Source organism: Mycolicibacter acidiphilus, from assembly GCF_018455725.1.
GTDB classification, from domain to species: Bacteria; Actinomycetota; Actinomycetes; order Mycobacteriales; family Mycobacteriaceae; genus Mycobacterium; species Mycobacterium acidiphilum.
In genome coordinates this window covers 56,409-112,178 of sequence record NZ_JAHCLR010000007.1, presented here as the reverse complement: position 1 = coordinate 112,178, position 55,770 = coordinate 56,409, and the positions used below count along the sequence as shown (strand labels likewise).

The 55,770-nt window shown below is 70.9% G+C and carries 59 protein-coding genes (2 of these 59 running past the window's edge); 34 read left to right on the top strand and 25 right to left on the bottom strand.

Features of this window, described 5'->3' with window-relative positions; genetic code table 11:
- The 4 genes in view from dacB to hpt are tightly spaced (at most 35 nt apart) and all read left to right on the top strand, a layout consistent with a single transcriptional unit that may run on beyond the window.
- Positions 1–535: the 3' end of a D-alanyl-D-alanine carboxypeptidase/D-alanyl-D-alanine endopeptidase gene (gene dacB / locus KIH27_RS06315; RefSeq protein WP_214092085.1), read on the top strand. 845 nt of this gene lie to the left of the window's left edge; only the last 535 of its 1,380 coding nucleotides appear in the window; the start codon falls outside the window, past its left edge; it ends in the stop codon at positions 533–535.
- Complete coding sequence (locus KIH27_RS06310; protein ID WP_214092084.1) at positions 535–1,602, top strand: Rv3626c family coenzyme F420 biosynthesis-associated protein; 1,068 nt, start codon at positions 535–537, stop codon at positions 1,600–1,602. The genes dacB and KIH27_RS06310 overlap by 1 nt, the downstream gene beginning before the upstream one ends.
- Positions 1,581–2,540: a tRNA lysidine(34) synthetase TilS gene (tilS, locus tag KIH27_RS06305; RefSeq protein ID WP_214092083.1), complete on the top strand. Its 960-nt coding sequence runs from the start codon at positions 1,581–1,583 to the stop codon at positions 2,538–2,540. The genes KIH27_RS06310 and tilS overlap by 22 nt, the downstream gene beginning before the upstream one ends.
- A 35-nt stretch (positions 2,541–2,575) precedes the next feature.
- Positions 2,576–3,178: a hypoxanthine phosphoribosyltransferase gene (gene hpt / locus KIH27_RS06300; RefSeq protein WP_214092082.1), complete on the top strand. Its 603-nt coding sequence runs from the start codon at positions 2,576–2,578 to the stop codon at positions 3,176–3,178.
- Here hpt and KIH27_RS06295 read toward each other — a convergent pair.
- Both KIH27_RS06295 and KIH27_RS06290 read right to left on the bottom strand, forming a co-directional pair.
- Positions 3,175–3,498, bottom strand: a complete 324-nt coding sequence (locus tag KIH27_RS06295; RefSeq protein ID WP_250149695.1) for an META domain-containing protein — start codon at positions 3,496–3,498, stop codon at positions 3,175–3,177. The two genes, hpt and KIH27_RS06295, sit on opposite strands and share 4 nt — an antisense overlap.
- An 8-nt stretch (positions 3,499–3,506) precedes the next feature.
- Positions 3,507–4,259: an SIMPL domain-containing protein gene (locus KIH27_RS06290; RefSeq protein ID WP_214092081.1), complete on the bottom strand. Its 753-nt coding sequence runs from the start codon at positions 4,257–4,259 to the stop codon at positions 3,507–3,509.
- 37 nt (positions 4,260–4,296) lie between these two features.
- On the opposite strand from KIH27_RS06290, the gene KIH27_RS06285 reads away from it, so the two are divergent.
- Positions 4,297–5,181 carry an SCO6745 family protein gene (locus tag KIH27_RS06285; RefSeq protein WP_214092080.1) on the top strand — a complete coding sequence of 295 codons (885 nt, stop codon included), beginning with the start codon at positions 4,297–4,299 and terminating at the stop codon, positions 5,179–5,181.
- Between the two features lie 47 nt (positions 5,182–5,228).
- Here KIH27_RS06285 and KIH27_RS23270 read toward each other — a convergent pair whose 3' ends face one another.
- From KIH27_RS23270 to KIH27_RS06260, 5 genes are all read right to left on the bottom strand, one after another.
- Complete coding sequence (locus KIH27_RS23270; RefSeq protein ID WP_372451312.1) at positions 5,229–5,483, bottom strand: DUF5615 family PIN-like protein; 255 nt, start codon at positions 5,481–5,483, stop codon at positions 5,229–5,231.
- 127 nt (positions 5,484–5,610) lie between these two features.
- Complete coding sequence (locus tag KIH27_RS06275; protein ID WP_214092079.1) at positions 5,611–5,844, bottom strand: DUF433 domain-containing protein; 234 nt, start codon at positions 5,842–5,844, stop codon at positions 5,611–5,613.
- 114 nt (positions 5,845–5,958) lie between these two features.
- Entirely contained in the window at positions 5,959–6,975 is a 1,017-nt protein-coding gene (locus KIH27_RS06270; RefSeq protein WP_214092078.1) for a zinc-binding dehydrogenase, read from the bottom strand.
- Complete coding sequence (locus KIH27_RS06265; protein WP_214092077.1) at positions 6,976–8,154, bottom strand: LLM class flavin-dependent oxidoreductase; 1,179 nt, start codon at positions 8,152–8,154, stop codon at positions 6,976–6,978.
- Entirely contained in the window at positions 8,151–9,113 is a 963-nt protein-coding gene (locus KIH27_RS06260; protein WP_214092076.1) for an alpha/beta fold hydrolase, read from the bottom strand. The genes KIH27_RS06265 and KIH27_RS06260 overlap by 4 nt, the downstream gene beginning before the upstream one ends.
- Positions 9,114–9,242: 129 nt before the next feature.
- Between KIH27_RS06260 and ftsH the strand changes: the two genes are divergently transcribed.
- The 14 genes from ftsH (at position 9,243) to clpC1 (ending at position 23,901) form a co-directional block, all read left to right on the top strand.
- Positions 9,243–11,600, top strand: a complete 2,358-nt coding sequence (gene ftsH / locus KIH27_RS06255) for an ATP-dependent zinc metalloprotease FtsH (RefSeq protein ID WP_214092075.1) — start codon at positions 9,243–9,245, stop codon at positions 11,598–11,600.
- Complete coding sequence (gene folE, locus KIH27_RS06250; protein WP_214092074.1) at positions 11,597–12,181, top strand: GTP cyclohydrolase I FolE; 585 nt, start codon at positions 11,597–11,599, stop codon at positions 12,179–12,181. Before ftsH ends, folE begins: the two co-directional genes overlap by 4 nt.
- Positions 12,178–13,014, top strand: coding sequence for a dihydropteroate synthase (gene folP, locus KIH27_RS06245; protein ID WP_214092073.1), 837 nt, complete (start codon positions 12,178–12,180; stop codon positions 13,012–13,014). Before folE ends, folP begins: the two co-directional genes overlap by 4 nt.
- Positions 13,007–13,408, top strand: a complete 402-nt coding sequence (gene folB / locus KIH27_RS06240; protein WP_214092072.1) for a dihydroneopterin aldolase — start codon at positions 13,007–13,009, stop codon at positions 13,406–13,408. Before folP ends, folB begins: the two co-directional genes overlap by 8 nt.
- Before the next feature lie 13 nt (positions 13,409–13,421).
- A complete protein-coding gene (gene folK / locus KIH27_RS06235; RefSeq protein WP_214092071.1) occupies positions 13,422–13,970 on the top strand; it encodes a 2-amino-4-hydroxy-6-hydroxymethyldihydropteridine diphosphokinase in 549 nt (182 codons plus the stop codon).
- On the top strand, positions 13,970–14,455 hold the full coding sequence (locus tag KIH27_RS06230; protein ID WP_214092070.1) for a DUF3180 domain-containing protein: 486 nt from the start codon (positions 13,970–13,972) through the stop codon (positions 14,453–14,455). The genes folK and KIH27_RS06230 overlap by 1 nt, the downstream gene beginning before the upstream one ends.
- Before the next feature lie 129 nt (positions 14,456–14,584).
- Positions 14,585–15,973 (top strand): DUF6779 domain-containing protein, encoded by a 1,389-nt coding sequence (locus KIH27_RS06225; RefSeq protein ID WP_214092069.1) that lies wholly within the window; start codon positions 14,585–14,587, stop codon positions 15,971–15,973.
- A gap of 120 nt (positions 15,974–16,093) precedes the next feature.
- On the top strand, positions 16,094–16,972 hold the full coding sequence (locus KIH27_RS06220; protein WP_214092068.1) for a Rossmann-like and DUF2520 domain-containing protein: 879 nt from the start codon (positions 16,094–16,096) through the stop codon (positions 16,970–16,972).
- Positions 16,969–17,856, top strand: a complete 888-nt coding sequence (panC, locus tag KIH27_RS06215; RefSeq protein WP_214092067.1) for a pantoate--beta-alanine ligase — start codon at positions 16,969–16,971, stop codon at positions 17,854–17,856. The genes KIH27_RS06220 and panC overlap by 4 nt, the downstream gene beginning before the upstream one ends.
- A gap of 14 nt (positions 17,857–17,870) precedes the next feature.
- Complete coding sequence (gene panD / locus KIH27_RS06210; RefSeq protein WP_214092066.1) at positions 17,871–18,287, top strand: aspartate 1-decarboxylase; 417 nt, start codon at positions 17,871–17,873, stop codon at positions 18,285–18,287.
- Positions 18,288–18,289: 2 nt separating this feature from the next.
- On the top strand, positions 18,290–19,099 hold the full coding sequence (locus KIH27_RS06205; protein WP_214092065.1) for a type III pantothenate kinase: 810 nt from the start codon (positions 18,290–18,292) through the stop codon (positions 19,097–19,099).
- Positions 19,100–19,142: 43 nt separating this feature from the next.
- Complete coding sequence (lysS, locus tag KIH27_RS06200; protein WP_214092064.1) at positions 19,143–20,663, top strand: lysine--tRNA ligase; 1,521 nt, start codon at positions 19,143–19,145, stop codon at positions 20,661–20,663.
- A 124-nt stretch (positions 20,664–20,787) separates the two neighbouring features.
- Positions 20,788–21,123 (top strand): histone-like nucleoid-structuring protein Lsr2, encoded by a 336-nt coding sequence (gene lsr2 / locus KIH27_RS06195; RefSeq protein ID WP_214092063.1) that lies wholly within the window; start codon positions 20,788–20,790, stop codon positions 21,121–21,123.
- 246 nt (positions 21,124–21,369) lie between these two features.
- Complete coding sequence (gene clpC1, locus KIH27_RS06190) at positions 21,370–23,901, top strand: ATP-dependent protease ATP-binding subunit ClpC (RefSeq protein ID WP_214092062.1); 2,532 nt, start codon at positions 21,370–21,372, stop codon at positions 23,899–23,901.
- Between the two features lie 18 nt (positions 23,902–23,919).
- On the opposite strand, the gene KIH27_RS06185 is transcribed toward clpC1, so the two are convergent.
- The gene (locus KIH27_RS06185; RefSeq protein WP_214092061.1) at positions 23,920–25,284 is read right to left on the bottom strand and encodes a serine hydrolase; all 1,365 of its coding nucleotides are present in this window, start codon (positions 25,282–25,284) and stop codon (positions 23,920–23,922) included.
- On the bottom strand, positions 25,259–25,573 hold the full coding sequence (locus KIH27_RS06180) for an antibiotic biosynthesis monooxygenase family protein (protein ID WP_214092060.1): 315 nt from the start codon (positions 25,571–25,573) through the stop codon (positions 25,259–25,261). Before KIH27_RS06180 ends, KIH27_RS06185 begins: the two co-directional genes overlap by 26 nt.
- A 23-nt stretch (positions 25,574–25,596) precedes the next feature.
- Here KIH27_RS06180 and KIH27_RS06175 point away from each other — a divergent pair, with 23 nt between their 5' ends.
- Entirely contained in the window at positions 25,597–26,358 is a 762-nt protein-coding gene (locus KIH27_RS06175) for an alpha/beta fold hydrolase (protein WP_214092059.1), read from the top strand.
- Here the strand turns inward: KIH27_RS06175 and KIH27_RS06170 are convergent.
- Positions 26,325–27,224, bottom strand: coding sequence for an iron-sulfur binding domain-containing protein (locus KIH27_RS06170; RefSeq protein ID WP_214092058.1), 900 nt, complete (start codon positions 27,222–27,224; stop codon positions 26,325–26,327). The two genes, KIH27_RS06175 and KIH27_RS06170, sit on opposite strands and share 34 nt — an antisense overlap.
- Before the next feature lie 37 nt (positions 27,225–27,261).
- Here KIH27_RS06170 and KIH27_RS06165 point away from each other — a divergent pair, with 37 nt between their 5' ends.
- Together KIH27_RS06165 and KIH27_RS06160 are read left to right on the top strand one after the other, a co-directional pair.
- Positions 27,262–27,879 carry a carbonic anhydrase gene (locus tag KIH27_RS06165; protein ID WP_214092057.1) on the top strand — a complete coding sequence of 206 codons (618 nt, stop codon included), beginning with the start codon at positions 27,262–27,264 and terminating at the stop codon, positions 27,877–27,879.
- Between the two features lie 135 nt (positions 27,880–28,014).
- On the top strand, positions 28,015–28,776 hold the full coding sequence (locus tag KIH27_RS06160) for a hypothetical protein (protein ID WP_214092056.1): 762 nt from the start codon (positions 28,015–28,017) through the stop codon (positions 28,774–28,776).
- A 2-nt stretch (positions 28,777–28,778) separates the two neighbouring features.
- Here KIH27_RS06160 and disA read toward each other — a convergent pair whose 3' ends face one another.
- The 3 genes from disA to KIH27_RS06145 are packed head-to-tail and all read right to left on the bottom strand — an operon-like array spanning position 28,779 to position 31,885.
- Positions 28,779–29,849, bottom strand: a complete 1,071-nt coding sequence (gene disA, locus KIH27_RS06155) for a DNA integrity scanning diadenylate cyclase DisA (protein WP_214092055.1) — start codon at positions 29,847–29,849, stop codon at positions 28,779–28,781.
- Entirely contained in the window at positions 29,846–31,288 is a 1,443-nt protein-coding gene (radA, locus tag KIH27_RS06150) for a DNA repair protein RadA (RefSeq protein WP_214092054.1), read from the bottom strand. The genes disA and radA overlap by 4 nt, the downstream gene beginning before the upstream one ends.
- Positions 31,289–31,333: 45 nt before the next feature.
- A complete protein-coding gene (locus KIH27_RS06145) occupies positions 31,334–31,885 on the bottom strand; it encodes a copper chaperone PCu(A)C domain-containing protein (RefSeq protein ID WP_214092053.1) in 552 nt (183 codons plus the stop codon).
- Between the two features lie 308 nt (positions 31,886–32,193).
- On the opposite strand from KIH27_RS06145, the gene carD reads away from it, so the two are divergent.
- Genes carD through ispF form a run of 3 tightly spaced genes read left to right on the top strand, consistent with a single transcriptional unit; the run spans position 32,194 to position 33,836 of the window.
- The gene (gene carD / locus KIH27_RS06140; RefSeq protein WP_085085707.1) at positions 32,194–32,682 is read left to right on the top strand and encodes an RNA polymerase-binding transcription factor CarD; all 489 of its coding nucleotides are present in this window, start codon (positions 32,194–32,196) and stop codon (positions 32,680–32,682) included.
- Positions 32,683–32,700: 18 nt separating this feature from the next.
- Positions 32,701–33,363 (top strand): 2-C-methyl-D-erythritol 4-phosphate cytidylyltransferase, encoded by a 663-nt coding sequence (gene ispD, locus KIH27_RS06135; RefSeq protein ID WP_214092052.1) that lies wholly within the window; start codon positions 32,701–32,703, stop codon positions 33,361–33,363.
- Positions 33,360–33,836, top strand: a complete 477-nt coding sequence (gene ispF, locus KIH27_RS06130) for a 2-C-methyl-D-erythritol 2,4-cyclodiphosphate synthase (RefSeq protein ID WP_214092051.1) — start codon at positions 33,360–33,362, stop codon at positions 33,834–33,836. Before ispD ends, ispF begins: the two co-directional genes overlap by 4 nt.
- A 4-nt stretch (positions 33,837–33,840) precedes the next feature.
- On the opposite strand, the gene KIH27_RS06125 is transcribed toward ispF, so the two are convergent.
- Positions 33,841–34,602, bottom strand: coding sequence for a hypothetical protein (locus tag KIH27_RS06125; RefSeq protein ID WP_214092050.1), 762 nt, complete (start codon positions 34,600–34,602; stop codon positions 33,841–33,843).
- 172 nt (positions 34,603–34,774) lie between these two features.
- Here KIH27_RS06125 and cysS point away from each other — a divergent pair, with 172 nt between their 5' ends.
- Genes cysS through KIH27_RS06110 form a run of 3 tightly spaced genes read left to right on the top strand, consistent with a single transcriptional unit; the run spans position 34,775 to position 38,099 of the window.
- On the top strand, positions 34,775–36,184 hold the full coding sequence (gene cysS, locus KIH27_RS06120) for a cysteine--tRNA ligase (protein WP_214092049.1): 1,410 nt from the start codon (positions 34,775–34,777) through the stop codon (positions 36,182–36,184).
- Positions 36,184–37,137: a 23S rRNA (guanosine(2251)-2'-O)-methyltransferase RlmB gene (rlmB, locus tag KIH27_RS06115; protein WP_214092048.1), complete on the top strand. Its 954-nt coding sequence runs from the start codon at positions 36,184–36,186 to the stop codon at positions 37,135–37,137. The genes cysS and rlmB overlap by 1 nt, the downstream gene beginning before the upstream one ends.
- Entirely contained in the window at positions 37,137–38,099 is a 963-nt protein-coding gene (locus KIH27_RS06110; RefSeq protein ID WP_214092115.1) for a glycerophosphodiester phosphodiesterase, read from the top strand. Before rlmB ends, KIH27_RS06110 begins: the two co-directional genes overlap by 1 nt.
- On the opposite strand, the gene KIH27_RS06105 is transcribed toward KIH27_RS06110, so the two are convergent.
- From KIH27_RS06105 to kstR, 3 genes are read right to left on the bottom strand one after another with little or no spacing between them, the layout of a single operon-like run.
- Positions 38,087–39,340 carry an SLC13 family permease gene (locus KIH27_RS06105; protein ID WP_214092114.1) on the bottom strand — a complete coding sequence of 418 codons (1,254 nt, stop codon included), beginning with the start codon at positions 39,338–39,340 and terminating at the stop codon, positions 38,087–38,089. The two genes, KIH27_RS06110 and KIH27_RS06105, sit on opposite strands and share 13 nt — an antisense overlap.
- A complete protein-coding gene (locus KIH27_RS06100) occupies positions 39,337–40,257 on the bottom strand; it encodes an MBL fold metallo-hydrolase (RefSeq protein ID WP_214092047.1) in 921 nt (306 codons plus the stop codon). Before KIH27_RS06100 ends, KIH27_RS06105 begins: the two co-directional genes overlap by 4 nt.
- On the bottom strand, positions 40,257–40,928 hold the full coding sequence (kstR, locus tag KIH27_RS06095) for a cholesterol catabolism transcriptional regulator KstR (protein ID WP_250149662.1): 672 nt from the start codon (positions 40,926–40,928) through the stop codon (positions 40,257–40,259). The genes KIH27_RS06100 and kstR overlap by 1 nt, the downstream gene beginning before the upstream one ends.
- Before the next feature lie 217 nt (positions 40,929–41,145).
- Here kstR and KIH27_RS06090 point away from each other — a divergent pair, with 217 nt between their 5' ends.
- Entirely contained in the window at positions 41,146–43,272 is a 2,127-nt protein-coding gene (locus tag KIH27_RS06090; RefSeq protein WP_214092046.1) for an acyl-CoA dehydrogenase family protein, read from the top strand.
- Positions 43,273–43,366: 94 nt separating this feature from the next.
- On the opposite strand, the gene KIH27_RS06085 is transcribed toward KIH27_RS06090, so the two are convergent.
- The gene (locus tag KIH27_RS06085; protein ID WP_214092045.1) at positions 43,367–43,939 is read right to left on the bottom strand and encodes a hypothetical protein; all 573 of its coding nucleotides are present in this window, start codon (positions 43,937–43,939) and stop codon (positions 43,367–43,369) included.
- 26 nt (positions 43,940–43,965) lie between these two features.
- A complete protein-coding gene (locus KIH27_RS06080; protein WP_250149661.1) occupies positions 43,966–45,075 on the bottom strand; it encodes a 2Fe-2S iron-sulfur cluster-binding protein in 1,110 nt (369 codons plus the stop codon).
- A 175-nt stretch (positions 45,076–45,250) separates the two neighbouring features.
- On the opposite strand from KIH27_RS06080, the gene hsaA reads away from it, so the two are divergent.
- Genes hsaA through hsaB form a run of 3 tightly spaced genes read left to right on the top strand, consistent with a single transcriptional unit; the run spans position 45,251 to position 47,947 of the window.
- A complete protein-coding gene (hsaA, locus tag KIH27_RS06075) occupies positions 45,251–46,441 on the top strand; it encodes a 3-hydroxy-9,10-secoandrosta-1,3,5(10)-triene-9,17-dione monooxygenase oxygenase subunit (protein ID WP_214092043.1) in 1,191 nt (396 codons plus the stop codon).
- Positions 46,442–46,478: 37 nt separating this feature from the next.
- Positions 46,479–47,375, top strand: coding sequence for an iron-dependent extradiol dioxygenase HsaC (gene hsaC, locus KIH27_RS06070; RefSeq protein WP_214092042.1), 897 nt, complete (start codon positions 46,479–46,481; stop codon positions 47,373–47,375).
- Positions 47,376–47,380: 5 nt separating this feature from the next.
- Positions 47,381–47,947 carry a 3-hydroxy-9,10-secoandrosta-1,3,5(10)-triene-9,17-dione monooxygenase reductase subunit gene (hsaB, locus tag KIH27_RS06065; RefSeq protein ID WP_214092041.1) on the top strand — a complete coding sequence of 189 codons (567 nt, stop codon included), beginning with the start codon at positions 47,381–47,383 and terminating at the stop codon, positions 47,945–47,947.
- Positions 47,948–48,038: 91 nt separating this feature from the next.
- On the opposite strand, the gene KIH27_RS06060 is transcribed toward hsaB, so the two are convergent.
- Genes KIH27_RS06060 through fadD3 form a run of 6 tightly spaced genes read right to left on the bottom strand, consistent with a single transcriptional unit; the run spans position 48,039 to position 54,274 of the window.
- On the bottom strand, positions 48,039–48,431 hold the full coding sequence (locus KIH27_RS06060) for a heme-binding protein (protein ID WP_214092040.1): 393 nt from the start codon (positions 48,429–48,431) through the stop codon (positions 48,039–48,041).
- Between the two features lie 57 nt (positions 48,432–48,488).
- Entirely contained in the window at positions 48,489–49,655 is a 1,167-nt protein-coding gene (locus KIH27_RS06055; RefSeq protein WP_214092039.1) for a pyridoxal phosphate-dependent aminotransferase, read from the bottom strand.
- Entirely contained in the window at positions 49,652–50,611 is a 960-nt protein-coding gene (ipdE2, locus tag KIH27_RS06050; RefSeq protein ID WP_214092038.1) for an acyl-CoA dehydrogenase IpdE2, read from the bottom strand. The genes KIH27_RS06055 and ipdE2 overlap by 4 nt, the downstream gene beginning before the upstream one ends.
- A complete protein-coding gene (locus KIH27_RS06045; protein WP_214092037.1) occupies positions 50,608–51,576 on the bottom strand; it encodes an acyl-CoA dehydrogenase family protein in 969 nt (322 codons plus the stop codon). The genes ipdE2 and KIH27_RS06045 overlap by 4 nt, the downstream gene beginning before the upstream one ends.
- Complete coding sequence (locus tag KIH27_RS06040) at positions 51,573–52,706, bottom strand: acyl-CoA dehydrogenase family protein (RefSeq protein ID WP_214092036.1); 1,134 nt, start codon at positions 52,704–52,706, stop codon at positions 51,573–51,575. The genes KIH27_RS06045 and KIH27_RS06040 overlap by 4 nt, the downstream gene beginning before the upstream one ends.
- A complete protein-coding gene (gene fadD3 / locus KIH27_RS06035; RefSeq protein WP_214092035.1) occupies positions 52,706–54,274 on the bottom strand; it encodes a 3-((3aS,4S,7aS)-7a-methyl-1,5-dioxo-octahydro-1H-inden-4-yl)propanoate--CoA ligase FadD3 in 1,569 nt (522 codons plus the stop codon). The genes KIH27_RS06040 and fadD3 overlap by 1 nt, the downstream gene beginning before the upstream one ends.
- Positions 54,275–54,339: 65 nt before the next feature.
- Between fadD3 and ipdE1 the strand changes: the two genes are divergently transcribed.
- On the top strand, positions 54,340–55,488 hold the full coding sequence (ipdE1, locus tag KIH27_RS06030; protein ID WP_214092034.1) for an acyl-CoA dehydrogenase IpdE1: 1,149 nt from the start codon (positions 54,340–54,342) through the stop codon (positions 55,486–55,488).
- On the top strand, positions 55,485–55,770 hold the 5' portion of the coding sequence (ipdF, locus tag KIH27_RS06025; RefSeq protein ID WP_214092033.1) for a (5R,7aS)-5-hydroxy-7a-methyl-1-oxo-2,3,5,6,7,7a-hexahydro-1H-indene-carboxyl-CoA reductase. The gene runs 518 nt beyond the window's last position; the window shows 286 of its 804 coding nt (coding positions 1–286); it begins with the start codon at positions 55,485–55,487; its stop codon lies off the right edge, out of view. The genes ipdE1 and ipdF overlap by 4 nt, the downstream gene beginning before the upstream one ends.

Sequence of the window (55,770 nt, the reverse complement as noted above, 5' to 3'; positions counted from 1 at the left end):
GATCATGCGGCTGGGCGAGATGATGAACGCCTCCGACAACGTGATGGCCGAGTGCATCGGCCGGGAGGTCGCCGCCGCGCTGGGCCGGCCGCGATCGTTCGACGGCGCCGTCGACGCGGTGACCAACCGGCTGGCGACCGCCCACATCGAGGTCGGCGGTGCGGTGCTGATGGATTCCAGCGGACTGTCCGAGGATGACCGGTTGTCGGCCCGCAACCTCGACGCGGTGGTGCAGGCCGCGGCCGGTCCGGGGCAGCCGGAGCTGCGGCCGCTGCTGGACCTGCTGCCGGTGGCCGGTGGCAGCGGAACGCTGTCCGAGCGGTTCCGCAACCCGAAGACCAGCCAGGGTTCGGCCGGCTGGCTGCGGGCCAAGACGGGTTCGCTCACCCGGACCAATGCGCTCGCCGGCGTCGTCACCGACCGCGACGAGCGGGTGCTGACGTTCGCGTTCATCTCCAACGACGCCGGGCCGACCGGCCGCGTCGCGATCGACGCGCTGGCTGCGGTCCTGCGCAGTTGCGGGTGCGGTGGCTGATGAGTGACCTCGACAAAACCGACAAACCCGGCCTGGACATCGGGGGCGCGGTGGACTGGCGGTTCGCGGCGACGGTCGGCGGCTGGCTGGCCCGGCCGGCGCCGCCGACCACCGACTACACCCGCCGGCAGGCGTGCGACGACCTGAGCCGGTGCGCCCGCGAGGCCGAACCGCTGGTGCGGGAGGTGACCGGGCTGGGCGGCGGCGCCGATCGAGCCGTGCCCGAGGCGCGGGTGGTGGACCGCCAGCAGTGGATCGCGACCGCCGCCGAGTCGATGCGCGTGATGACCGGCGGGCCGGAGCAGTCCGGCGGTTCGCTGACCGGGCGCTTCACCGGGGCGCAGACCGGGGCGCTGCTGGCGTTCGTGTCGTCGGGCATCCTCGGCCAGTACGACCCGTTCGCCGACGACGGCGGCCGACTGCTGCTGGTCTACCCCAACGTGATCGCCGTCGAACGGCAGTTGCGGGTGGAGCCGGCCGACTTCCGGCTCTGGGTCTGCCTGCACGAGGTGACCCACCGGGTGCAGTTCACCGTGAATCCCTGGCTGGCCGGCCACATGTCGTCGGCGCTGGCGGTGCTGACCGAGCAGAGCGGTCCGGACTTCACCCAGGTGCTCGGCGGCCTGGCCGAGTATGCGCGGGCCCGCCGGTCCGGCGACACCTCCGACGGGCACCCGTCCGGCGTGCTCGGTCTGGTGCGCGCGGTGCAGTCCGAGGCGCAGCGGACGGCACTGGACCAGTTGCTGACGCTCGGCACGCTGCTGGAGGGGCACGCTGATCACGTGATGGATGCGGTCGGCCCGGTCGCGGTGCCGTCGGTCGCGACCATCCGGCAACGGTTCGACGAGCGGCGCAACCGCAGCCAGTCGCCGCTGCAACGGCTGCTGCGCGCACTGCTGGGGATCGACGCGAAACTCAGCCAGTACACCCGGGGCAAGGCGTTCGTCGACGCGGTGGTGGGCCGGGTCGGGATGGAACGGTTCAACGCGGTGTGGTCGGGGCCGGAGACCCTGCCGCTGCCCGCCGAGATCGAAGAGCCGCAGCGGTGGATCGATCGGGTGCTGTAGCCCGGCTGCGCGCTGCGCTGACGGCGTTCGCCGCGACGCACCTGCCCGACGCGGCGCGCTGGGCGGTGGCGCTGTCCGGCGGCCCGGACTCGCTGGCGCTGACCGCCGCCGCCGCGCAGCTGCGGCCGACGGTGGCACTGATCGTCGACCACGGCCTGCAACCCGGGTCGGCGGAGGTCGCCGCTTCCGCTTATGGTCAGGCACTGGAGCTGGGATGTGTTGCCGCCCAGGTCATCCGGGTGAACGTCGGCACCGACGGCGGCCCGGAGGCAGCGGCCCGCACGGCCCGCTACGCCGCCCTGGCCGACGCCCGCGGTGATGCGCCGGTGCTGCTCGGGCACACCTTGGACGATCAGGCGGAGACGGTGCTGCTCGGGCTGGGGCGCGGTTCGGGGGCGCGCTCGATGGCCGGGATGCGGCCGCTCGACCCGCCGTGGTGCCGGCCGCTGCTGGCGGTGCGCCGCGACGTCACCCGTGCGGCCTGCGCGGAGTTGGGGCTCACACCCTGGCGGGATCCGCACAACGACGACCGGCGGTTCACCCGGGTGCGGCTGCGCAACGAGGTGCTGCCGCTGCTGGAGGACGTGCTCGGCGGCGGGGTGGCCGCGGCGCTGGCCCGCACCGCGACCGCGCTGCGGGAGAACACCGAACTGATCGATGCGCTGGCGGAGCAGGCGCTGCCGGATGCCTCGGTGTCCGGGCTGGACGTCGCACTACTCGTCGAGTTACCCGGCCCGGTGCGGCGCGCCGTGATTCGCCGCTGGCTGCTGGCCGGCGGCGCAACCGGCCTGAGCGATGCGCACATCCGCGGGGTGGAGCGACTGGTCACCGGGTGGCGCGGGCAGGGCGGCGTCGCGGTCGGTTCGGCGCTGCGGGCCCGACGGCTGGTGGCCGGCCGCGCGGACGGTCGGCTGCGGCTCAGCGAACAGCCGATCTAGATCAAGTTGGCTGTCGACGCTGTGCATGGCACGCTGTGCAGGTGGCTGCGATCTCGCCGGGGCAAACGCCGGAGCTGTATGCGGGCGACATCAATTCGGTACTGCTGAGTGAGGAGCAGATCCGCGCTCGCACCGCGGAACTGGGCGCGCAGATCGCCGCCGACTACGCCGACGGCCGCGCCGACGACGAGGCCGGGGATCTGCTGCTGATCACCGTGCTCAAAGGGGCGGTGCTGTTCGTCACCGACCTGGCCCGGGCGATCCCGCTGCCGACCCAGTTCGAGTTCATGGCGGTCAGCTCCTACGGGTCGTCGACGTCGTCGTCGGGGGTGGTGCGCATCCTCAAGGACCTGGACCGCGACATCAGCGACCGCGACGTGCTGATCGTGGAGGACGTCGTCGACTCCGGCCTGACGCTGTCCTGGCTGCTGCGCAACCTGGCCGCCCGGCGGCCGCGCTCGCTGCGGGTATGCACGCTGCTGCGCAAGCCGGACGCGGCCTGCGCCGACGTCGACATCGCCTACGTCGGGTTCGACATCGCCAACGAGTTCGTGGTCGGCTACGGGCTGGACTACATCGAGCGGTACCGCGACCTGCCCTACATCGGCACGCTGGACCCGCGGGTGTACCAGGACTAGTCAGGCTTCGCCTGCAGGGTCACCGACGCGGTGTCGGTACTCAGCGTCAGGGTGTCGCCGGCCAGCGCCCACCGGGGACGTGCCGCGAACAGCGTTGTCACCCAGTCGTCGGCACCGTCCAGCGGCGGCGGGCAGGCCATCATGGTCGACGCCAGCCGGGTGCAGGTCAGCCTGCCGTCCGCGGAATCGACCGGGCCGAACATCCGGTTGCACCCCGCGTAGGCGCTGATCTTCCCGTCGGCGAATCCGACCTCCAGTGGACCGCCACCTGGAATCGGCGGGCCGTCGACCCGCACCGACACGAACGTGCTGCCGTCCAGCGGCGTCGTCAGTTCAGCTCCCAGACCGCGGTCACCGAGAAGCTCACGGTCTGCTGGCCCGGCTCCACCGGCACCGGGGCGGCCATCGCGGCCCGCGGCGCCGGCGTGCCCACCGACACCGGCTGCGGGGCGCTGCCGCCGGACACCTCGGAGATCGAGATGACCCGGCCCAGGTGCAGCCCGGACAGCTGCGCGTACTGCTCGGCGCGGTCCCGGGCGTCGTTGAACGCGCGCTCCCGCGCGTCGTGAACGAGTTGCGAATCGTCCTCGATCGAGTAGCTCACCCCGCTGATCCGGGTCGCGTCGCCGCCGACCCGGGCGATCACCGTCAGCACCTGGGAGGCGGACGCCGGTTCGACCTTCACACGGATCGTGTTGCCGGCCCGGTAGCCGGTGATGGCCGGGGCCCCGCCGGCGATTTCCGGGCTGCCGTACTGCGGTTGCAGGCTGACCTGGGTGGTGCTGATGTCCTTGCGGTCCACGCCGGCGTCCAGCAGCGCGTCGATCACCGCCTGGAGCCGCTCGCTGGTCTGGTTCATCGCGGCGGTGACGTCACTGGCGACGAACTCGATGCCCGCCTCCGTGGTCAGCGTGTCCGGCACGCCCTGAACCTCACCGGAGCCGACGACGGTCACCTGCCGCGGCTGCTCCGGCCCGGCCGGCGGGGCGTCGCAGCCGGCGATGGCGACGACCGCCAGACCGGTCGCGGCGAGCATCGTCGACCAGCGGAGAGCCATCCGGAAATTGCGTGCAGACGCCATGCTTCGAACCCTAGCGGAGATGCGGCAGACTGAGCCGATGACCGTCACACCCGCGAAAGCATTGGCAACCGCAATCGAACCCTTCGCCGGCCAGGTGTACTTCGCCCCGGAATGTCACCGCGGGTACGCCGCACTCGGATTCGGGGGCAGCCCCGGCAAGGCGGGCGCGGTCGAGATGCCCGACGGCGCGGCGTATTTCTGCAGCCGCGGGTCGCTGATGGGCCAGGTGCCCGGCGAGGTGATCGCGGCGGCGTTCGCGGTGTTCAACCCGGCGGTGGTGGTGCCGGCGGTCACCCACGGCTGGGGGCTGACCGACGCTCGAGCGATCTGCCGGGTGCGGGCCGACGGGGCGGTGGCGGCGCTGGAGCGGGTGCTCGGTGCCGCGCCCGACGGTCTGGATCGGGCCGTGGAGTTGCTGCGCCGCGCAGTCGACGGCCTGGTGCTCGCGGGTAAGCCGTTGTTCGCCGGGGTCGTCGCGCAGGGGCTGACCGGTGAGGCGCTGTCGGATGCGTGGCGGCTGGCCGACCGGCTACGCGAATACCGCGGCGACGTGCACGTAAACGCTTGGACCGCTGCCGGATTCGACGGCGTGGAGATCGGGCTGCTCACCGAACTGTTCGAGGGGCTGCCCCCGCGCAGCTACATCCGCACCCGGGCCTGGAGCGACGACGACCTGGACGCCGGCGACGAGCGGCTCGCCGCACGGGGTTTCATCCGCGACGGTGCCATCACCGATGCCGGCCGGGAGGCCAGGAAGGCGATCGAGGCGGCCACCGACGACGGGTGCGCGGCGATCGTCGCCAACCTCGGTGCCGACCTGGACGAACTGGTCCGGCTGGTCGGTCCGTGGTCGGCGCAGGTGGTGGCGGCCGGTGGTTTCCCAGCTGCGGCAGGAGATTTGAAGCTGGGAGACCGCAACTGACCCGACTGTTCGGTTACGGCCACCGTGGTGGTCTAGCTGCCGGGTGGCTATCCAGGTTGTTCTCGGGAATGCGCGATCAAACGATCGTGTGACAGTTCGACAAGCGCGGCCCGGCCGAGGAAGTCGGTGATGGCGTCGAGATGTTTCCGGAACAAAGCCATCAGTTCATGGTTGGTGATGTTCCCTGTCGTCACGATGAGTAGCGCCTGGGGTGTCCTGGCGAGCAAATGACTTTCCCTGAAGTCCCGGTCTTTGGTGACGACGACGCGGCCCTCGGCATCCGCGACTCGGGCAATTTCCAGATCGGGTGTGCTGTTCCCGGCGGGCAGTGTGAAACGTGTATCGCGTCGTGACCTTTGCTCTGCAACACGTGCGCAAGCGTTGCAGGCAGTTGCGCATCAATGAGGAACTTCACGCGGTGGTCGGCGGCTAGGCCGCGTCGAAGGGTAGAACCATGCGGTGACCGGCCGCTAGTGCACCAAACTCCAGCGCGGCGAGAAGGTCTTCCTTTTCGAGGTCGGGGTAATCACCCAGGACGTCGTCGATGGTCATCCCCGACGCGAGTAGGTCGAGGAGGTCGGTGACGGGGTATCGCAGTCCGCGGATGACAGGCTGCCCATGGCAGATAGCCGAGTCGGAGGTAATCCGGTCAAGACGCGACATATCACAAGCCTATCCGTTCGCCGTGATTTATCCAGCGGGCGTGCGACGGACTCGATGCCCATAACTTCGTAGGGATGTCGCCGCGAACCAGGCTCGGGGTTCGGTTTCGTCGACCTACGGCGTCACCAGAATCTTGCAGTGCCGATCCGGGTCGGTCAGGTCCGCGAACGCCGCTCCCACCCCGTCCAGTCCGACCTCGCCGGTGATCAGTGGCGCCACATCGATCCGCCCCTCGGCGATCGCCCGCAGCGACGCCGCGAACTCATCCGGGGTGTAGGCGAAGACGAACTGCACGCTCATCTCCTTGGCGATCCCGAAGAACGGGTGCACGGTGTCGGGTTCCATGCAGACCCCGGCGACGACCAGGCGGGTGCCGACCGGCGCCCGGCGCAGCACGTCGTCGATGATCCCCGGCACCCCGACGGCATCGAAGACCACCTTCGGCGTCACCGTGTCGAACGGGGAACCGTCGGCCGGGTCGAGCACCCGGTGGGCGCCCATCGTCGTCGCGAGAGTACGTCGCGCCGACGAATAATCCGTGGCCACAACGTCGTTCACCCCGGCGTCGCGCAGGGCCGCGATGATCGCGACACCGATCGGACCGCAGCCCAGCACCAGCGCCGTCTCGCCCGGCACCACCCCGGACTTGTTGACCGCGTGCAGTCCCACCGCCATCGGCTCGGTCAGCGCGGCGTGCCGCGGGTCCAGGCCGTTCGGAATCGCCAGCAGCAGCGGTGCGGACAGCAGCATCTTCTCGGCGTAACCGCCCAGTGTGGTGTTGGAGTAGACGATCGGCTCGATGCCGTTGGCCGCCAGCAGCACCGGGATCGAGGTGACCGGCGTGCCGGGCGGGAAGGTCTCGGTGCCCGGGCCGGCTTCCAGCACCCGGGCGCTGAACTCGTGACCCATGAAGATGTCGGCGCCCAGGTCGATCGAGGCGCCCGCCGACGGTGCACCCTGCATCGCTTTCGTCGCCGCCAGCATCTGATCGCCGTGCGCGGCGAAATGCAGATCCGACCCGCAGATCCCGCACGCCGTCACCGCCACCAGCACCTGGCCGGGCCCCGGAACCGGGTCGGGCACGTCGTCGCGGTAGACCATCCGCCCGTCGCGCAGCACCGCCGCCCGCATCTACCGGGCCTCGCCGGCGTGCTCGGTGACCGCGCCGCGGATCGCCTCACCCACCCGCCCGAACAGCTGATCGCGCATGCCTTTCGCCCACTCGTGGGACTCCCGAGCGGCCGTGAGTTGACCCTTGAAGTGCGGAATCACCTTGCGCGCCAACAACTCGTAGCTGCGGTAGGTGGCCTCCGGGGAGGCCCAGTCGTGGCCGAGCAGCAGCAGCGTGCCGAACCCGCCGGAGCGCTCAAGCAGATCGGTGATGTGGGCGATCGCGTCGTTGGGGGTGCCGATGCAGCAGTTGCCGGCTGCCGCGTACGCCTCGACGAACTCCCGCGGTGACTGCGCCGCCTCCTCGACCGTGTTGGACAGCGGCACGAAACCGGCCGCGCCGAAGTAGTTCGCGAAGTCCTGCAGCCCGTAGGTGCAGTCCTCGATGGCCTGCTCGCGGCTGTCGGCGAGGTGCATGATGCTCAGCACCCGCCAGTTCGCCCGATCCGGTTCGCCGCGACCGGATTTCGCGGACTGCTCGCGCACCACCTCCCAGGCGTTCTCCAGTGCGGCGTAACCGCCCGGTACCGACATCGACAGCGACAGCAGCGACGTGCCGAGCGTGCCGGCCAGGCGCGGCCCGGACGGGGAGATCATCGCCGCGGTCGAGATCTCCGGGTGCGGCCAGCTGTAGGGCCGGATGTGCAGCGCGGCGTCGCGCAGCGTGAACCAGTCCGTCTCCCGGGTGATCCGCTCGCCGGGCTCGGCGCGAAACAGCGCCAGGATCGCCTCAAGCGACTCCTGCATCATCCGGCGCTGGTCCACCGGGTCGATCCCCATCATGTAGGCGTCGGTGGGCAGCGCCCCCGGGCCGGCACCGAACATCACCCGGCCGCGGGTCAGATGATCGAGCAGCACCCAGCGGTCGGCCACCATCAGCGGGTGGTGATACGGCAGCGAGACGACGCCGGTGCCCAGCCGGATGTGCCGGGTGCGTTCGGCGGCCGTCGCGATGAACACCTCCGGACAGGCGATCAGCTCATAGCCACCGGAATGGTGTTCGCCGAACCAGGCCTCGTCGAAACCGAGCCGGTCCAGCGCCACCACCCGGTCCAGGTCGTATTCGAGGGCGACCGTGGGGGATTGGCCCAGGGCGTGGAACGGCGTGATGAACACCCCGAAGCGCAGCGGCGCGGTCACAGCGCCACTCCGGACAGGAACTCCAGCAGGGCCGCATTGACCTCGTCGGGCCGCTCCTGCTGCAACCAGTGCCCGGCGCCGTCGAGCATCACCTCCCGGTACGGCCCGACGGCCAACTCCCGAGCCCGGTCCCGACGGGTGAACCCCAGCACCGGGTCGGCGGTGCCGCCGATGAACAGCGCGGGGACGTCGATGGTGGCCGCGACGGGGTGCGCCAGGATCTCCCAGTTGCGGTCCAGGTTGCGGTACCAGTTCAGGCCGCCGGTGAACCCGGTGCGGGTGAACTCGGCGATGTAGTGGTCCAGCTCCTCGGGACTGATCCAGTCCGGCAGCGCGTCGGGTTCGGGCAGCCGCTCGATGAAGCCCGCCGGTCCGGGGGCGGCCATTCGGGCGCCCTGCTCGGGGTCGGGGGGACGCAGCCCGCCCATCATCCGGCGCATTGTGCGGGCCGGGTCGGCGGCCAGTTCGGCGTCGGCGACGCCGGGCTCCTGGAAATACAGCATGTAGAAGAAGTGCTCGCCGAAGATGTTGCGGAACGCGACCGTCGGCGGCACCTGCGGGCGGGGCACCGGCGGGACGCTGAGCCCGACCACCCCCGCCACCCGGTCCGGGTGCAGTTGCGCGGCGTTCCACACCACCGGCGCGCCCCAGTCGTGGCCGATCCAGACCGCGCGCCGCGCGTCGACGTCGTCGAGCAGGCCGACCAGGTCGCCGGTGAGCGCCGCCATGTCGTACGCGGCGATCTCCGCAGGTCGCGACGACCCGCCGTAACCGCGCTGGTCGGGGGCGAGCACGTGGAACCCGGCGTCGGCCAGCGCCGGAATCTGGTGCCGCCACGAGTAGGCCAGTTCGGGGAAGCCGTGCGCCAGCAGCACCACCGGATTGCCCCGGTTACCGGCCTCGGTGACCCGCAGGGTCACGCCGTTGGTGTCGACGAGTCGCTGGGTGGTGTTGGGCACCGTCCCACCAAAGCACAGGGAACCGATCCCCGCGACGGCTTCACCGGACCGCCCGGAACCGGGGACGGTAGCCTGAACATGCCCAGCTGCCTGTACTGGAAGGATGTGGCCGGCACCGGCCGATGCTTGATGAATCGCAAAAACGTGATCCGCACCCTCACCGCGATCGCAGTGGTGCTGGTGCTCGGTTGGTCGTTCTTCTATTTCGGCGACGACACCCGCGGCTACAAGCCCGTCGACACTTCCCTCGCGGTGTCCCAGATCAGCAGCGGGAACGTCAAGAGCGCGCAGATCGACGACCGTGAACAGCAGCTGCGGCTGACGCTGAAGGAACCGCTCCACGAGATCCCGGGATCGGGCAAGGACAAGACCGGGCGGGCCGGCAAGGCCGAACCGGTCGACAAGATCATCACCCACTACCCGACGGGTTACGCGGTCCCGCTCTACGGCGCGCTGACCAAGCAGAAAACCGAGATCAACACCGTCGTCAACCAGGGCAGTGTGCTCGGTTCGATCCTCATCTACATGCTGCCGATGTTGCTGCTGATCGGCCTGTTCGTGATGTTCTCCCGGATGCAGGGCGGCGCCCGGATGGGCTTCGGCATGGGCAAATCCCGGGCCAAGCAGCTCGGCAAGGACATGCCCAAGACCACCTTCGCCGACGTCGCCGGCGTCGACGAGGCGGTCGAGGAGCTCTACGAGATCAAGGACTTCCTGCAGAACCCCGGCCGGTACCAGGCACTCGGCGCCAAGATTCCCAAGGGCGTGCTGCTCTACGGCCCGCCCGGCACCGGCAAGACGCTGCTGGCGCGCGCGGTCGCAGGTGAGGCCGGGGTGCCGTTCTTCACGATCTCCGGCTCGGACTTCGTCGAGATGTTCGTCGGCGTGGGCGCCTCCCGGGTGCGCGACCTGTTCGAGCAGGCCAAACAGAACAGCCCGTGCATCATCTTCGTCGACGAGATCGACGCCGTCGGACGGCAGCGCGGCGCCGGCCTGGGCGGCGGACACGACGAGCGCGAGCAGACCCTCAACCAGCTGCTGGTGGAGATGGACGGCTTCGGCGACCGGGCCGGCGTCATCCTGATCGCCGCCACCAACCGGCCCGACATCCTCGACCCGGCGCTGCTGCGGCCCGGCCGCTTCGACCGTCAGATCCCGGTCTCCAACCCCGACATCGCCGGCCGGCGCGCCGTGCTGCGGGTGCACTCCAAGGGCAAGCCGATGGCCGGCGACGCCGACCTGGACGGGCTCGCCAAGCGCACCGTCGGCATGTCCGGCGCCGACCTGGCCAACGTCATCAACGAGGCCGCGCTGCTCACCGCGCGCGAGAACGGCACCGTGATCAGCGCCGCCGCGCTCGAAGAGGCGGTGGACCGGGTGATCGGTGGGCCGCGGCGCAAGGGCCGGATCATCAGCGAGCACGAGAAGAAGATCACCGCGTACCACGAGGGCGGGCACACGCTGGCGGCGTGGGCGATGCCCGACATCGACCCGGTCTACAAGGTCACGATCCTGGCCCGCGGCCGCACCGGCGGTCACGCGGTGGCGGTGCCCGAGGAGGACAAGGGCCTGCGCACCCGCTCGGAGATGATCGCGCAGCTGGTGTTCGCGATGGGCGGCCGGGCCGCCGAGGAGCTGGTGTTCCGGGAGCCGACGACCGGGGCGGTCTCCGACATCGAGAAGGCCACCGCGGTGGCCCGGGCGATGGTCACCGAGTACGGCATGAGCGCCAAGCTGGGCGCGGTCCGCTACGGCACCGAGCACGGCGACCCGTTCCTGGGCCGCACGATGGGCACCACACCGGATTACTCCCACGAGGTTGCCCGGGACATCGACGACGAGGTCCGCAAGCTGATCGAGGCCGCGCACACCGAGGCGTGGGAGATCCTCACCGAGCACCGCGACGTGCTCGACACGCTGGCCGGGGAGCTGCTGGAGAAGGAGACCCTGCACCGCGCGGACCTGGAGAAGATCTTCGGCGACGTGCAGAAGCGGCCGCGGATCACCGACTTCGACGACTTCGGCGGCCGGGTGCCGTCTGACAAGCCGCCGATCAAGACCCCCGGCGAGCTCGCGATCGAGCGTGGTGAGCCGTGGCCGCCGCCGCAGCCCGAACCGGCGTTCAAGGCCGCGATCGCCCAGGCGTCCCGCGCCGCCCAGACGTCTCAGGCGAACGGCACGAACGGCAACGGCGTCCCCGCAGAGGACGCCGCAGGGACCCAGCCCGATTACGGCGCCCCGGCCGGTTGGCACGCGCCGGGCTGGCCGCCGCCGCATCAGACCGGGTACTGGTACCCGCCGCAGGGTCTCGGACAGCCCTGGGCGAACCCTTCGAACCCGCCGAACCCGCAGCACCCGCCGCAGGGGTATCCGCCGGTGCAGCCCTACCCGACGTACCCGGCCTACCCGGCGCCCGGTCAGCCGCCGGAGGCGCAGCCCGGCCAGTCTGGCGACCAGCAGGACGCCGACCCGGCCCGGTCCGAATGACAGCGCAACCGCCGGTCTTCGACCAGGCGCGCGCCGAGGCGGCGGTGCGGGAACTGCTGTACGCGGTGGGCGAGGACCCGAACCGGCACGGCCTGCTGGAGACGCCGGCGCGGGTGGCTCGGGCCTATCAGGAGATGTTCGCCGGGCTCTACACCGACCCGGACACCGTGCTGGAGACCACCTTCGACGAACACCACGAGGAGATGGTGCTGGTCAAGGAGATCCCGATGTACTCGACCTGCGAACACCACCTGGTGGCGTTCCACGGGGTCGCGCACGTCGGCTACATCCCCGGCGACGACGGTCGGATCACCGGCCTGTCCAAACTGGCCCGGGTGGTGGACCTGTACGCCAAGCGCCCCCAGGTGCAGGAGCGGCTCACCGGTCAGGTGGCCGACGCGCTGATGCGCAAACTCGATCCGCGCGGCGTGATCGTCGTGATCGAGGCCGAGCATCTGTGCATGGCGATGCGCGGGGTGCGCAAACCGGGCGCGGTCACCACCACCTCGGCGGTGCGCGGCCAGTTCAAGACCGACAGCGCGTCTCGCGCCGAGGCGCTGGAACTCATCCTGCGCAAGTGAACTCGATACGCGTGCAGATCATCGGGGTGGTCAACGTCACCGCGGACTCGTTCTCCGACGGCGGGCGTTTCCTCAACGTGGACCGCGCCGTCGAACACGGCGTGGCACTGGCCGCCCAGGGTGCGTCGATCATCGACGTCGGCGGTGAGTCCACTCGGCCCGGTGCGGTGCGGGTCGATCCCCGGGCGGAAGCCGAGCGGGTCGCCCCGGTGGTGAAACAGCTTGCCGAGCAGGGCATCGCGGTCAGCGTCGACACGATGAACGCCGCCGTCGCACGGGCGGCGCTGGAGTGCGGCGCCGGGATCGTCAACGACGTCTCCGGTGGGCAGGCAGACCCGGCGATGGCACCGCTGGTGGCCGAGACCGGCGCCCGCTGGGTGCTGATGCACTGGCGGCCGGTGGATCCCGCCCAGCCGCACTCGGTGCCGCCGTACCGCGACGTCACCGCCGAGGTCCGCACCGAGTTGCTCGCCGGCGTCGACCGGGCAGTGGCGGCCGGCGTCGACCCGGCGAACCTGATCATCGATCCCGGGCTGGGGTTCGCCAAGACGGCGCAACACAATTGGGCGCTGCTGCACGGGTTGCCGCAGCTGGTGCAGACCGGGATACCGGTGCTGGTCGGGGCGTCGCGCAAACGGTTCCTCGGCGCCCTGCTGGCCGGGGCCGACGGCGCGGTGCGCCCGCCCGGCGAACGTGAGACGGCGACCGCGGTGATCTCGGCGCTGGCCGGCCTGCACGGCGCCTGGGGTGTGCGGGTGCACGACGTGCGGGCCTCCGCCGACGCGCTGAAAGTGATGCAGGCCTGGAGTGAAGGGGGTGTCGGCGATGACTGACCGAATCGAATTGCGCGGCTTGAAGGTTCGCGGCAACCATGGGGTCTTCGACCATGAGCGCGCCGACGGCCAGGATTTCATCATCGACATCACCGTCTGGATGGATCTGGCCGCCGCGGCCGCCAGCGACGCGCTGGCGGACACCTACGACTACGGGGTGCTGGCGCAGCGCGCGGCGGCCGTCGTGGCCGGACCGGCGCGGGATCTCATCGAGACGGTGGCCGCCGAGATCGCCGATGACGTGTTGACCGACACGCGGGTTCAGGCGGTCGAGGTGACCGTGCACAAGCCGCACGCGCCGATCCCGCTGACCTTCGCCGACGTGGCGGTGGTGGCCCGGCGGTCGCGCGCCGACCGCCGGGGTGCGGTGATCCCCGCCGGGGCGGCGACATGACGGGCACCGAACCGTGACCCGGGCCGTGCTGGGCATCGGGTCCAACCTGGGCGACCGGCTGGCACGACTGCAGTCCGCGGTCGACGGCCTCGGCGCGGCGGTGCGCGCGGTGTCGGGGGTGTACGAGAGCGAAGCGTGGGGCGGCGTCGACCAGGGCCGGTTCCTCAACGCGGTGCTGCTCGTCGACGACCCGGCCTGCCGCGGGCGGGACTGGCTGGTCCGGGCGCAGGAACTGGAGCGGGCCGCGGACCGGGTGCGCGGCGAGCGGTGGGGTCCGCGCACGCTGGACGTCGACGTGATCAGTTGCTACCGGACCGACTCCGACTCCGGGGGCGGCGAGACCGAAGTGCTGTCCCGGGAGAACGGGCTGACGCTGCCGCATCCGCTGGCGCACCTGCGGACGTTCGTGCTGGTGCCGTGGCTGGCCGTCGAACCCGACGCCCGGCTGACCCTCGGCGGGCAGCGGCGCCCGGTGGCGGATCTGCTGGCCGAACTGGAGCCCGCTGACCGCACCGAACTGCGGTTGACCGAGTGGGCCCTGCACCGGCGCGGGGAGGGCTGATGGGACCGACCCGCAAGCGGGAGGTGGGCGCCGCGGCCGTCGTCGCCGCCGTGGCGGGCTATCCGCTGGTGGACCTGCTGTACCGGTGGTTCCCGCCGATCACCGTCTGGACCGGGATATCGCTGCTGGTGGCGGCGGTGCTGGAGGCGGGCTGGGCCTGGTACGTGCGGACCAAGATCGACGACGGCGAGATCGGCGCCGGGCCGGAACGGTTGCATCCGCTGACGGTGGCCCGCAGTGTGGCGATCGCCAAGGCGTCGGCCTGGATGGGTGCGCTGGTGCTGGGTTTCTGGCTCGCGGTGCTGGCCTATCTGTTGCCCCGACGGGCCGAACTGCACGTCGCCGCGGCGGACACCGGCGGCGCCGTGGTCGCCGCCGCGAGTGCGCTGGCCCTGCTCACCGCGGCGCTGTGGTTGCAGTACTGCTGCAGATCCCCGCAGGGTCCCGGGGATTCCGGCGGGTTAACCGGAAACCAAGCCGGGTGAGAATCGCCGGAGCGGGGCGACACGCGGATTGACCTCGTAGCGGTACAGTCGGCCCATGCTCGTCAGCGACGATGCGGTGGGGCGGCCACCCGTTTGCGGGCACCGACGCGATGAGGAGGAGCGGCGCAGATGACGTCCGTCCTGTCCCGCGGCCGGACCCCACGCGGTGTCCGACGGCCGGGCTGGGCTCTGCTGACGGCGTTGCTGGTGCTGGCGATCGCCGCGAGTTCGGCCCTGGTGTTCACCAGCCGGGTGGAGTTGCTCAAGCTCGCGGTCATCATGGCACTGTGGGCCGCGGTCGTCGCGGCGTTCGTGTCGGTGATCTACCGGCGGCAGAGCGATGTCGACCAGGCGCGGGCCCGTGACCTGAAACTCGTCTACGACCTGCAGTTGGACCGGGAGATATCGGCTCGCCGGGAATACGAGCTGACGGTGGAGTCACAGTTGCGGCGCGAACTCGCCTCCGAACTGCGGGCGCAGGCCGCTGACGAGGTCGCGGCGCTGCGCACCGAACTGGCCGCGCTGCGCGCCAACCTGGAGATTCTGTTCGACGCCGACCTGAGCGACCGGCCGGCGCTGGAGCAGGAGCGCACCACGGTCCGCGCCTACAGCGACTGGGCGCGCAACGAGAGCACCACGGAGACCCGGGTGACCCCGGCGGTCAGCTCGAAGTACACACCCGACCGGGCCGGTGAGACCGCCGAGAACCCGATCATCGACGTGCCGGAGGTGCGGATCCCCACCCCGCCGCCACCTCCGCCACCTCCGCCACCTGCGCCGCCGACCGCACCCGGCCGCGGCTCGCACCGCCGTGCGGCGGACGAAGAACCCGCGCAACCCGACGCCGGCCGCTGGGCCGGACCGGCGCAGCCCTACGTCGCACCGGAACCCCGCCGCGAACCGGCACCGCCACCGCCGCCACCGCCACCGCTGCCGGTTCCGCCGGTTCCGCCGCCGCCGCAGCTCGTCGAGCCGGCCGCATCGTCCGGTGCTGCCTGGAAACCGGTTGGTGCCGAAGGGGAGTGGCTGCCGCCGGGCACCCCCGGCAGCAACTGGACCCCCAGCCAACCCGAGCGGACCGGCCACCATCGATCCGAGAGCGCGCCCACCCCGCCGCCACCACCGCCCCCGCCGGTCGTGGAACCGCCGGCGCCGTCCCGGCATCGCCGGCGCGCCGACGAGGCGGAGGCCTTCAGCGGTCCGGCGCCCGGCTGGGAGCCGCCACCGGCGCCCCCGCAACCGGAACCGGCCCAGCCGTACCGGGGTGGTCGGCGTCGCGCCGAATCCCGACACGCCGCCGATGCCGTGGAGCAATCCGCCGGCGGCCCGGTCGGGCGGCACGCCGGACCCCCGCCCGTCGCACCCGCCCCGCCCGTCGAGGTCCCGGCGCCCAGCGCGTCCCGGCACTCCAACGGCGCCGAATCGGAGACCGACACCGGCGGCCAGTCGGTCGCCGACCTGCTGGCGCGGTTGCAGCCCGAGCCCGGTTCTGGTGGCCGGCGCCGCCGCGCCGAGTAGCCGCTGCGACCAACGTCACTCGCAGGTTCAACACCGATCGGGATAGACTCACCGGCGACCGTCCGGTACCCGCAACGCGGGACTGGAACGAAACCAAGAGAACCTGTGAGGTCGTCTGCGATGGTGCAGTTCGACGGTTTGCGGCCGGCCCGGCTCAAGGTCGGCGTCATCTCCGCCGGCCGGGTCGGCACCGCCCTGGGCGTCGCGCTGGAGCGCGCCGACCACGTCGTGGTGGCATGCAGCGCCATCTCCGAGGAATCCCAGCGGCGTGCCCGGCGCCGGCTGCCGGACACCCCGGTGCTGCCCGCCCACGAGGTGGCCGGCAGCGCCGAACTGCTGCTGCTGGCCGTCCCCGACACCGAACTGGCGCCGATGGTCGCCGGCCTGGCCGCCACCGCGGCGGTCCGGCCCGGGACGATCGTCGTGCACACCTCCGGTGCCAACGGCATCGGCGTGCTGGCGCCGCTGACCGAGCAGGGCTGCCTGCCGCTGGCCATCCACCCGGCGATGGCGTTCACCGGCGCCGACGAGGACATCGAGCGGCTGACCGAGAGCTGCTTCGGGATCACCGCCGCCGACGAGATCGGCTACGCCATCGCCGAGGCGCTGACCCTGGAGATCGGCGCCCAGCCGGTCCGGGTCGACGACAGCGCCCGGGTGCTCTACCACGCCGCGCTCTGCCACGGTGGCAACCACGTCGTCACCGTGATCGACGACGCGCTGGCCGCGTTGCGGGTGGCGCTGGCCGGCGACCCCGACGGCGTCGCCGAACGGGTGCTCGGGCCGCTGGTGCGGGCCGCGGTGGAGAACACCCTGCAGCACGGCCGGGCCGCCCTCACCGGCCCCATCGCCCGCGGCGACGCGGCCACCGTCGTCCGGCATCTCGCCGCGCTCAACGCTGCGGCACCGGAGCTGGCGGAGGCCTACCGGAGCACCGCGCTGCGCACCGCCCAGGCGGTGCACGCCGGCGACGACGTGCTGACGGTGCTGGCCCGGTGACGGCGCCGGCCGGCTCGCGCGCCTACACCGCGGGGGAGCTCAACGTCTACACCCGACCCGACGAGGTCGCCCGTGTCAGCCGGGCGCTGCGGGGCATCGGCCGCCGGGTGGTGCTGGTGCCGACCATGGGCGCCCTGCACGACGGGCACCTGGCCCTGGTGCGGGCGGCGCGGCAGGTGCCCGGTGCGGTGGTGGTGGTCTCGATCTTCGTGAACCCGCTGCAGTTCGGCGCCGGTGAGGACCTCGACGCCTACCCGCGCACCCTCGACGACGACCTGGCGCTGCTGCGCGACGCCGGGGTCGAGGTGGTGTTCACCCCGACCGCGGCGGCGATGTACCCCGACGGCCCGCGTACCGCGGTGCACGCCGGTCCGCTCGGCGACGAACTGGAGGGCGCGGCCCGCCCCGGGCACTTCGACGGGGTGCTGACCGTGGTGTGCAAGTTGCTGTCGATCGTGCGGCCGGACCGGGCGCTGTTCGGTGAGAAGGACTACCAGCAGCTGGTGCTGATCCGCCAGATGGTCGACGACCTCAATCTCGACGTCCAGGTGGTCGGCGTGCCGACCGTGCGGGAGACCGACGGCCTGGCGATGTCGTCGCGCAACCGCTACCTCGACCCGGCGCAGCGCGAAGCCGCCACCGCGCTGTCGGCGGCGCTGGCGGCCGGTGAGCATGCCGCCCCGGCCGGCGCGCAGGCCGTGCTGGACGCGGCGACCGCCACGCTGGCGGCGACGCCCGCCGTCGACGTCGACTACCTGCAGGTGCGCGGCACCGGTCTCGGACCGGCCCCGGTCAACGGACGCGGCCGGCTGCTGATCGCGGCCCGCGTCGGCACCACCCGGCTGCTCGACAATGCCGCCATCACACTCGGAACTCCCGAATAACACCGGAGGAATTGATGTTTCGGACGATGCTCAAGTCGAAGATCCACCGCGCCACCGTCACCCAGGCGGACCTGCACTACGTCGGCTCGGTGACCATCGACGCCGACCTGATGGATGCCGCCGACCTGCTGGAGGGTGAGCAGGTGACGATCGTCGACATCGACAACGGCAATCGGCTGGTCACCTACGCCATCACTGGGGAGCGCGGCACCGGCATCATCGGAATCAACGGCGCCGCAGCGCATCTGGTGCACCCCGGTGACCTGGTGATCCTGATCGCCTACGGGACGATGGCCGACGCCGAGGCCCGGGAGTACCAGCCCCGCATCGTCTTCGTGGATGCGAAGAACCAGCAGGTCGACCTGGGCAGCGATCCGGCGTTCGTGCCGGATGACGCCTCCGGCTTGCTTTCGCCTCGAAGCGTGGGGTAGCCGTGCTGCTGGCGATCGACGTCCGCAACACCCACACCGTGATCGGTCTGCTCACCGGTTCCGGTGAGCACGCGAACGTCGTGCAGCAGTGGCGGATTCGCACCGAAGCGGAGATCACCGCCGATGAACTGGCACTCACCCTCGACGGTCTGATCGGCGACGACGGCGAGCAGGTCACCGGCGCGGCGGCGCTGTCCACGGTGCCGTCGGTGCTGCACGAGGTGCGGGCCATGCTGGATCAGTACTGGCCCTCGGTGTCGTCGGTGTTGATCGAGCCGGGGGTGCGCACCGGCATCCCGCTGCTGGTCGACAACCCCAAGGAAGTCGGCGCGGACCGGATCGTCAACGCCCTGGCGGCGTTTCACAAGTTCCAGACCGCGGCCATCGTCATCGACTTCGGCTCGGCGATCTGCGTCGACGTGGTCTCGGCCAAGGGCGAGTTCCTCGGCGGCGCCATCGCCCCCGGGGTGCAGATCTCCTCGGATGCGGCCGCCGCTCGGTCGGCGGGGCTGCGCCGCGTCGAGCTGACCCGGCCCCGGTCGGTGATCGGCAAGAACACCGTCGAGTGCATGCAGGCCGGCGCGCTGTTCGGGTTCGCCGGGCTGGTCGACGGTCTGGTGCGGCGCATCCTCGACGACGGCGTCGTCACCGGCGACGTCACCGTGGTGGCCACCGGGCACACCGCCCCGCTGCTGCTGCCCGACCTGCAGACCGTTGACCACTACGACGCCAACCTCACCCTGGACGGCCTGCGCCTGGTGTACGAGCGCAACCGGGACAGCCAGCGCGGGCGGTTGCGGCCGGCGCGCTGAGCGCCGTCTTCGCGTCCGAGGGGTTCATCTAAGCTGGCAGGTCGTGAGCTCCGCCGACGCACCCACCCCAGCCGCCGAATCTGACCTCCCCGAGCAGTTCCGGATCCGCCGGGACAAACGGGCCCGGCTGCTGGACGAGGGCCGCGACCCCTACCCGGTTTCCGTGGCCCGCACCCACACGCTGGCCGAGGTGCGGGCGAAGTACCCGGAGCTTCCCGTCGACACCGCCACCGGTGACGTCGTCGGCATCGCCGGCCGGGTGGTGTTCGCCCGGAACTCCGGCAAGCTGTGCTTCGCCACCCTGCAGGAGGGCGACGGCACCCAGTTGCAGGCGATGATCAGCCTGGCCGGGGTCGGCGAGGAGTCCCTGGAAGCCTGGAAGGCCGACGTCGACCTCGGCGACATCGTGTTCGTGCACGGCGAGGTGATCAGTTCCCGCCGCGGTGAGCTCTCGGTGCTCGCCGACTCCTGGCAGTTGGCCTCCAAGGCGTTGCGGCCGCTGCCGGTCGCGCACAAGGAGATGAGCGAAGAGTCCCGGGTGCGCCAGCGGTACGTCGACCTGATCGTGCGCCCGGAGGCCCGCCAGGTGGCCCGGCAGCGCATTCAGGTGATCCGAGCGGTCCGCCATGCGCTGGAGCGGCGCGGCTTCCTGGAGGTGGAGACGCCGATGCTGCAGACGCTGGCCGGCGGCGCCGCGGCCCGGCCGTTCGTCACGCATTCCAACGCCCTCGACGCCGACCTTTACCTGCGAATCGCGCCGGAGCTGTTCTTGAAGCGGTGCATAGTGGGCGGCTTCGACCGGGTCTTCGAACTCAATCGGGTGTTCCGAAACGAAGGAGCGGATTCCACGCATTCGCCGGAGTTCTCAATGCTGGAGACCTACCAGGCCTACGGCACCTACGACGATTCGGCGACCGCGACCCGCGAGATTATTCAGGAGGTCGCCGACGAGGCGATCGGCACCCGGCAGCTGCCGATGCCGGACGGCAGCGTCTACGACATCGACGGGGAATGGGCGTCGCTGGAAATGTATCCGTCGCTGTCGGCGGCGCTCGATGAGGAGATCACGCCGGCTACCGGCGTCGACCGGCTGTGGGCGATCGCCGACGGCCTGAATGTGGAGATCCCCACCGACCGCGGGTACGGGCACGGCAAGCTGATCGAGGAACTGTGGGAGCACGCCGTCGGCCATCAATTGACCGCGCCCACCTTCGTCCGCGATTTCCCGGTCGAGACGACGCCGTTGACCAGGCAGCACCGTAGCGTGGCGGGCGTCACCGAGAAATGGGACCTGTACATGCGCGGCGTCGAACTGGCGACCGGGTACTCCGAACTCGTCGACCCGGTGGTGCAGCGGGAGCGGTTCGCCGCCCAGGCGCGTGCGGCGGCGGCCGGCGACGACGAGGCAATGCTGCTTGACGAGGACTTTCTCGCCGCGATGGAGTACGCCATGCCGCCGTGCACCGGCACTGGAATGGGCATTGATCGCCTGCTGATGGTGCTGACCGGACTGTCAATTAGGGAAACGGTTTTGTTCCCGATTGTTCGCCGACACACCAACTGAACAGGCTGGTCGGGTGGTTGTGTTGAAGCAACCGAATATTTATGGCACATTGGTTGACGGGGCCGAATCCGCATCAGTCTTCCGCACAGCATGTGCGCATCAACGTTAACTAAGGGGTGAGCCAGTGGCGAAAAAAGTGACCGTCACCTTGATCGATGATTTCGATGGTGAGGGTGCCGCCGACGAAACGGTGGAATTCGGCGTCGACGGAGTCACCTACGAGATCGACCTTTCGAGCAAGAATGCGGCGAAACTGCGCGCCGAGCTGAAGAAGTGGGCCGACGCGGGCCGTCGCGTCGGCGGCCGTCGGCGCGGCCGGTCCGGTGAGGGCCGGCGCGGGACCATCGACCGCGAGCAGAGCGCGGCGATCCGGGAGTGGGCGCGGCGCAACGGACACAATGTGTCGACCCGCGGGCGCATCCCGGCGGACATCATCGACGCGTTCCACGCGGCGACCTAAAAACACGCACGGCAGAACGACCGGTCCGGCCGCCGCGAGGCGACGCCGGGCCGGTCGTTTTCGCTTCCAGCGAACCGGTCCGCGGCCCGAATTGGAAACGATTCCGGATTTCCCGACGTTGCGACAGGCGTACCGGTCCGGGCCGTTTTATGCGCGTGTGCGCACCTGTCCCGTCCGGCGCACAACGCAAGTGGCCGCCTACTACAGTGGATGGCACCGATGTTGAGGGAGAGCAGGTAACCGCCGATGTTCGAGAGATTCACCGACCGAGCGCGTCGGGTTGTCGTCCTGGCCCAAGAAGAGGCCCGGATGCTCAACCACAACTACATCGGCACCGAGCACATCCTGCTCGGGCTGATCCACGAGGGCGAAGGCGTCGCCGCCAAGTCGCTGGAATCGCTGGGCATCTCGCTGGAAGGCGTGCGCAGCCAGGTCGAGGAGATCATCGGCCAGGGGCAGCAGGCGCCGTCCGGCCACATCCCGTTCACGCCGCGCGCCAAGAAGGTGCTGGAGCTTTCGCTGCGCGAGGCGCTGCAGCTCGGCCACAACTACATCGGCACCGAGCACATTCTGCTCGGCCTGATTCGTGAGGGCGAGGGCGTCGCCGCGCAGGTGCTGGTGAAGCTCGGCGCCGACCTGACCCGGGTCCGCCAGCAGGTGATCCAGCTGCTCAGCGGCTACCAGGGCAAGGAGACCGCCGAGGCGGGCACCGGCGGCCGCGGCGGCGAGTCCGGCAGCCCGTCGACGTCGCTGGTCCTCGACCAGTTCGGCCGCAACCTGACCGCGGCGGCCGCCGAGGGCAAGCTCGACCCGGTGATCGGCCGCGAGAAGGAAATCGAGCGGGTCATGCAGGTGCTGTCCCGGCGCACCAAGAACAACCCGGTGCTGATCGGTGAGCCCGGCGTCGGCAAGACCGCCGTCGTCGAAGGGCTGGCCCAGGCCATCGTGCACGGCGAGGTCCCCGAGACGCTGAAGGACAAGCAGCTCTACACCCTGGACCTGGGTTCGCTGGTCGCCGGCAGCCGCTACCGCGGTGACTTCGAGGAGCGCCTGAAGAAGGTGCTCAAGGAGATCAACACCCGCGGCGACATCATCCTGTTCATCGACGAGTTGCACACGCTCGTCGGGGCCGGTGCCGCCGAGGGCGCGATCGACGCCGCCTCCATCCTCAAGCCGAAGCTGGCCCGCGGTGAGCTGCAGACCATCGGCGCCACCACGCTCGACGAGTACCGCAAGTACATCGAGAAGGACGCCGCCCTGGAGCGCCGGTTCCAGCCGGTGCAGGTCGGGGAGCCGTCGGTGGAGCACACCATCGAGATCCTCAAGGGGCTGCGGGACCGCTACGAGGCCCACCACCGGGTCTCGATCAGTGACGCCGCGATCGTCGCCGCCGCCACCCTGGCCGACCGCTACATCAACGACCGGTTCCTGCCGGACAAGGCGATCGACCTGATCGACGAGGCCGGCGCCCGGATGCGAATCCGCCGGATGACCGCGCCGCCGGACCTGCGCGAGTTCGACGAGAAGATCGCCGACGCCCGCCGGGAGAAGGAATCGGCGATCGACGCGCAGGACTTCGAGAAGGCCGCCAACCTGCGGGACCGGGAGAAGCAGCTGGTCGCGCAGCGCGCCGAGCGGGAGAAGCAGTGGCGCTCCGGTGACATGGACGTCGTCGCCGAGGTCGACGACGAGCAGATCGCCGAGGTGCTGGGCAACTGGACCGGCATCCCGGTGTTCAAGCTGACCGAGGCCGAGACCACCCGACTGCTGCGGATGGAAGACGAGCTGCACAAGCGGATCATCGGCCAGACCGACGCCGTCAAGGCCGTCTCCAAGGCGATCCGCCGCACCCGGGCCGGGCTGAAGGACCCCAAGCGTCCGTCCGGGTCGTTCATCTTCGCCGGCCCGTCCGGCGTCGGGAAGACCGAGCTGTCCAAGGCGCTCGCGGAGTTCCTGTTCGGCGACGACGACGCGCTGATCCAGATCGACATGGGCGAGTTCCACGACCGGTTCACCGCCTCCCGGCTGTTCGGCGCGCCCCCCGGGTACGTCGGCTACGAGGAGGGCGGCCAGCTCACCGAGAAGGTGCGGCGCAAGCCGTTCAGTGTGGTGCTGTTCGACGAGATCGAGAAGGCGCACCAGGAGATCTACAACAGCCTGCTGCAGGTGCTCGAGGACGGCCGGCTCACCGACGGTCAGGGCCGCACGGTCGACTTCAAGAACTGCGTGCTGATCTTCACCTCCAACCTGGGCACCTCCGACATCTCCAAGGCCGTCGGGCTGGGCTTCACCCAGGGCGGTGGGGAGAACAACTACGAGCGGATGAAGCTCAAGGTCAACGACGAGCTGAAGAAGCACTTCCGGCCCGAGTTCCTCAACCGGATCGACGACATCATCGTCTTCCACCAGCTCAGCCAGGACGAGATCATCCAGATGGTCGATCTGATGATCGGCCGGGTCGCCAAGCAGCTGCGGGCCAAGGACATGGAGATCGAGCTGACCGAGAAGGCGAAGTCGCTGCTGGCCAAGCGTGGTTTCGACCCGGTGCTCGGGGCGCGTCCGCTGCGGCGCACCATCCAGCGGGAGATCGAGGACCAGCTGTCCGAGAAGATCCTGTTCGAGGAGCTCGGTCCCGGTCAGCTGGTCACCGTCGACGTGGAGAACTGGGACGGCGAGGGCGCGCACGAGAACGCGGTGTTCACCTTCGCCGGGAGCAAGAAGCCGGCCCAGGAGTCCGCGGCGGACCTCGCGCAGGCGGGCGCACCGGCCGGCGAGTAGTGGGGCTGCCGGCGGGGCCTAGTGCTTCGCCGGCAGCAGCGCGAACGCCTGCCGGGCGACCTGCAGCATCCAGCTGCCGACGCTCTTTCCGTGGTCCCGGTCCCAGTTGAGCTGGAAGCTGACCACCCACGGCTGACCGCCACGGTCGATGGCGTACCAGCTGAACGTCAGGTCGCCGGGGAGCCCACCGGCTTTGGCGCCCACGTACGGCCACTGCTCACGGCTCAGGTCGATGCCGCGCACCGCGGACAGGATCTCCCGGACCGGTGCGGCCGCGCCGGTGGCGCCGCGCTGCAGTGCGACGTGCACCCGGCAGATGTCCGCGGCGCTGCCGTACCACTCCGCCCCGTACTTCGACGCCGGCACATGCGCGCGGAGCGGGTCCGGGTCATACGGGCGGGAATCGGCGTCTTTCAGCAGCGCCGCCCGTTGCTGCGGTGAGCCGTGCTGCCACTGCTCCCGCAGATCCGGTTTGCCCCAGCCGATCGAGAACATCTCGTACATGGTGGGAAACGGCGTCATCGCGGCCGGGTCGTGGTGGCCGGCGACGGCCAGCGCGTGCTCGACGGCGCGCTTCCCGACCCGGCCGATCAGCAGATCAGTGGCCATGTTGTCGCTGGTGGCGATCATCTTCTCGGCGGCGGTCCGCACCGAGACGTGCGCCCCGTCGGGCAGTTCCTCCAGCCCCGAGGAGCCGACGACCTTCGCGCGGCCGGTGATCGTCAGCGGATCGTCCCAGGACACCCGGTGCGCCTTCACCTCGTCGGCCACCGCCAGCAACACGTACAGCTTGAAGATCGACGCGAGCGGCAGCGGCTGCGTGGTGTTGACGCCCGCCACCGGCTTGCACACCCCGCCGTCGACCCGGGCCGCCTGGTAGGAATACCGGGCTCCCGTGCGGCTCAGCACGGTGTCGACGTCGTGCCAGGAGCGGATCCGCGGCGGCTCCGTCGACGGTTTGAACGTCTCCACCATCCCGGCGTCGTCGGTGCGGATCTTGATGTTCTGCCGGGCGCCGTAGGACGTCATCAGGTGCAGGGTGGCGGTGCCGGCGCCGATGTCGACGCTGGAAACCCGGAACGGGCGGTCCCACCACAGCGACTCCATGGTGGTCACCACCTGATCCACCTTGGCCGGTGCGGCCAGCGTGCGCACCCCGACCGGGCCGATCGGCCAGTCCGAGTTGAGCATGTCCATCGTCTGCTTGGCGCGCAGACCCGGCGCGGTGGTCACCGGTATCGAGACGCCGGTCTCCGCCGACTCCGGTGGCAGTGCGGGGGAGGGGGCGCAACCGGCGGCGGGGACGGCCGCCACCAGGACGGCGACCGTGCATACCGCGAGGTGGCGCCGCACCCGGTTACGCCTGAGCGGCGGTTCCGGCAACGTCGAGCACGACCTCGAACTCCATGCTGCCGGCGCCGGTCGACACCGGCTTCCCGTAACCGCTGTGCGCGGCCGCCGAGTGGTCGCGCACCCACGCTTCGTACGCCTCGTCGGACTCCCACTGGGTCACCACGAAGTAGCGGTCCTCGCCCTTCACCGGACGCAGCAGCTGAAAGCCCTGGAAGCCAGGGGAGTTCTCCACCGTTCCGGCCCGATCGGCGAATCGCTTCTCCAGCTCGGGGCCGGCGCCTTCGGGGACGGAGATTGCGTTGATCTTCACCACTGACATGCGGTTAGGCTACCGTGCCCGCTGTGCCGACCACACCGCCCGACCTCCTGACCTATCGCGGCGGGACCGGCGAACCGGTGATCCTCGTCCACGGGCTGATGGGCCGCGGCAGCACCTGGTCGGATCAACTGCCGTGGCTGACTTCGCTGGGCGCGGTCTACACCTACGACGCCCCGTGGCACCGCGGTCGCGACGTGGCCGACCCCCACCCGGTCTCCACCGAGCGGTTCGTCGCCGACCTGGCCCCCGCCGTGACGGCGCTGGATGTCCCGGTGCGGCTGGTCGGGCATTCGATGGGCGGGCTGCACGCCTGGTGCCTGGCCGCCGAGCATCCCGAACTGGTGTCGAAGCTGGTGGTCGAGGACATGGCGCCCGACTTCCGGGGCCGCACCACCGGGCCGTGGGAGCCGTGGGCGCACGCGCTGCCGGTCGAGTTCGACTCCGCCGAGCAGATCATCGCCGAGTTCGGCGACGTTGCGGGACGCTATTTCCTGGCGGCGTTCGACCGCACCCCGACCGGCTGGCGACTGCACGGCCAGATGGCGCGCTGGATCGAGATCGCCGCCGAATGGGGCACCCGCGACTACTGGTCGCAGTGGCGCGCCGTGCAGGCGCCCACCCTGCTGATCGAGGCGGGCAATTCGGTGACGCCGCCTGGGCAGATGCGCCGGATGCATGAGATCGGTTGCCGCAGTGAGTATCTGCTGGTGCCGGAAGCGGGCCACCTGGTGCACGACGACGCGCCGGCGGTCTACCGCGACGCGGTCGTGGCGTTCCTGTCCTGACCGGGCAGCGCGAACCTGCCGTCGGCGGTGCGCTCGGCCAGTCCGTCGGCGAGCAGTGCGGCCAGGGCGCGCTCACGCTGCACGTCGTCGGCCGGCCACGCCACGTCCAGTTCGGCCCTGGTGACCGGGGTTGCGCTGTCCCGCAACACATCCAGCAGCCGGCCGCGCACCTGACGGTCGGTGCCGGCGTAACGCTGGGCGGGGCGCCGGGGTGCGGTGCCCGCCGGTCGCCCGGCGACATGCCAGGCGCAGGAATCCCGCAGCGGGCACACCGCGCACTGCGGTGCCCGGGCCGTGCACACCAGCGCACCGAGTTCCATCAACGCCGCTGAGAAGCGGGCCGCGCGGGCGTCGGGCGGCAGCAGTGCCGCCGCGTCGGCGTGGTCCCGGACTGTTGCCGGCGGACCGGCGTCGGCGAGTCCGTGCACGGCGCGGGCCACCACCCGGCGAACGTTGGTGTCCACCACCGGGACTCGTCTGCCGTAGGCAAAACAGGCCACCGCCCGGGCGGTGTACGCGCCGACGCCGGGCAGTCGCTGCAGGGCGTCGACGTCGTCGGGAACCACGCCGGCATGCTCGCGGACGATCACCTCCGCCGCCTCGTGCAGCCGCACGGCCCGGCGCGGGTAGCCCAGCTTGCCCCAGGCCCGCAGCAGATCGGCCCGGCAGGCGGCCGCGGTCGCCGCCGGCGTCGGCCAGCGCGTCACCCAGTCGGTCCAGGTCGGCAGCACCCGCGCCACCGGCGTTTGCTGCAGCATGAACTCACTGACCAGGATCTGCCACGGGGTGACATCGGCGGCCCGCCACGGCAGTTCCCGCTCGGCGCGGTCGAACCAGCCGAGCAGGGCGTCGGGGTCGACGCTCATCGAACGCCTGTCGGACGGGCAGGGCAGAATGGCGACCATGCCCAACTCGAACCCGATATCCGCGTGGAAGGCACTCAGGGAGGGTAACGAGCGCTTCGTCGCCGGTGAACCCGCCCATCCCAGCCAGGACGTCGCCCGGCGGGCGGCGCTCACCGACGGCCAGAAGCCGACCGCGGTGGTGTTCGGCTGCGGTGACAGCCGGGTGGCCGCCGAACTCATCTTCGACCAGGGCCTCGGCGACATGTTCGTGGTGCGCACCGCGGGCCACGTGCTCGACTCGGCCGTGCTGGGCTCGATCGAGTTCGGGGTGGCGGTGCTCAACGTGCCGCTGATCGTGGTGCTCGGCCACGACAGCTGCGGCGCGATCAAGGCGACGCTGGCGGCCCTCGACGAGGGTGCGGTCCCCGGCGGCTACCTGCGGGACGTCGTCGAGAAGGTGACGCCGTCGGTCCTGCTGGGTCGCCGGGAGGGACTGACGGCGGTCGACGAGTTCGAGACCCGGCACGTCAACGAGACCGTCGCCCAGTTGGCGGCCCGCTCCACGGTGATCGCCGAGCGGATCGCGGCGGGCACCCTGGCCGTCGTCGGCGCCACCTACCACCTGGCCGACGGCCGGGTGAGCGCCCGCGAGCATCTGGGGAACATCGGCGAATAGTCCCCGACGGTTGGCGAGGCTCGACGTAGGAGAGCCGAAGCCGGACCGGCGGATAGTCCCCCAAGGTCACGAAGCGGGAACGACACGCCGACAGCGGTCGGACGACTCGCGGTGAGCTCGACTTACCGTGGGAACGTGCTGGATTTGGAACCGCAGGGACCGTTGCCGTCGCAGATCTACTGGCGGCGCCGTGGCTTGGCAGTGGGCATCGGGGTGCTGGTGATCGCCATCGTGTCGGCGATCATCTTCGCCGTCGTGCACACCAGCGCCGGCGCCGACAGCACCGCCACGAACAAGTCGGCCCAGCACGGCCTCAAGGACGGGGCCGCGCCGGGTCCCGAGGAGGTCAAGACGCCGGTGGTGCCGCCGGCGGCGCAGGCGCCGGAGCCCTCGGTCACCCCGACCGCCGCGGTCAACCCGCCGCCGGTGCTCAAGGAGGGCGACGACTGCCCCGACTCGACGCTGGCCGTCAAGGGCCTGACCAACCAGCCGCAGTACAGCGTCGGCGAGCAGCCCCAGTTCACGATGGTCGTCACCAACATCGGCCTGGTCGGCTGCAAGCGGGATGTGGGTGCGGCTGTGCTGGCCGCCTATGTCTACTCGCTGGACAACCAGCGGCTGTGGTCGAACCTGGACTGCGCGCCGTCCAACGAGACGCTGGTCAAGACGTTCAACCCGGGCGAGCAGGTGACGACGACGGTCACCTGGACCGGGATGGGGTCGGCGCCGCAGTGCCCGCTGCCGCGGCAGCCGATCGGGCCGGGCACCTACAACCTCGTCGTTCAACTGGGGAACCTGCGTTCGGCGACGGTGCCGTTCATCCTGGCGGAACCCGCACCGGACGGACCGCCGCCGGGCGAGGGGCAGCCGGGGCAAGAGGCCCCGCCGGGCAACTGAGCTCAGGCCAGCCGGTCGGAGACGGCGAACTCCATCATCTGCGACAGACCCTGCCGGACATGCCGTGCCCAGGCGGTGCCGATCCCCTCGACGGCCTGCAGATCGTCGGTGCTGGCGGCCAGCAGGCTCGGCAGGGTGCCGAACGTCTGCACCAGCACGTCGGCGTGGGCGAACTGCAGACCCGGGATGTGGGCGAGCGCCCGGTAACCGCGCGGGCAGACCGTTGAGTCCTGCGCCGCGGCCGTCGCCGGGTAGCCGAGGGTCTTCGCCAGCACCGTGAGGTCGAGCAGGTCGGTGTCCGACAGGGCTTGCAGCGCGTCCAGGACGGCCTGCACCTGCCGTTTGGACAGCGGTTTGGGGTTGGCGTGGTAGTCGCGCACCAGCAGCTCCTGCGCGGCGTCGTTGCCGCCGAGCAGTTCGTCGAGCTGCAGTTGCAGCTGCCGCCCGTCGGTGCCCGCCTCGATCACGTCGTTGCCGATCACGATGCCGATCCGGCGGACCTGCTCCAGCCGCTGCACCACGGTCGTCACGTCGCGCAGGGTGGCGAGCCCTTCGATCGCAGCCCGGGACAGCTGCCGGCTGACGTCGTCGCGGCGGGTGCGGTATCGCTCCAGCGTCGCTATCGCCTGGTTGGCGCGGGAGAGGATCGTCGCCGAGTCGGTCAGCACATGGCGGTCGCCGCCGACGTAGAGGGTGACGATGTTCATCGAGTGGCTGACCGAGACGACCGGCAGCCCGGTCTGGATGGCGGTGCGCTCCGCGGACCGGTGCCGGGTGCCGGACTCCTCGGTGGGGATCGACGGGTCCGGCACCAGCTGCACGTTGGCGCGCAGGATGCGGCAGCCGTCGGTGGAGAGCACCACGGCGCCGTCCATCTTCGACAGTTCGCGCAGCCGGGTGGGGGCGTAGCGCACGTCGAGCGCGAACCCGCCGTCGCAGATGGTCTCGACGACGCTGTCGTAGCCGAGCACGATCAACGCACCGGTCTTCCCGCGCAGGATGAGCTCCAGGCCGTCGCGCAGCGGCGCCCCTGGCGCCAGCCGGGCGACGGCCTCCCGCAACTCAGGGTTCACAAACGCCCATTCTGCCCCGCAGGACCGGGTTCATGCGGACGGTCGAGCAGATGCAGCGGCGCCGGCCGGGCACGGTGTTCGGCAAGGTCGAGCAGGTGGCGCAGCGCCGTCACGATGTTCGGGGCGGGCACCGTGTGCAGCTCGCCCACCCGCGGCGGGGCGCCCGGCGGTGTCAGCGCGGTGGTGAAGCCGAGCCGAGCGGCTTCGGTCAGCCGGCGGTCCATCCCGCTGACCGGCCGCAGATCGCCGGCCAGTCCCACCTCTCCGACCACCACCGTCGTCGCCGGCAGCGGCAGGTCGGCGTAGGCGGAGGCCAGCGCGATCGCGACGGCCAGATCCGTCGACGGGTCGGTGAGCCGCATGCCGCCCACCGTGGACAGATAGATGTCGCCGGCGCCGATCGGCAGCGAGGCGTGCTTGTCGAGCACCGCGGTGATCATGGCGGACCGGGCGTGGTCGATGCCGCTGACCGCACGGCGCGGAGTCCCGCTCGACGGGGTGGCCAGCAGGGCCTGCACCTCCCCGATCAGCGGGCGCTTGCCGTCCAGTGCCACGGTGATGGCGGTGCCGGCCACCGGTTCGCTGCGGCGTTCCAGGAACAGCCCGGACGGGTCGGTGACCGCTTCGATGCCGGTGTCGTGCAGCAGGAAGCAGCCGACCTCGTCGGTGCCGCCGAACCGGTTCTTCACCGCCCGGACCATCCGCAGGACGGCGTTGCGGTCGCCGTCGAAGTGCAGCACCACGTCGACCAGGTGCTCCAACGACCGCGGGCCGGCGATGGCGCCGTCCTTGGTGACGTGCCCGACCAGCACCAACGCCACCCCGGAGGTCTTCGCCGCCGCGGTCAGGGCGGCCGTCACCGCGCGCACCTGCGTGACGCCGCCGATCACGCCGTCGGTCTCGGTGGCCGCCACCGTCTGCACCGAGTCGACCACCACCAGCGTCGGCCGGACCGCCTCGAGGTGGCCCAGCACGGTCCGCAGGTCCGACTCGGCGGCCAGGTAGATCTCGTCATGACTGCATCCGGTGCGCTCGGCCCGCAACCGGATCTGCCCGGCGGACTCCTCGCCGGAGATGTACAGGGCGCGCCGTCCGGCCTGTGCCCAGCGATGCGCGACCTCCAGCAGCAGCGTCGATTTGCCGACGCCCGGATCACCGGCCAGCAGTGTCACCGAGCCCGGCACCAGGCCACCGCCCAGCACCCGGTCGAGTTCGTCGACCCCGGTCGGTTGGGGTTGCGCGCAGCCCGGCGCGATGGAGCTGATCGGGACCGCGGGCCGCTCCGGTGCCGCCGCCCGCAGGCCGGTGGCGCCGGCCCCGCTCAGCGGGGCGACCTCGGCGATGCCGCCCCAGTCCCCGCACTCCGGGCACCGACCAACCCATTTGGCGGTGCTGTGCCCGCACTGCGAGCACCGGTACAGGGAACGAGCTTTTGCCACCCGCTGACCGTAGCGGGCGAGTCCGACAGGCGGTGTGCGACGCGACTAGTGGTGCGAGGCGCCCTCAGCCGAGATCGGCACGGCCAGCTTGATCTCCCCGGCCCGCTTGAAGTCGAAGGTGAAGTCGTAAGTGAGGCCGTTGCTGATCGGCTTGTCCAGCGTCAGTGTGGCCGCACCGGCCGAGGTGTTGTCCGCACCGCGCGACTGCTTCGGGGTGGCCGGCGCCGCCGTCAGATCCGAGGCGACCGGAGCGCTGACGACCAGCACGCCGCCGGCGGGCAGCGACTTGCTGCCGGTCACCGAGACCTTGCCGACCGCGCTGGTGATGCCGGTCAGCTCGTCGGCTTCGCTCAACGACTGGTTGCTGGCGACGAACACCAGGTCCACGGTGTCGCCGGGCTTCAGCGCATCGCCGGTCTGCACCGCCTGGATGCGCACGTCGCGCAACGCGAGGTCGCCGACGGTGGCCGCCGACCCGTTGACGGCGGAGGCCTGGTCGGTGGTCTGCGAGATCTGCCCGGTGCCGCACCCGGCCAGCGCCGCGGTGGCGAACAAGCCGATCGCAGCTGCACTGCACGCCCTGTTGAACCGGTTCACTTGCGGCCTCCTGCTAAACGGTCGAAACGATGGTCGCAGCGAGCCGGTTAGCGTGTCGCCGCAGCATATTGACTATGCACTGTAGTAGCACGCCCGCGCCGGCGATAGCGCAGGGTTGCCGCCGACGGCGTGGTTGCTGGGCGCGGGGAAAGCCGGCTCCCCGGCGGCCCGGAAGGGGTTGTCGGCAGCACGGTTTAGGCTCGGTGTCAACCCCCCGCCGGGGTCTGCGATACCCCTGACCTGCACCGTTGTTCCCCGGGTGGTTGAGCGGCATGTTAGGATGGGTCAGCGAAAGGGGCTCGAATCAGATGATCTTTAAGGTCGGAGACACCGTCGTATATCCACACCACGGTGCAGCGTTAATCGAGGCGATTGAAACCCGGACCATCAAAGGCGAGCAGAAGGAATACCTCGTCCTGAAGGTGGCTCAAGGCGACCTCACCGTTCGCGTCCCCGCTGAAAACGCAGAATACGTCGGTGTCCGCGACGTCGTCGGACAGGAAGGCCTGGACAAGGTCTTCCAGGTGCTGCGCGCACCGCACACCGAGGAGCCGACCAACTGGTCGCGTCGGTACAAGGCCAACCTGGAGAAGCTCGCCTCCGGTGACGTGCACAAGGTCGCCGAGGTCGTTCGCGACCTGTGGCGCCGGGACCAGGAGCGTGGACTGTCCGCCGGCGAGAAGCGGATGCTGGCCAAGGCTCGGCAGATCCTGGTGGGCGAGTTGGCGCTGGCGGAGAACACCGACGACGCCAAGGCCGAGACCATCCTCGACGAGGTTCTGGCCGCGGCCTCCTAGATCACCCGGAGAAGTTCCTTGACGGGCACCGTCGCGGTCGTTCCGGCCGCGGGGTCCGGTCAGCGGCTGGCCGTCGGCGTTCCCAAGGCGTTCTGCCCGCTCGGCGGGCAAACGCTGGTCGAACGCGCGGTAGCCGGCCTGCTGGCGTCCGGGGTCGTCGATCGGGTCGTGGTGGCGGTGCCCGCCGACCGCACCGATGAGGCCACCCTGCTGCTCGGTAAGCGGGCGATCGTCGTCGCCGGAGGCGCGGAACGGGTCGAATCGGTGCGCCTGGCACTGCAGGCCGTGCCGGAATCACGGTTCGTGCTGGTGCACGATGCAGCGCGGCCGCTGACACCCCCGGCACTGATCGTCCGCGTCGTCGAGGCGCTGCAGGCCGGGCACCCCGCCGTGGTGCCGGCGCTGCCGGTGGTGGACACGATCAAGGCCGTCGACGCCAACGGCGCCGTGCTCGGCACCCCGGAGCGTGCCGGTCTGCGGGCGGTGCAGACACCGCAGGGCTTCCAGACCGAACTGCTGTTGCGCGCCTACCAGCGCGCCGGCACCGGCACGTTCACCGATGACGCCTCACTGGTGGAGCAGGTCGGCGGTCAGGTGCAGGTGGTCGACGGTGACCCGCTGGCCTTCAAGATCACCGACCGGATGGATCTGCTGCTGGCCGAGACGGTCGTGGCCGGGTGAGCGGGCTGCCGCGGGTCGGGCTGGGCACCGACGTGCACCCGATCGAGCCGGGGCGCCCGTGCTGGCTGCTGGGTCTGCTGTTCGACGGCGCGGGCGGCTGTGCCGGGCACTCCGACGGCGATGTCGCCGCCCACGCGCTCTGCGACGCGCTGCTGTCCGCGGCCGGCCTGGGCGACCTGGGGGCGGTGTTCGGCGTCGACGATCCCCGCTGGGCGGGTGTGACGGGTGCGGTGATGCTCGGCCATGTCCGGGATCTGCTCGCCGAGGCCGGTTTCGCGATCGGCAACGCCGCGGTGCAGGTGATCGGCAACCGGCCGAAGATCGGGCCGCGCCGTGCCGAGGCGCAGGAGTTGCTGTCGGGTCTGCTCGGCGCCCCGGTGTCGGTGTCGGCGACGACGACGGACGGGCTCGGCCTGACCGGGCGCGGGGAGGGGCTGGCGGCGATCGCCACCGCCCTGGTGGTGCCGGTTTAGCCGGTCAGCACCAGCCGAAGGCGGTGAGTGCGCCGCAGGTGGCCATGCCGCCGGTGTCCAGGCCCAGGTTGACGTGGTCCCCGACGTCGCCGAGCGCCTCGGTCAGCGCGGTCACGTCGGGCACGAAGCCGCCGTCGAAGGCGGGTGTCGCCGCGGCTGAACCGGCGTCGAGCACCGACGCTGCGGCCGGTGCGGCCTCGGCCAGCGATGCCGGGTCGGCGTCCGGATTCGGGATGTCGCCGGGAACCAGGCCCAGCGTGGCGGGCAGGTTCGGGTCGACGGCCGCAGCAGAACCGGAGGAGGACAGCCCGGCCTCGTGCTCCTGGACGGCCTTCTCCACCATGCCCGGCAGTTGGTTCGCCAGCATCGGGGCGCCCATCACGGGGATGTACGCGGCGTACATCGGGCCCATCATCGCCATCGAGCTGCCGATCGAGCTGCCCATCGAACCCAGGGAGCCGAGCCCGCCGAGACCGCCGAGCGCGGGAGCCGGGGCGGCTGCTGCGCCTGGGTCGTCGTTGGCGGCCGGGGCCGCTCCGGGGGGAGAGTTCGGGTCCTCGGCGGTCGGGGCCGGGGCGTGCACCTTCGGCGGCAGCAGGGACTCGGCCGCCGACTCGGGGCCGTCCGTCGTCGCCGGGGCGGTCGCCGCGGTGAGGTCACCGGTGTTCACCGGGGCCGGCGCCTGCTCGTCATTCGGGGCGGCATGCCCGACCGCCGCGCCCGCCACGGCCAGTGCCGCCAGCAGCGTCCCAGAAGCGATCGTCATCCTCATGCCCACGGGCGCACTATATGCGTAACCGCCGTCACTCGTCCACTGATCCGCGACGACCTGCCACTTACCGTCGACGCAAGACCACCGGGCGTGCCGCAGCCCGCCGCACCGCCCTCACCGACGCTTCTGTATTTGCGCTGCTGCCCGCCCGGTAAGCTGGCACGTCGTGACCGATCGCCCCAGCCTGCGACTGCATGACACGGCAACCGGCGCCGTGCGTGACTTCGTTCCGCTGCGGCCCGGGCACGCCTCCATCTATCTGTGCGGCGCCACCGTGCAGGCCGCCCCGCACATCGGCCACGTCCGCAGCGGTGTCGCGTTCGACGTGCTGCGCCGCTGGCTGACCGCGCGCGGCTACGACGTGGCGTTCGTCCGCAATGTCACCGACATCGACGACAAGATCCTCACCAAGGCCGCCGCTGCCGGTCGGCCCTGGTGGGAGTGGGCCGCCACCTACGAGCGGGCCTTCACCGCCGCCTACGACGCCCTGGGCGTGCTGCCGCCGTCGGTCGAGCCCCGTGCCACCGGCCACGTCACCCAGATGGTCGAGCTGATCGAGCGGCTCATCGAGACCGGACACGCCTACGCCGGCGGGGGCGACGTGTACTTCGACGTGCTCAGCTACCCCGACTACGGCCAGCTGTCCGGGCACCGGATCGACGACGTGCACCAGGGCGAGGGCGTCGCCACCGGCAAACGCGACCCGCGGGACTTCACGCTGTGGAAGGGCGCCAAACCCGGTGAGCCCAGCTGGCCCACCCCGTGGGGCCGCGGCCGGCCGGGCTGGCACCTGGAGTGCTCGGCGATGGCCGGGACCTACCTGGGCGCGGAGTTCGACATCCACTGCGGCGGCATGGACCTGGTCTTCCCGCACCATGAGAACGAGATCGCGCAGAGCCGGGCCGCCGGCGACGGCTTCGCCCGGTACTGGCTGCACAACGGCTGGGTCACCCTCGGCGGCGAGAAGATGAGCAAGTCGCTGGGCAACGTGCTGTCGATGTCGGCGGTGCTCGACCGGGTGCGCCCCGCCGAACTGCGCTACTACCTGGGCAGCGCGCACTACCGGTCGATGCTGGAGTTCTCCGAGACCGCGCTGCGCGACGCCGTCAACGCCTACGTGGGCATCGAGGACTTCCTGCACCGGGTGCGGGTGCGGGTCGGTGCGGTCGCGGTGGGCGAGTGGACGCCGCGGTTCGCCGCCGCCCTCGACGACGACCTCGCCGTCCCGGCCGCGCTGGCGGAGGTGCACGGGGCCCGTGCTGAGGGCAACCGGGCGCTGGACACCGGTGACCGGGCGGGCGCCATGGCCGCCGCCGAGTCGATCCGGGCCATGATGGGCATCCTCGGCTGCGACCCGCTCGATGAGCGCTGGGATTCCCGCGACGAGGCCTCCGCCGCGCTCGCAGCCGTCGACGTTCTGGTCCGCGCGGAACTCGAGCGCCGGGCCACCGCCCGCGCCGACCGCGACTGGGCGCAGGCCGACGAGATCCGGGACCGGCTCAAGGCCGCCGGCGTCGAGGTCACCGACACCGGCGACGGGCCGCAGTGGTCGCTCACGACCGGGGAGGACTCCTGATGGCCGGTAATTCCAAACGCCGTGGCGCGGTGCGCAAAGAGGGCACCAAGAAGGGACCCACGGTTGGCTCCGGCGGTCAGCGGCGGCGCGGCCTGGAGGGCCGGGGCGCCACCCCGCCGGCGCATGAGCGGTCCTATCACCCGGCCGCCAAGCGGGCCGCCAAGCAGCAGCGGATCACCCAGCAGCAGCGCGCCTACCGGGCGTCGAAACGCACCGACGACACCGAGACCGTGCTGGGCCGCAACCCGGTCCTGGAATGCCTGCGGACCGGGGTGCCGGCCACCGCGCTGTACGTCGCGCTCGGCGCCGAGGCGGATGAGCGGTTCACCGAATCCGTTGCCCGGGCAGCGGACAGCGGCATCCCGATCCTTGAGGTGCCGCGCTCCGACCTGGACAAGATGACCACCAACGGCCTGCATCAGGGCATCGCCCTGCAGGTGCCGGCATACAACTACGCCCACCCCGACGATCTGCTGGCCGCCGCCGCGCAGAGCCACGACCCCGCCCTGCTGGTCGCGCTGGACAACATCTCCGACCCGCGCAACCTCGGCGCGATCGTCCGGTCGGTGGCGGCGTTCGGCGGCCACGGGGTGCTGATCCCGCAGCGCCGGTCCGCGTCGGTCACCGCGGTGGCCTGGCGGACCAGTGCCGGTGCGGCAGCGCGCATCCCGGTCGGCCGCGCACCGAACCTGACCCAGACGCTGAAGGGCTGGAAGAACCGCGGCCTGCAGGTGATCGGGTTGGACGCGGGCGGCGACACCCGGATCGACGAACTCGACGCCACCGGCCCGCTCGTCGTCGTGGTCGGGTCGGAGGGCAAGGGCCTGTCCCGGCTGGTCCGGGAGAACTGCGACGCGGTGGTGTCGATCCCGATGGCCGGGCCGGTCGAATCGCTCAACGCCTCGGTAGCCGCCGGGGTGGTGCTCGCCGAAATCGCCCGCCAGCGAAGGTGATCCGTGGTGTCGTCGGAGTTCTGGCCGCGACGGTCGTCGCGCTGATGCCGAGCGCCGCGGCACAGCCACCCGCCTTCGACCTGCAGGCGCACCGCGGTGGTCGCGGCGAGACCACCGAGGAGTCGTTGCGCGCGTTCGCCAAATCCCTGGAACTCGGGGTCAGCACCTTAGAACTCGACATCGTCTTGACCCGCGACGGTCAGCCGCTGGTCTGGCACGACCCGGTGCTCGAACCCGCCAAGTGCGCCGACACCGCACCGGCGTTCCCCGGTGACCCGCAGCACCCGTACGTCGGCAAACTGGTGCACGACCTGACGCTGGAGCAGATCCGCACGCTGGACTGCGGCCGGCCGCTGCCGGAATTCCCCGCAGCAGAAGTGGTGCGCGGCAACCGGATTGCGACGCTGCCGGAGGTGTTCGCGCTCGCCGACTCCTACCGGGCCGACGTCCGCTACAACATCGAGACCAAGGTGGAGGCGGACCGGCCCGGTGCATCGGCGGACCCGCGGGAGTTCGTCGACGTCATCCTCGCCGCGGTGCGCGCCGCCGGGAAGGTGGCCGCCGTCGACATCCAGAGCTTCGACTGGCGCACCCTGCCGATGGTCCGCCGCGCCGAACCGTCGATCCCACTGGTGGCGCTCTGGGACGACACCACCTGGCTGCCGGGTTCGCCGTGGCTGGCCGGGATCGACCCGGCGATCACACCGGATCCGATCGCCGGGGCAGCCTCGGTGGGTGCGGACATCCTGTCGCCGGAGTACACCATGGTCGACGCCGACTTCGTGGCGCGGGCGCATGCGTTGGGGCTCCGGGTGATTCCCTGGACCGTCAACGACACCGCCGACATGCGCGCGCAGATCGCCGACGGCGTCGACGGGCTCATCACCGACTACCCGACCCGGCTGCGTGGCGTGCTGGCCGAACTGGGCGTCCCGCTGCCGCGGGCCTGTCAGCGCGGCTGAACGCCGAGCAGGGTCGCGACCGCCCACAGCGCCAGTACGGCCAGCACCAGCGTCGGCGGCACCGTGCACAGCCCCAGCCGGGTGTACTCGCCGACACCGGCCGGTACCCGATGACGCCGCACGATGCGCCGCCACAGCAGGTTCGACAGCGAGCCCGCGTAGGTCAGGTTCGGTCCGACGTTGACCCCGATCAACAGCGCCAGCACCGCGACCGGCCCGCACGGCACCACCAGTGGGGTCAGCACCAGCGTCGCCGGCAGGTTGTTGACGACGTTGGCCAGTACGGCCGCCACCACGGCGATCCCGAGCAGCGCCGGCAGGCTCGAGCCGTGCGGCAGCACGTGGCCGATGGCGGTGCCCAATCCGTTGCCGGTGACGGCCCGCACCACCACGCCCAGCGCCAGCACGAAGACGAGGAAGCCCACGTTCGCCGACCGCAGGATGCCGGTCGGGGTGCTGCGGCCCTGCGCGAGGCTGCGCACCGCCAGCACGCCGGCGCCGCCGAACGCCGCCCACGCCGGGGCGACGCCGAACGACTCGGTGACCACGAAGCCGGCGAGGGTCAGGGCGAGCACCACCAACACGAAGACCGGTACCGGCGGCGGCGGGCCGGCCTGCACCTGCACCGGGGTGGCCCGAAGATCCGCGGCGAAGAACCACCGGAAGGCCAGGTACACGGTGCCGGTGGCGATCAGCCACGGCGCGGCCATCAGCGCGGTGAACCGCACGAACGACAGGCCGGCGTCGTGGAACACCAGCAGGTTGGTCAGGTTGGACACCGGCAGCAGCAGGGACGCCGTGTTGGCCAGGTGCGCGGTGGCGTAGGCGTGCGGCCGCAGTGGTGCCCGGCGCCGGCGCGCCATCGTCAGCACCACCGGCGTCAGCAGCACGACGGTCGCGTCCAGGCTCAGCACCGCGGTCAGGCCGGCGGCGATGACGAACACCCGGCGCAGCAGGTGCTGCGGGGGGCCGACGTCGGCCCGGGCCATCGCCGCGCCGGCCGCCTCGAACAAGCCCTCGTCGTCGCAGAGTTGTGCGAGGACCAGCACCGCGCCCAGGAACGCGACCACCCGCAGCAGTCCGGCTGTCTCCGCGGCGGCGTCGTGGACCGAGATCAGCCCGCAGCCGATCAGCACCCCCGCGGCCGGCACGGCCGCGAACGCCTCCGGCCAACCCCGTGGGCGGGCCACCGCGAAACCGAGCACCACCGCGAGCAGCAGAACTGCGAAAGCCAGCCTCAGGTCCACGGATCCTCACGCTGCCACACCCGTGGCAGGTGCAGCGCGACACCGTCGTCCGCGGCCAGTCCGCTCAGCACGCGCAGTGAGACGTCGAGGTCGTCCCCGCTGTACGGCAGTGCCCGCGGCGGTTCGGACAGCGGCCGGAAGAAATCGTCCCAGTGGGTCAGTACGACGGTCCGCGCGCCGACCGCGCGCACGGTCTCGGTCCAGTAGTCGACCAGGTAGCGGTGCGGCTGCAAGCCCAGTTGGCCGACGCCCAGGTAGGCGACCTCGGCGTGCTGCCCGGCCAGGGCGCCGGGTGCGAAGCCGGCACTGCCCACGACCAGCAGCCGCCGGCCCGACGGCCGGTGCGCGACGACGGCCGACCACGCCTCGCCGCACCGGTAGGCCGACACCCGGACCGGGGGCGTGACGGGTTCGGTGATGACGCCGGGGAACCGGTCCGGCGGGCAGTGCCGCGACTCGACCAGGGTGACGTCGTAGGCGCCCAGCGCGATCGGCTCGCCCGGCACGGCGATGACCAGCCGATCCTCGGGCAGCCCGCCGCCGCGGCCGACGTTCGCCGCCGACTCGCCGCCGACCAGCACCGCGCCGGTGCGCTCGGCGACCACCGCGGAGTCCAGCACATGGTCGACATGGGTGTGCACCGCGACCACCGCGGCGAGCCGGTCGATTCCGGCCCGGCCCAGGCAGTCGTCGATGCGCGCCGGCACCGGCGCCACCGTGCCGAACACCATCCGCGCCAGCGTCGGCCGGGAGAAGTACCCGTCGGTCAGCAGCGCCGACGACCCGTCGTCGATCAGCAGCGTCGAGACGCCCAGCCAGGTCACCGACAGCGGCGCACCGGCGTGAGCGGCCGGCACGTCGAACCGGTCGGAGTACCGGGCCAGGTCGGGCCGGCCGGATTTGAGCCGCATCAGACCTTGGGACGGTCCTCGTCACCGATCAGCAGTCGCACCGCCAGATCCAGGCGGGTGCTGAAGTCGGTGGCGGATGCGCGCCGGGTGAGCCAGGCCAGCAGGTTGGACAGCCACACGTCGGAGATCACCCGCGAGATGTGGTACTGCTCCTCGGTCGGTTCGCCCTCGCTCATCGCCCGGGCGAACATCGAGTCGATGAGCTTCTGGACGTAGTCGACCTCGCCGGCCGCCGAGGCGTCGGCGAAGACGTAGGCGCGGGTCATGGCCTCGGTCAGCAGCGGATTGCGCTGCATGGCGCGGTTGAGTTTGCTGACCACCGCGTTGAGCCGCTGGTGGCGGGTGCCCTCGATGCCGACCGACGGCTCGCTGCGACTCTCGATGCGTTCGATCTCGCGGCCCATCGCCGACACCAGCAGGTGCACCTTCGACGGGAAGTAGCGGTAGAGGGTGCCGACCGCGACGTCGGCGCGGTCGGCCACGGCGCGCATCTGGACGGCGTCGTAGCCGCCCTTGGAGGCGATGGCCAGGGTTGCGTCCAGAATCCGTTTCCGGCGCTCGCGCTGCGCTTCCGAACCCAGATCGGATTCGGTCAGCACCGCCACGTTGATGACCTCGCGTGGCTGGGCGCCGGGGTCCCGGTTCGAGTTACTGTCGGCTGGTCGCGACATGCGGCGGGTAACTCCTTCTGTTGACTTGCTCGCCAGAAACGATACGCATCGCGTATGTGAATCTCCCACCTCCCGTACCGTCGGGACACGACGTGTCCTGCCATAACAGTTCGACTTGACGCTCGGACGCTGGCACTATTAGAACACGTTCTAGTGAGTCGGTGACCCGTCTCACGTACGAAATTCAAAGACTCGGCACTATCCGGAGGAGCCCAGCGTGGCGCAGGCCGTCAACCAGACCACATCCGACGAACAGCTCGCGGCCCGCGAACTGGTCCGGGACTGGGCCGCCGCGGCCGGTACCGCCGAGGCGATCCGTGCGGTGGAACTGGGCGAGCCGGACGCCTGGCGGAAGGTGTTCGACCGGGTGGCCGAGCTGGGGCTGTTCGGGATGGCGGTGCCCGAGGACCTCGGCGGTGTCGGCGGACGGCTGGAGGACCTCTGCGCGATGGTCGACGAGGCCGCCAAGGCGCTGGTCCCCGGACCGGTCGCCACCACCGCGCTGGCCACCCTGGTGGTCGGCGACCCGACGCTGGTGGAGGCGCTGGCCGCCGGGCAGCGGGTCGCCGGGGCGGCCCTCGACGCCGACCTGAGCGTCACCGACGGGCGGGCGTCCGGGATCGCCGAGCGGGTGCTGGGGGCGGTTGCCGACGGGCTGCTGCTGCTGCCGGCCGGGCAGACCTGGGTGCTGGTGGACGCAGCGGGCGACGGGGTGCTCGTCGAGCCGCTGACCGCCACCGACTTCTCCCGGCCGCTGGCCCGGGTGACGCTGACCGACACCCCGGCGGTGGCGCTGGAGGGCGGGGCGCGCATCGAGAACCTGCTCGCCACCGTGCTGTCGGCGGAGGCCGCCGGGGTGGCCCGGTGGGCGCTGGACATCGCCGTGGACTACGCCAAGGTGCGCGAGCAGTTCGGCAAGCCGATCGGCAGCTTCCAGGCCATCAAGCACCTGTGCGCGGAGATGCTGTGCCGCGCCGACCAGGCCGCGGTGGCCGCCGCCGACGCCGCCAGCGCTGCTGCCGACGACTCCGCTGCTGGTGACCAGCAGTTCGCGATCGCCGCCGCGGTGGCCGCGGCCGTCTGCATCGACGCCGCCAAGACCAACGTCAAGGACGCCATCCAGATTCTCGGCGGCATCGGCATCACCTGGGAGCACGACGCCCACCTCTACCTGCGGCGGGCCTACGGGATCGGCCAGGCGCTGGGCGGTTCGGACCGCTGGCTGCGCCGGGTCGCGGCGCTGACCCAGGCCGGGGTGCGCCGCCGGCTCGAGGTGGACCTCGGCGAGGCGGCCGAGAAGCGCCCGGAGATCGCCGCGGCGGCGGCCGCAGTCGCCGCGCTGCCGGTCGAGCAGCGTCAGGTGGCGTTGGCGCAGTCCGGGCTGCTGGCGCCGCACTGGCCCGTACCGTACGGACGTGGCGCCGGGCCGGCCGAACAGCTGGTGATCGATCAGGAACTGGCGGCCGCCGGCGTGGAGCGCCCCGACCTGGTGGTCGGCTGGTGGGCGGCGCCGACCATCCTCGAACACGGCACGCCGGAGCAGATCGAACGGTTCATCCCGGCCACCCTCACCGGCGAGGTGTTCTGGTGCCAGCTGTTCAGTGAGCCCGAGGCCGGCTCCGACCTGGCGGCGCTGCGCACCAAGGCGGTGAAGGTCGACGGCGGCTGGAAGCTGACCGGGCAGAAGGTGTGGACGTCGCGGGCGCACGACTCCCAGTGGGGGGTCTGCCTGGCCCGCACCGACGCCGACGCCCCGAAACACAAGGGCATCACCTACTTCCTGATCGACATGACCGCCGCGGGCATCGACATCCGCCCACTGCGGGAGATCACCGGTGAGGCGTTGTTCAACGAGGTCTTCCTCGACGACGTGTTCGTGCCCGACGAGATGGTGGTCGGCAACGTCAACGACGGCTGGCGACTGGCCCGCACCACGCTGGCCAACGAGCGGGTGGCGATCGCCGGCGGCACCGCGCTGGGCAACCCGATGGAGGAGCTGCTCAAGGCGCTCGGTGGCGCCGAGTTGGACACCGCGACCGCGGACCGGCTGGCGCGGCTGATCGTCGCCGCCCAGGTCGGTTCACTGCTGGACCAGCGCATCGCCCAACTGGCGGTCGGCGGGCAGGACCCCGGTTCGGAGTCGTCGGTGCGCAAGCTGATCGGGGTGCGCTACCGGCAGACGCTGGCCGAGTACCGGATGGACGTCACCGCCGGCGCCGGCGCGGTCGCCGGGCCGGCCGTGCACGACTTCCTCAACACCCGCTGCCTGTCGATCGCCGGCGGCACCGAGCAGATCCTGCTGACCCTGGCCGCGGAGCGGCTGCTGGGCCTGCCGCGGGGCTAGGAGCCGGCGGCCGGTCGGGCCGACGTTGAGTGTGCGTCAGTGGCGGAATCCAAGTCCCGGAGACCGCCCTGACCGCACACTCAACGAAGCGTGCTCAGGAGAACGTCGTGACCGCGCAGGTGGACGGCGTCATCAGGTTGACGCCCGGGTAGACCACCTGCACGTGGGTGCAGACGATCACGTTCGCGTCGGACTTCGGCAGGCCGGTGGAGTACTCCCGGACGTCGATGCTGCCGTTGGTCTGGTACTTCTCCGGCGGGCCGTCACCGGTGTAGATCGAGGTGATCACCGCGCCGGTGCCGTCCTTGAACACCTTGGTCCCCGGTCCGCCGCGGTCCTTGAACCAGCCCTCGCCGCCGTCGGTGTGCACGTCGAGGTAGGCGGTCCGCTTCGAGGAGCGGATCTCGGTGCTCTGCCGCGCCCACAGCCCGGGCGGGAAGCCCATCATGCCGTCCGGGGTCTGCAGCTGCACGCCGACGGTGAACCGGCATTCCGGCGGCGCGGCGCAGTCGACCCAGCTGTGGGTCTGCAACTGGTCGGCGTCGTTGACCGGGAACAGCGTGACCTTGGTGTCGCTGGACGCCGCCGCGATCGGCGGGGAGAGCACCGCCGGCACCAATGCAGTCAGCAGCGTCATCGCCGCCGGGACGATCAGCAACCGTTTCATGTCGCACCAACCTAGCCGGGAGCTCACTAGTCGTACGTCACTTCCACCGAATCGGTGACCGGGTGCGCCTGGCAGCCCAGCACGAGTCCCTCGGCGAGGTCGACCGGTTCGAGCACGTCGTTGACCTCCATGCTCACCTCGCCGCTGACGACGTTGCAGGCGCACGCACCGCAGTGGCCCTCGCGGCAGGAGAACGGTGCGTCGAGGCCCTTGTCCAGCAGCAGGTCCAGCATCTTGACGTGCCGCGGCCATTCCAGGGTGTGCTTCTCGCCGTCGAGTTCGACGGTCAGGGTGGCGGGCGGGGCAGCCTCTTCTCCGTCGGGCGCGTCCTCGATGGTCACCGCGGCGAACGGGTCGCTGTCCAGCGACTTGAACACCTCCAGGTGCACCTGCGCGGAGGGCACCTGCAGCGACTCCAGGGCGTCTCGGGAGGCCTGCATGAACGGTCCCGGCCCGCAGATGAACACCTGGCGGTCGGTGTAGGGGGCGGCCAACTGCGCCAGTGCGACGGTGCTCGGCAGCCCCTGCACCGACTCCAGCCAGTGCACCACGGTCAGTCGGTCCGGGTACTTGGCGGCGAGCTCGCGCAACGCGCCGCCGAAGATCACCGACTTCTCGTCGCGGTTGGCGTAGAGCAGCGTCACCTTGCCGCTGCCCTGCGACAGTGCCGACTTGGCGATCGAGAGCATCGGGGTGATCCCGCTGCCGGCGCCCATCAGCAGGAAGTCGGTGTCGAGGGTCTTGGGGACGAACGTGCCGGACGGCGCCAGCACGTGCACCCGCATCCCGGGGTGGGCGTGCTCGCACAGCCAGTTGGAGGCGTAGCCGTCGGCGGTCCGCTTGACGGTGACCGCCAGCGAGTCGTCGGTGAACGGCGAGCTGCACAGCGAGTAGCAGCGCGCCACCGAGCCGGTGCGGTCGCTCGGGATCCGCAGCGTCAGGAACTGGCCCGGTGAGTACTTCAGCCGGTCGGCCGGGATCCCCGGGTCGTCGGGTCCGTCGGGGATGCCGAACACCAGTGACCGCGAGTCATCGGTCTCGGCGATGACGTCGGTGATCTTCAACTGCAGGACGTGACTGCCCAGTGGTTCGTCCGGAATGGTGTCCGCCACGCTCCGCCCCTCATCTACGGTCATAACTAGAACAGGTTACAGAAAACAAGCCCGGTATCGCTACCAGCCGCAGGAATACCCCGCTCGACACAAATCGGAACGTGTTCTAGTCTCACACTAGGTCGGTCGTTCAAACCGAGCCGCTGAACGTACGCGGGTTCATTCTCCGGACCCAACCGCACTCCCGGGAGGCAATCTAGTGACGTCCACTCAACAGCGCGATGCCGCGTCGGTACTCGCCGCCATCGACGAGGTTCTGCCGCAGATCCGCGACCGCGCTCAGGAGACCGAGGACCTGCGCAAGATCCCCGACGCCAACATCAAGGCACTGGAGGAGATCGGCTTCTTCACGCTGCTGCAGCCCTCCCAGTGGGGCGGCCTGGAGAGCGACCCGACCGTCTTCTACGAGGCGGTCCGCCGGATCGCCAGCGCCTGCGGGTCCACCGGCTGGGTGGCTTCGATCATCGGTGTGCACAACTGGCACCTGGCGCTGTTCGACCAGAAGGCGCAGGAAGAGGTATGGGGTTCGGACAGCAACGTCCGCATCTCGTCGTCGTACGCCCCGATGGGCGCCGGCGTGGTCACCGAGAACGCCGACGGCTACATCGTCAACGGCGCCTGGAACTGGTCGTCGGGCTGCGACCACGCCACCTGGGCGTTCCTCGGCGGGCCGGTGATCAAGGACGGCAAGCCGGTCGACTTCGGCAGCTTCCTGATCCCGCGGACCGAGTACAAGATCGACGACGTCTGGCACGTCGTCGGCCTGCGCGGCACCGGCTCCAACACCGTCGTCGTCAAGGACGTGTTCGTGCCGCGGCACCGCTTCCTGTCCTACAAGGCGATGAACGACCAGACCGCCGGCGGCTACGAGACCAACACCGCCGCGGTGTACAAGATGCCGTGGGGCACCATGCACCCCACCACGATCTCGGCCCCGATCATGGGCATGGCGTACGGCGCCTACGACGCCCACGTCGAGCACCAGGGCAAGCGGGTGCGCGCCGCGTTCGCCGGCGAGAAGGCCAAGGACGACCCGTTCGCCAAGGTCCGCATCGCCGAGGCGGCCAGTGACATCGACGCCGGCTGGCGCCAGCTGATCGGCAACGTCGCCGACGAGTACGCGCTGCTCGCCGCCGGCCAGGAGGTCCCGTTCGACCTGCGGGCCCGCGCCCGCCGCGACCAGGTGCGCGCCACCGGCCGCGCGATCGCCTCGATCGACCGGCTCTTCGAGGCGGCCGGCGCGACCGCGCTGTCCAACGACGCGCCGGTGCAGCGGTTCTGGCGTGACGCGCACGCCGGTCGGGTGCATGCCGCCAACGACCCCGAGCGCGCCTACATGATCTTCGGTAACCACGAGTTCGGGCTGCCGCCCGGCGACACCATGGTCTGATCGGCGAAACCACCAAGCTAGTCAGGAAGGCGCGGGAATGAGCATTCGTTCGCTGGGTTATCTGCGGATCCAGGCCACCGACATGGCGGCCTGGCGCGAGTACGGCCTGAAGATCCTCGGCATGGTCGAGGGTTCGGGGCCGACCGAGGGTGCCCTGTACCTGCGGATGGATGAATTCCCGGCCCGCTTCATCATCGTTCCCGGCGACCGGGACGTGGTGCTGGGGTCGGGCTGGGAGTGCGCCAACGCCGCGGGCCTGCAGGACATCCGGCAGCGTCTCGACGCCGAGGGCACCCCGTACAAGGAGGCCACCGCCGAGCAGTTGGCGGACCGCCGGGTCGACGAGATGATCACGTTCGCCGACCCGTCCGGCAACGTGCTGGAGGTCTTCCACGGGGTGGCGCTGCAGCATCGCCGGATCGCCAGCCCCTACGGACACCGCTTCGTCACCGGGGAGCAGGGCCTGGGGCATGTGGTGCTGTCCACCTCCGACGACGCCGAGGCGCTGCACTTCTACCGCGACGTGCTCGGCTTCCGGCTGCGCGACTCGATGAAGCTGCCGCCGCAGATGGTCGGCCGGCCGGCCGACGGCGACCCGGCCTGGCTGCGGTTCTTCGGCTGCAACCCGCGTCATCACAGCCTGGCGTTCCTGCCGATGCCGACCCCGACCGGGATCGTGCATGTGATGGTCGAGGTGGAGAACGCCGACGACGTCGGGCTGTGCCTGGACCGCGTGCAGCGTCGCAAGGTGCCGATGGCGGCCACCCTGGGCCGGCACGTCAACGACAAGATGCTGAGCTTCTACATGAAGTCGCCCAGTGGCTTTCAGGTCGAGTTCGGCTGCGAGGGCCTCGAGGTCGACGACGACGACTGGATCGCCCGGGAGTCCACCGCGGTCAGCCTGTGGGGCCACGACTTCACGGTGGGTGTCTAGCCGCAGTGAGCGACGCACCGATCGATCCGCGCGCGTTCCGCAACGCGCTCGGCCAGTTCTGCACCGGCATCACGATCATCACCACCTGCCACGACGGTGAACCGGTGGGCTTCGCCTGCCAGTCGTTCGCCGCGCTGTCGCTGGACCCGCCGCTGGTGCTGTTCTGCCCGACGAAGCAGTCGCGGTCCTGGCAGGCCATCGAGGCCAGCGGGAAGTTCTGCGTGAACATCCTGGCCGAGTCGCAGCAGGACGTCTGCGCCCGGTTCGGCTCGCGGGAACCGGACAAGTTCGCCGGCGTCGACTGGGCGCCGTCGCCGCTGGGGTCGCCGATCCTGGCGAACTCCCTGGCGCACATCGACTGCACGGTCGCCAGCGTCAACGATGGCGGCGACCACTTCGTGGTGTTCGGCGCGGTGCACTCGCTGTCGGACGTGCCGGAGGTGAAGCCGCGGCCGCTGCTGTTCTACCGCGGTGACTACACCGGCATCGAGCCGGACAAGACGGTGCCGGCGCATCTGCGCGACGAGCTGGAGGCGTTCCTCACCGCCACCACCGACGACACCTGGCTGTAACCCTCCGCATCTTCTCCCCGCGAGCAGACGCCAAAGCCCCCCGATCGCGACGATGCGGGGGGCTTTAGCGTCTGCTCGACGCCCGGAGGGCCTATTTGCTGACGGTCTCCAGCAGGGTGGCCAGCTGAGTCGGGGAGACGGCGATGCCGCACTCGTTCTTCAGGTTGGTCAGCGGCGCGGCGATGCCCTGCAGCGTCGACAGCTGGTCGAGGTGCCCGATGAAGTAGCCCTGCACCGAGGAGCGGGCCTGGTCCGGTGCCATGGTGGCCGCCGAGGTCAGCACGTCGTTGGTCTCCGGGTGGTCGTTGAGGAACCCACCGGCCTGGCTGAGCACGCCGCTGGCGGTGCTGGCCAGCCCGGCAGCCGTGCAGTTGGCCGGCGCGGCATCGGCCGGCGGCGTGCTGGTCGTGACCATCGATGCGGCCACCGCACCCAGGATGCCGACGGTTGCCGCGCTGAGGGCGAAGCGTGAGGTGGTGCGCATTGCAGTGATCCCTTCGATCAGATTTCGGCGATTTTGCCGGAGAGGTCTGAGCTAAACCTACCGGAGTGGTAGCCAGGCACCGATTCGGCGCAGGGCCTCGGTGATGTCAGCGGTGGGGCCGGCGAACGACAGCCGGATGTGCGTGTTACCGCGTTCGGTGTCGAAGTCGATGCCCGGTGCCACGGCCACCCCGGTCTCGGCCAGCAACCGGGAGCTGAACTCCAGCGAATCCGCGGTGTGCTCGGCGACGTCGGCGTAGACGTAGAACGCGCCATCGGTGGGGGCCAGCCGGCTGATCCCGAGGTCGCGTAGGCCGTCGAGCAGCAGCGTCCGGTTGCTCGCATAGTGCGCCAGCCGCCCGTCCGATTCGGCGATCGACTCGGGGGTGAAGGCGGCGACCGCCGCGTACTGGGCCAGCACCGGCGGGCAGATGGTGAAGTTGCCGGTGAGGCAGTCCACCGCCCGCTGCAGCGACTTGGGCACCAGCAGCCAGCCCAGCCGCCAGCCGGTCATCGCGAAGTACTTGGAGAAGCTGTTGGCCACCACCGCGTTGCGGGAGGTCTGCCAGGCGCAGCTGACCGCCGGCGCCCCGTCGTAGACCAGCCCGTGGTAGACCTCGTCGCTGATCAGCCGCACGCCGGACGCGTCGCACCAGTGTGCGATCGCGGCCAGTTCGGCCGGCTCGATGACGGTGCCGGTCGGGTTGGCCGGGCTGGCGACGATCACCCCGGCCAGCGGCCCGTCGATCGCGGCCAGCATCTCGACGGTGGGCTGGTAGCGGGTGTCGGGGCCGCAGGGCAGTTCGACGACCTCACAGCCCAGCGCGGCCAGGATGTTGCGGTAGCAGGGATAGCCGGGGCTGGCGATCGCCACCCGGTCACCGGCGTCGAAGCAGGCCAGGAACGCCAGCAGGAAACCGCCGGACGAGCCGGTGGTCACCACCACGTCGGCCGGGTCGACGTCCAGGCCGTACCGGTCGAGGTAGGACCCGGCGATCGCCGCCCGCAGCTCCGGGATGCCCAGTGCCACGGTGTAGCCGAGCTGGTCGTGGTCGAGTGCGGCGGCCGCCGCGGCCCGCACCGGTGCGGGCGCACCCACACTCGGCTGGCCTGCCGACAGGTTCACCAGATCGCCGTGGCTGCGCTGACGTTCGGCGGCCGCCAGCCACACGTCCATCACATGGAACGGCGGAATCCCGGCGCGCAGCGCGACCCGGTCGGTCACGGCGCCGCCAGCACCTCGGCTTCGAGCCGGCGCAGATGTTCGGCCGGCTGGCCCAGCAGCTGCGAACTGCCGTGGGCCCGTTTGAAGTACAGCTGGATGTCGCTCTCCCAGGTGATCGCGATACCGCCGTGCAGCTGCACGGCCTCACCGGCCACCAGGCTGAACGCCTCGCTGGCGGTGATGCGGGCCAGCGCGGCCGAGGCCGGCGACGGGTCGGCGATCGCGTCGTCGACGACGGCGCGCGCGGCCGAGACGGCGACGTACAGGTCGGCCATCCGGTGCTTGAGTGCCTGGAAGCTGCCGATCGGCCGGCCGAACTGCACCCGGCTCTTGGTGTACTCCACTGTCAGATCGAGGCAGCGTGACGCGGCGCCGATCTGCTCGGCGGCGAGCAGGATCGCCGCGTAGTCGGCGATCCCGGGGTCGGCCCCGACCGGGGCGGTCTCGCCGGCGGTGATCCGGCCCAGCCGCCGGGTCGGGTCCATGGTGGTCAGCGCCTCGGTGGTGAACGCGGCCCAGCGGGTCAGCTCACCGTCGGCCGCGCCGATCACCACATCGTCGGCACCCACCAGATCGCCGTTGAGCACATAGTCGGCGTCGAACACCACGGTGCCGATCGCCGCACCGGCGGCCAGCCGCTCCAGTGCGTCGCTGTCCGGCTCCGGTGCGGCCAGCAGCGCCAACTCGGCCAGCACCGTGCCCAGTAGCGGGGTCGGGACCAGCGCCTTGCCGAGCTCCTCAAGCACCACCGCGGCTTCGGCCAGGCCGGCCCCGGCGCCGCCGAACTCCTCGGGCACCACCAGAGCGGCCGCGCCGACCTGCTCGCAGAGCAGCTGCCACAGGTTCTCGTCGTAGCCGCGCTCGGATTCCATTGCGGCACGCACCGATTCGGGTGAGGCCAACTTGAGTATCAGCGTCGCGACGGTCCGGCGCAGCATTTCACGTTCGTCGCTCATGCGATTGCCTCCAATACCCGGCGCCGGTGGGCGGTGGGGTCGCCCCAGGCGGGACGCAGCGCCTGCACCCGCAACAGCCATAGTGACAGGTCGCATTCGCTGGTGAAACCGATCGCGCCGTGCGTCTGCAGCGACGAGTGCGCGGCCAGCAGCGCGGCGTCGGAAGCGGCCACCTTGGCGGCGCTGACGTCGCGGACGGTGTCACCGGAACCGTCGGCCAGACTCAGCGCCGCGCCGTACACCAGGGGTCGGGCCAACTCCAGGGCGATGTGCACGTCGGCCAGCTTGTGCTTGATCGCCTGGTAGCCGCCGATCACCCGGCCGAACTGGGTGCGCTGCTTGGCGTATTCGACGGCGGTGTCCAGCATCGCTTGGCCGGCGCCGATCAGCTGCGCGGCGGTGGCCAGCGCGCCGAACTCGTAGGCCCGGGCGGTGTCGGCGCTCCACGACGCACCGTCGGCGGTGACGTCGAAGACGCCGCGGCTGGGGTCCACCGAACGGTGGCGGGTGCCGGGCCGGGCGGTGCTGACGGTGCCGTTCTCGGCGAGCAGGACGACGTCGGCGACCTCGGCGTCCACCGCGCGCGGGGTGTGCGGGGGCAGCGCCACGGTGGCGATCGCCTCACCGGCGGCCAGTGCGGCCAGCCGCTCACCGGCATCGGGTGCGCCGGCCAGCAGAATCGGTGCCACCGCAATCGATTCCACTACCGGACCGGGCACGCACCAGCGGCCCAGCGCCTCGACGGCCACCATCAGGTCGACCGGGTGGGCGCCGATGCCGTCGTGCTCCTCCGGCACGGCCAGCGCGGTGACGCCGAGCTCGGCCAGCTGGTTCCACACCTGCTTGCCGGCCGCGGTGTCGCCGGTCGACCAGGCGCGCACCGCGCCCGGAACGTCGGCGGCGCCGAGTGCGGCGTCGATGCTGGCCGCGAAGTCGCGCTGCTCTTGGTCTAGATCGAATTTCACTTCTTCTCCCGGGGCAGGCCCAGCAGCCGCTCGGCGATGATGTTGCGTTGAATCTCGTTGGTGCCGGCGTAGATCGGTCCGCCCAGCGCGAACAGGTAGCCGTGTGTCCAGGCGTCGGCCAGCTCGCCGTCGGCGCCGCGGATGTCCAGGGCGGTCTGGTGCAGGGCGACGTCCAGGTCGCTCCAGAACACCTTGGTCACCGAGGATTCCGCGCCCAGCTCGCCGCCGGCCATCAGCCGGGTGACGGTGCCGAAGGTGTGCAGCCGGTAGGCCTGCGCCTTGATCCAGGCGTCGGCGACCCGGTCGGTGAAGACCGCGTCGGATCCGTGGTCGCGCCAGACGCCGGCCAGCTTCTCCGCGCCGACGCAGAACCGCGCCGGGCTGCGCAGGCTCATGCCGCGCTCGTTGCTCGACGTGCTCATCGCCGCGCGCCAGCCCTGGTGGACTTCGCCGATCACGTCGTTGTCGGGCACGAAGACGTCGTCGAGGAAGATCTCGCCGAAACCGGTCTCGCCGCCGAGCTGTTCGATGGCGCGGACCGTGATGCCGGGCGCCTTCAGGTCGAACATGAAGTAGGTCAGGCCGTGGTGGCGCTGCGCCTCGGGGTCGGAGCGGAACAGCCCGAAGCCGCGCTCACCGAATGGCGCCCGTGAGCTCCAGATCTTCTGCCCGTTGAGTTTCCAGCCGCCGTCGACCTTGGTGGCCGTCGAGCGCAGCGACGCCAGGTCGCTGCCGGACTCCGGCTCACTCCAGGCCTGCGCCCAGATCTCCTCGCCGGACGCCATCTTCGGCAGGATGCGGTCCAGCTGCTCCTTGGTGCCGTGCGCGAACAGCGTCGGCGCCAGCATCGAGGTGCCGTTGGCGCTGGCCCGTCCGGGTGCGCCGGAGGCGAAGTACTCCTCCTCGTACACCACCCACTGCAGTACGGTGGCGTCCCGGCCGCCGTACTCCTTCGGCCAGGCGATCACCGACAGGCCGGCGTCGAACAGCACCTTGTCCCACTTGCGGTGCTGCTCAAACCCTTTCGCGGTGTCGTAGGACTCAGTCGGGAACTTGTCTTTGTTCGCGGCCAGGAAGTCGCGGACCTCGGCGCGAAACGCCTCGGTCTCCTCATCGAATTTCAGGTCCATCAGGCCCACTCTCTCAACTGCGGTTTGACCACCTTGCCGCCGGGATTGCGCGGCAGATCGTCGACGAAGGTCACCGAACGCGGTGCCTTGAAGTTCGCCAAATGCTCACGGGTGTAGGCGATCACGCTCGCCTCGTCCAGCTCCGACCCGGGCCGCCGGACGATGAACGCCCGGCCGACCTCGCCGAGCCGCTCGTCGGGCACCCCGATGACGGCGGCGTCGGCCACCCCGTCGAGGCGGGCCAGCACCTGCTCGATCTCGGCGGGGTAGACGTTGAACCCGCCGCAGATGTACATGTCTTTGAGCCGGTCGGTGATCCGCAGGTTGCCTTGTGCGTCAACGGTGCCGACGTCGCCGGTGTGCAGCCAGCCGTCGGCGTCGATCGCCGCCGCGGTGGCCTCGGCGTCGTCGAGGTAGCCGAGCATGTTGTTGGCGCTGCGCAGCAGCACCTCGCCGGCCTCGCCCGGAGCGCTGGCGCCGTCGATCCGCAGTTCGAAGTCTGCGATCGGCCGCCCGCAGGTGGTGGCGACGGTGACGGCGTCGTCGTCGGCGCGGCACATGGTGGCGAACCCGCCGGACTCGGTGAGCCCGTAGGCGGTGAGCACGATGTCGATGTCCAGTTCGGTCTGCATCCGCTCGATCAGCACCACCGGCACCGTCGCGGCCCCGGTCACCGCGAACCGCAGCGACGACAGGTCGTGCTCGCCGCGGGCCGGGTGATCCAGCAGGGTCTGGTAGATGGTGGGCGGCCCGGGCAGCACCGTGATCCGCTGCGCCTCGATCGCCGCGAGCGCACCGGCCGGGTCGAACGTCACCTGCGGGATCAGGGTGGCCCCGGTCTGCAGGCAGGCCAGGATGCCGGCCTTGTAGCCGAAGTTGTGGAAGAACGGGTTGATGCCCAGGTAGCGGTCGTCGGCGCTCATCTGCCCGCAGGCCGCCCAGGCGGCCGGGCCGGCCAGCGACTGCCGGTGCGCGCAGAGCACACCTTTGCTGCGTCCGGTGGTGCCGGAGGTGAACAGGATGTCGGAGACGTCGTCCGGGCCGACCGCGGCTGCCCGGACGTCCACCGTGGCGGCCGGTATCGAGGCGCCGGCGGCGACGAACCCGTCCCAGGTGCCGTCGTCGTGTTCGACGGGGATCCGGACCAGGTGCTGCAGGTCGGGCAGGGTCGCGCGGTCGAGTTCGGCGAGTCGGTCGGCTTTGAGGAATCGGCCCATCCCGAACAGCACCCGCGCCCGGCTGCGGGCCAGGATGTCGGTGGCCTCGGAGGTGGTGTAGCGGGTGTTCAGCGGCACCAGCACCCCGCCGGCGTAGTGGGTGGCCAGGCAGGCGACCACCCAGTGCCAGGTGTTCGGTGACCAGAGCGCCACCCGGTCGCCGGGCTGCACGCCCAGCGCGATCAGGGCGGCGGCCGCACCGCGGACCTCGTCGCGCAGCGCCGCATAGCTGAGGTGCTTGTCGCCGTCGATCAGTGCGTCGTGGTCACCGAGGGTGGCCGCGATGTGGTCCAGTACCGCAGGCGTGGTCTGCAGATCATCCCCCGCAAGCGGGCGGTACCCCCAGGCCATCGGTGCTCCCTGATTTCCGAGACGGCTCGTAGCCGAGCAAGTGCTTGGTAGGTTAGCCTACAGGGGTGCAAGACGTCGAGGAGTTCCGGTCTGAGGTCCGTGCCTGGCTGGCCGACAATCTGGTTGGCGAGTTCGCCAAGCTCAAGGGCCTCGGCGGCCCGGGGCGCGAACACGAGGCGTTCGAGGAGCGGCTGGCCTGGAACCGCCACCTCGCCGACGCCGGGCTGACCTGCCTGGGCTGGCCGGTGGAGCACGGCGGGCGCGGCCTGTCGGTGGCGCACCGGGTGGCGTTCTACGAGGAGTACGCGAAAGCCGACGCCCCGGACAAGGTCAACCATCTCGGTGAGGAGTTGCTCGGCCCGACGCTGATCGCGTTCGGCACCCCCGAGCAGCAGCAGCGCTTCCTGCCCGGCATCCGCAACGTCACCGAGCTGTGGTGTCAGGGCTACTCCGAGCCCGGCGCGGGCTCCGACCTGGCCAACGTCGCCACCACGGCCGTCCTGCAAGACGGCAAGTGGGTGATTAACGGCCAGAAGGTGTGGACGTCGCTGGCCCACCTGTCGCAGTGGTGCTTCGTGGTGGCCCGCACCGAGAAGGGCTCCAAGCGGCACAACGGCCTGTCCTACCTGCTGGTGCCGCTGGACCAGCCCGGTGTGGAGATCCGCCCGATCGTGCAACTCACCGGCACCTCGGAGTTCAACGAGGTGTTCTTCGACGACGCGGTCACCGACGCCGACCTGGTGGTCGGCGAGCCCGGCGACGGCTGGAAGGTCGCGATGGGCACGCTGACCTTCGAGCGCGGGGTGTCCACGCTGGGCCAGCAGATCCGGTACGCCCGCGAGCTGTCATCGCTGGCGGAACTGGCGCAGCGCACCGGTGCCGCCGACGACGCGGTGATCCGCGAACGGCTCACCCGCGCCTGGGTCGGCCTGCGGGCCATGCGGTCGTATGCCCTGGCCACCATGGACGTGGAACAGCCGGGTCAGGACAACGTGTCGAAGCTGCTGTGGGCCAACTGGCACCGCGACCTCGGCGAGCTGGCGATGGACATCATCGGGCGTCAGTCGATGGTGCTCGAAGGCGGCGAGTTCGACGAGTGGCAGCGGCTGTACCTGTTCACCCGCAGCGACACCATTTACGGCGGGTCCAACGAGATTCAGCGCAACATCATCGCCGAGCGGGTGCTCGGCCTACCGCGGGAGGCAAAGGGATGACGGATCTGGCTAAGGACCTTTCCAAGGCGCCGGAGGAGATTCCCGGCCACGGTCTGCTCAAGGGCAAGGTCGTCGTCGTCACCGCCGCCGCCGGCACCGGCATCGGCTCCACCACCGCGCGGCGCGCGCTGCTGGAGGGCGCCGACGTGCTGGTCTCGGACTACCACGAGCGCCGCCTGGGCGAGACCCGCGACGAACTGGCCGGCTTGGGGCTGGGCCGGGTGGAGGCGATCACCTGCGACGTCACCTCCACCGCCGCCGTCGACGCGCTGATCACCGGCG

Coding starts and splice junctions, on each gene's coding strand:
- KIH27_RS06310 (WP_214092084.1), top strand. CDS start 535: ATGAGTGACCTCGACAAAACCGACAAACCCGGCCTGGACATCGGGGGC.
- KIH27_RS06290 (WP_214092081.1), bottom strand. CDS start 4,259: ATGGCGTCTGCACGCAATTTCCGGATGGCTCTCCGCTGGTCGACGATG.
- KIH27_RS06285 (WP_214092080.1), top strand. CDS start 4,297: ATGACCGTCACACCCGCGAAAGCATTGGCAACCGCAATCGAACCCTTC.
- KIH27_RS06275 (WP_214092079.1), bottom strand. CDS start 5,844: ATGTCGCGTCTTGACCGGATTACCTCCGACTCGGCTATCTGCCATGGG.
- KIH27_RS06270 (WP_214092078.1), bottom strand. CDS start 6,975: ATGCGGGCGGCGGTGCTGCGCGACGGGCGGATGGTCTACCGCGACGAC.
- ftsH (WP_214092075.1), top strand. CDS start 9,243: ATGAATCGCAAAAACGTGATCCGCACCCTCACCGCGATCGCAGTGGTG.
- folE (WP_214092074.1), top strand. CDS start 11,597: ATGACAGCGCAACCGCCGGTCTTCGACCAGGCGCGCGCCGAGGCGGCG.
- folB (WP_214092072.1), top strand. CDS start 13,007: ATGACTGACCGAATCGAATTGCGCGGCTTGAAGGTTCGCGGCAACCAT.
- KIH27_RS06230 (WP_214092070.1), top strand. CDS start 13,970: ATGGGACCGACCCGCAAGCGGGAGGTGGGCGCCGCGGCCGTCGTCGCC.
- KIH27_RS06225 (WP_214092069.1), top strand. CDS start 14,585: ATGACGTCCGTCCTGTCCCGCGGCCGGACCCCACGCGGTGTCCGACGG.
- KIH27_RS06220 (WP_214092068.1), top strand. CDS start 16,094: ATGGTGCAGTTCGACGGTTTGCGGCCGGCCCGGCTCAAGGTCGGCGTC.
- panD (WP_214092066.1), top strand. CDS start 17,871: ATGTTTCGGACGATGCTCAAGTCGAAGATCCACCGCGCCACCGTCACC.
- clpC1 (WP_214092062.1), top strand. CDS start 21,370: ATGTTCGAGAGATTCACCGACCGAGCGCGTCGGGTTGTCGTCCTGGCC.
- KIH27_RS06180 (WP_214092060.1), bottom strand. CDS start 25,573: ATGTCAGTGGTGAAGATCAACGCAATCTCCGTCCCCGAAGGCGCCGGC.
- KIH27_RS06170 (WP_214092058.1), bottom strand. CDS start 27,224: ATGAGCGTCGACCCCGACGCCCTGCTCGGCTGGTTCGACCGCGCCGAG.
- KIH27_RS06165 (WP_214092057.1), top strand. CDS start 27,262: ATGCCCAACTCGAACCCGATATCCGCGTGGAAGGCACTCAGGGAGGGT.
- carD (WP_085085707.1), top strand. CDS start 32,194: ATGATCTTTAAGGTCGGAGACACCGTCGTATATCCACACCACGGTGCA.
- KIH27_RS06125 (WP_214092050.1), bottom strand. CDS start 34,602: ATGACGATCGCTTCTGGGACGCTGCTGGCGGCACTGGCCGTGGCGGGC.
- rlmB (WP_214092048.1), top strand. CDS start 36,184: ATGGCCGGTAATTCCAAACGCCGTGGCGCGGTGCGCAAAGAGGGCACC.
- KIH27_RS06100 (WP_214092047.1), bottom strand. CDS start 40,257: ATGCGGCTCAAATCCGGCCGGCCCGACCTGGCCCGGTACTCCGACCGG.
- kstR (WP_250149662.1), bottom strand. CDS start 40,928: ATGTCGCGACCAGCCGACAGTAACTCGAACCGGGACCCCGGCGCCCAG.
- KIH27_RS06085 (WP_214092045.1), bottom strand. CDS start 43,939: ATGAAACGGTTGCTGATCGTCCCGGCGGCGATGACGCTGCTGACTGCA.
- KIH27_RS06080 (WP_250149661.1), bottom strand. CDS start 45,075: ATGACCGTAGATGAGGGGCGGAGCGTGGCGGACACCATTCCGGACGAA.
- hsaC (WP_214092042.1), top strand. CDS start 46,479: ATGAGCATTCGTTCGCTGGGTTATCTGCGGATCCAGGCCACCGACATG.
- KIH27_RS06060 (WP_214092040.1), bottom strand. CDS start 48,431: ATGCGCACCACCTCACGCTTCGCCCTCAGCGCGGCAACCGTCGGCATC.
- ipdE2 (WP_214092038.1), bottom strand. CDS start 50,611: ATGAGCGACGAACGTGAAATGCTGCGCCGGACCGTCGCGACGCTGATA.
- KIH27_RS06040 (WP_214092036.1), bottom strand. CDS start 52,706: ATGGACCTGAAATTCGATGAGGAGACCGAGGCGTTTCGCGCCGAGGTC.
- fadD3 (WP_214092035.1), bottom strand. CDS start 54,274: ATGGCCTGGGGGTACCGCCCGCTTGCGGGGGATGATCTGCAGACCACG.